Annotated in this window: 40 protein-coding genes, 3 pseudogenes and 1 riboswitch (1 of these 44 running past the window's edge); of the genes and pseudogenes, 19 read left to right on the forward strand and 24 right to left on the reverse strand. The window is 72.0% G+C overall.

Translation table 11 applies throughout. From position 1 onward, the window contains the following. The 4 genes from ACZ38L_RS09675 to ACZ38L_RS09690 form a co-directional block, all read left to right on the forward strand. Window positions 1-3667: the end of a non-ribosomal peptide synthase/polyketide synthase gene (locus ACZ38L_RS09675; RefSeq protein WP_465690992.1), read on the forward strand. 16340 nt of this gene lie to the left of the window's left edge; the window shows 3667 of its 20007 coding nt (coding positions 16341-20007); the start codon falls outside the window, past its left edge; the stop codon is at window positions 3665-3667. A 133-nt stretch (window positions 3668-3800) separates the two neighbouring features. Beyond that, entirely contained in the window at window positions 3801-4004 is a 204-nt protein-coding gene (locus ACZ38L_RS09680; protein WP_465691064.1) for an MbtH family protein, read from the forward strand. A gap of 274 nt (window positions 4005-4278) precedes the next feature. Then, the gene (locus ACZ38L_RS09685) at window positions 4279-4794 is read left to right on the forward strand and encodes a GNAT family N-acetyltransferase (RefSeq protein ID WP_465690994.1); all 516 of its coding nucleotides are present in this window, start codon (window positions 4279-4281) and stop codon (window positions 4792-4794) included. After that, window positions 4791-6044: an MFS transporter gene (locus ACZ38L_RS09690; RefSeq protein WP_465690996.1), complete on the forward strand. Its 1254-nt coding sequence runs from the start codon at window positions 4791-4793 to the stop codon at window positions 6042-6044. Before ACZ38L_RS09685 ends, ACZ38L_RS09690 begins: the two co-directional genes overlap by 4 nt. 83 nt (window positions 6045-6127) lie before the next feature. Here ACZ38L_RS09690 and ACZ38L_RS09695 read toward each other — a convergent pair whose 3' ends face one another. After that, window positions 6128-6811, reverse strand: a complete 684-nt coding sequence (locus ACZ38L_RS09695) for a hypothetical protein (RefSeq protein WP_465690998.1) — start codon at window positions 6809-6811, stop codon at window positions 6128-6130. 296 nt (window positions 6812-7107) lie between these two features. Between ACZ38L_RS09695 and ACZ38L_RS09700 the strand changes: the two genes are divergently transcribed. After that, window positions 7108-7590, forward strand: a complete 483-nt coding sequence (locus ACZ38L_RS09700; RefSeq protein WP_465691000.1) for a DUF6328 family protein — start codon at window positions 7108-7110, stop codon at window positions 7588-7590. Between the two features lie 127 nt (window positions 7591-7717). On the opposite strand, the gene ACZ38L_RS09705 is transcribed toward ACZ38L_RS09700, so the two are convergent. Beyond that, complete coding sequence (locus ACZ38L_RS09705) at window positions 7718-8356, reverse strand: carbonic anhydrase (RefSeq protein ID WP_396561079.1); 639 nt, start codon at window positions 8354-8356, stop codon at window positions 7718-7720. Window positions 8357-8912: 556 nt separating this feature from the next. After that, window positions 8913-9043, forward strand: a riboswitch (FMN riboswitch). 265 nt (window positions 9044-9308) lie between these two features. On the opposite strand from ACZ38L_RS09705, the gene ribB reads away from it, so the two are divergent. Beyond that, a complete protein-coding gene (gene ribB / locus ACZ38L_RS09710) occupies window positions 9309-9944 on the forward strand; it encodes a 3,4-dihydroxy-2-butanone-4-phosphate synthase (protein ID WP_465691003.1) in 636 nt (211 codons plus the stop codon). 171 nt (window positions 9945-10115) lie between these two features. On the opposite strand, the gene ACZ38L_RS09715 is transcribed toward ribB, so the two are convergent. From ACZ38L_RS09715 to ACZ38L_RS09730, 4 genes are all read right to left on the reverse strand, one after another. Next, complete coding sequence (locus ACZ38L_RS09715) at window positions 10116-10748, reverse strand: helix-turn-helix domain-containing protein (RefSeq protein ID WP_396561083.1); 633 nt, start codon at window positions 10746-10748, stop codon at window positions 10116-10118. Between the two features lie 108 nt (window positions 10749-10856). Next, window positions 10857-12236 (reverse strand): cryptochrome/photolyase family protein, encoded by a 1380-nt coding sequence (locus tag ACZ38L_RS09720; RefSeq protein ID WP_465691005.1) that lies wholly within the window; start codon window positions 12234-12236, stop codon window positions 10857-10859. Further along, window positions 12233-13807 (reverse strand): SDR family oxidoreductase, encoded by a 1575-nt coding sequence (locus tag ACZ38L_RS09725; protein ID WP_465691007.1) that lies wholly within the window; start codon window positions 13805-13807, stop codon window positions 12233-12235. The genes ACZ38L_RS09720 and ACZ38L_RS09725 overlap by 4 nt, the downstream gene beginning before the upstream one ends. A 266-nt stretch (window positions 13808-14073) precedes the next feature. Beyond that, window positions 14074-15060 (reverse strand): alpha/beta fold hydrolase, encoded by a 987-nt coding sequence (locus ACZ38L_RS09730; RefSeq protein WP_465691009.1) that lies wholly within the window; start codon window positions 15058-15060, stop codon window positions 14074-14076. 304 nt (window positions 15061-15364) lie between these two features. Between ACZ38L_RS09730 and ACZ38L_RS09735 the strand changes: the two genes are divergently transcribed. Beyond that, window positions 15365-16393 (forward strand): aldo/keto reductase, encoded by a 1029-nt coding sequence (locus ACZ38L_RS09735; RefSeq protein ID WP_465691011.1) that lies wholly within the window; start codon window positions 15365-15367, stop codon window positions 16391-16393. Between the two features lie 321 nt (window positions 16394-16714). Beyond that, entirely contained in the window at window positions 16715-17710 is a 996-nt protein-coding gene (locus ACZ38L_RS09740; RefSeq protein WP_465691013.1) for a chitinase, read from the forward strand. A 97-nt stretch (window positions 17711-17807) separates the two neighbouring features. Here the strand turns inward: ACZ38L_RS09740 and ACZ38L_RS09745 are convergent, their stop codons facing one another. Together ACZ38L_RS09745 and ACZ38L_RS09750 are read right to left on the reverse strand one after the other, a co-directional pair. Continuing rightward, window positions 17808-18725 carry a DUF6891 domain-containing protein gene (locus ACZ38L_RS09745; protein ID WP_465691015.1) on the reverse strand — a complete coding sequence of 306 codons (918 nt, stop codon included), beginning with the start codon at window positions 18723-18725 and terminating at the stop codon, window positions 17808-17810. Between the two features lie 164 nt (window positions 18726-18889). Beyond that, window positions 18890-19928, reverse strand: a pseudogene (locus tag ACZ38L_RS09750) (GlxA family transcriptional regulator). Between the two features lie 77 nt (window positions 19929-20005). On the opposite strand from ACZ38L_RS09750, the gene ACZ38L_RS09755 reads away from it, so the two are divergent. The 3 genes from ACZ38L_RS09755 to ACZ38L_RS09765 all read left to right on the forward strand — a co-directional run bounded on the left by ACZ38L_RS09755 (window position 20006) and on the right by ACZ38L_RS09765 (window position 23187). Continuing rightward, window positions 20006-20644, forward strand: a complete 639-nt coding sequence (locus ACZ38L_RS09755; protein ID WP_465691017.1) for an HD domain-containing protein — start codon at window positions 20006-20008, stop codon at window positions 20642-20644. 510 nt (window positions 20645-21154) lie between these two features. Continuing rightward, a complete protein-coding gene (locus tag ACZ38L_RS09760) occupies window positions 21155-22060 on the forward strand; it encodes an oxidoreductase (RefSeq protein WP_465691019.1) in 906 nt (301 codons plus the stop codon). A 170-nt stretch (window positions 22061-22230) separates the two neighbouring features. Then, complete coding sequence (locus ACZ38L_RS09765) at window positions 22231-23187, forward strand: serine hydrolase (protein WP_465691021.1); 957 nt, start codon at window positions 22231-22233, stop codon at window positions 23185-23187. A gap of 345 nt (window positions 23188-23532) precedes the next feature. Here the strand turns inward: ACZ38L_RS09765 and ACZ38L_RS09770 are convergent, their stop codons facing one another. The 4 genes from ACZ38L_RS09770 to ACZ38L_RS09785 all read right to left on the reverse strand — a co-directional run bounded on the left by ACZ38L_RS09770 (window position 23533) and on the right by ACZ38L_RS09785 (window position 26892). Next, complete coding sequence (locus tag ACZ38L_RS09770) at window positions 23533-23685, reverse strand: hypothetical protein (RefSeq protein ID WP_396561103.1); 153 nt, start codon at window positions 23683-23685, stop codon at window positions 23533-23535. 200 nt (window positions 23686-23885) lie between these two features. Next, window positions 23886-24227, reverse strand: a complete 342-nt coding sequence (locus tag ACZ38L_RS09775; RefSeq protein ID WP_465691024.1) for a hypothetical protein — start codon at window positions 24225-24227, stop codon at window positions 23886-23888. A 619-nt stretch (window positions 24228-24846) separates the two neighbouring features. Then, a complete protein-coding gene (locus tag ACZ38L_RS09780; RefSeq protein ID WP_465691026.1) occupies window positions 24847-25254 on the reverse strand; it encodes a hypothetical protein in 408 nt (135 codons plus the stop codon). Window positions 25255-25893: 639 nt separating this feature from the next. After that, window positions 25894-26892 carry a hypothetical protein gene (locus ACZ38L_RS09785; RefSeq protein ID WP_465691028.1) on the reverse strand — a complete coding sequence of 333 codons (999 nt, stop codon included), beginning with the start codon at window positions 26890-26892 and terminating at the stop codon, window positions 25894-25896. A 157-nt stretch (window positions 26893-27049) separates the two neighbouring features. Between ACZ38L_RS09785 and ACZ38L_RS09790 the strand changes: the two genes are divergently transcribed. Continuing rightward, window positions 27050-27556: a DUF302 domain-containing protein gene (locus ACZ38L_RS09790; protein ID WP_465691030.1), complete on the forward strand. Its 507-nt coding sequence runs from the start codon at window positions 27050-27052 to the stop codon at window positions 27554-27556. Between the two features lie 159 nt (window positions 27557-27715). Here the strand turns inward: ACZ38L_RS09790 and ACZ38L_RS09795 are convergent, their stop codons facing one another. From ACZ38L_RS09795 to ACZ38L_RS09805, 3 genes are all read right to left on the reverse strand, one after another. After that, window positions 27716-28324 carry a zinc-binding dehydrogenase gene (locus tag ACZ38L_RS09795; RefSeq protein ID WP_465691032.1) on the reverse strand — a complete coding sequence of 203 codons (609 nt, stop codon included), beginning with the start codon at window positions 28322-28324 and terminating at the stop codon, window positions 27716-27718. Next, window positions 28324-28722, reverse strand: a complete 399-nt coding sequence (locus tag ACZ38L_RS09800; RefSeq protein WP_465691034.1) for an alcohol dehydrogenase catalytic domain-containing protein — start codon at window positions 28720-28722, stop codon at window positions 28324-28326. Before ACZ38L_RS09800 ends, ACZ38L_RS09795 begins: the two co-directional genes overlap by 1 nt. A 230-nt stretch (window positions 28723-28952) precedes the next feature. Then, entirely contained in the window at window positions 28953-29537 is a 585-nt protein-coding gene (locus ACZ38L_RS09805) for a TetR/AcrR family transcriptional regulator C-terminal domain-containing protein (RefSeq protein WP_465691066.1), read from the reverse strand. Between the two features lie 131 nt (window positions 29538-29668). Here ACZ38L_RS09805 and ACZ38L_RS09810 point away from each other — a divergent pair, with 131 nt between their 5' ends. Both ACZ38L_RS09810 and ACZ38L_RS09815 read left to right on the forward strand, forming a co-directional pair. Continuing rightward, window positions 29669-30472 (forward strand): 2OG-Fe(II)-dependent halogenase WelO5 family protein, encoded by an 804-nt coding sequence (locus tag ACZ38L_RS09810; RefSeq protein ID WP_465691036.1) that lies wholly within the window; start codon window positions 29669-29671, stop codon window positions 30470-30472. Window positions 30473-30496: 24 nt separating this feature from the next. Then, the gene (locus ACZ38L_RS09815) at window positions 30497-31552 is read left to right on the forward strand and encodes a threonine/serine dehydratase (protein ID WP_465691038.1); all 1056 of its coding nucleotides are present in this window, start codon (window positions 30497-30499) and stop codon (window positions 31550-31552) included. Window positions 31553-31847: 295 nt separating this feature from the next. On the opposite strand, the gene ACZ38L_RS09820 is transcribed toward ACZ38L_RS09815, so the two are convergent. Together ACZ38L_RS09820 and ACZ38L_RS09825 are read right to left on the reverse strand one after the other, a co-directional pair. After that, on the reverse strand, window positions 31848-32690 hold the full coding sequence (locus tag ACZ38L_RS09820) for a siderophore-interacting protein (protein ID WP_465691040.1): 843 nt from the start codon (window positions 32688-32690) through the stop codon (window positions 31848-31850). A gap of 70 nt (window positions 32691-32760) precedes the next feature. Beyond that, window positions 32761-33153, reverse strand: coding sequence for a nuclear transport factor 2 family protein (locus ACZ38L_RS09825; RefSeq protein WP_465691041.1), 393 nt, complete (start codon window positions 33151-33153; stop codon window positions 32761-32763). Between the two features lie 123 nt (window positions 33154-33276). Between ACZ38L_RS09825 and ACZ38L_RS09830 the strand changes: the two genes are divergently transcribed. Then, on the forward strand, window positions 33277-33852 hold the full coding sequence (locus tag ACZ38L_RS09830; RefSeq protein ID WP_465691043.1) for a PadR family transcriptional regulator: 576 nt from the start codon (window positions 33277-33279) through the stop codon (window positions 33850-33852). 155 nt (window positions 33853-34007) lie between these two features. Here ACZ38L_RS09830 and ACZ38L_RS09835 read toward each other — a convergent pair whose 3' ends face one another. Continuing rightward, window positions 34008-34727: a TetR/AcrR family transcriptional regulator gene (locus ACZ38L_RS09835; protein WP_465691045.1), complete on the reverse strand. Its 720-nt coding sequence runs from the start codon at window positions 34725-34727 to the stop codon at window positions 34008-34010. Between the two features lie 326 nt (window positions 34728-35053). Between ACZ38L_RS09835 and ACZ38L_RS09840 the strand changes: the two genes are divergently transcribed. Further along, window positions 35054-35872, forward strand: coding sequence for an alpha/beta fold hydrolase (locus tag ACZ38L_RS09840; protein WP_465691047.1), 819 nt, complete (start codon window positions 35054-35056; stop codon window positions 35870-35872). Between the two features lie 125 nt (window positions 35873-35997). On the opposite strand, the gene ACZ38L_RS09845 is transcribed toward ACZ38L_RS09840, so the two are convergent. The 4 genes from ACZ38L_RS09845 to ACZ38L_RS09860 all read right to left on the reverse strand — a co-directional run bounded on the left by ACZ38L_RS09845 (window position 35998) and on the right by ACZ38L_RS09860 (window position 39703). Beyond that, the gene (locus tag ACZ38L_RS09845) at window positions 35998-36777 is read right to left on the reverse strand and encodes an SDR family NAD(P)-dependent oxidoreductase (protein ID WP_465691049.1); all 780 of its coding nucleotides are present in this window, start codon (window positions 36775-36777) and stop codon (window positions 35998-36000) included. A 410-nt stretch (window positions 36778-37187) separates the two neighbouring features. Next, window positions 37188-38102: an ABC transporter substrate-binding protein gene (locus ACZ38L_RS09850; protein WP_465691051.1), complete on the reverse strand. Its 915-nt coding sequence runs from the start codon at window positions 38100-38102 to the stop codon at window positions 37188-37190. Window positions 38103-38258: 156 nt separating this feature from the next. Further along, a complete protein-coding gene (locus ACZ38L_RS09855; RefSeq protein WP_465691053.1) occupies window positions 38259-38987 on the reverse strand; it encodes an SDR family NAD(P)-dependent oxidoreductase in 729 nt (242 codons plus the stop codon). A gap of 26 nt (window positions 38988-39013) precedes the next feature. After that, entirely contained in the window at window positions 39014-39703 is a 690-nt protein-coding gene (locus ACZ38L_RS09860) for a TetR/AcrR family transcriptional regulator (RefSeq protein WP_465691055.1), read from the reverse strand. A 226-nt stretch (window positions 39704-39929) separates the two neighbouring features. Here ACZ38L_RS09860 and ACZ38L_RS09865 point away from each other — a divergent pair, with 226 nt between their 5' ends. From ACZ38L_RS09865 to ACZ38L_RS09875, 3 genes and pseudogenes are all read left to right on the forward strand, one after another. Then, window positions 39930-40181 carry a nuclear transport factor 2-like protein gene (locus tag ACZ38L_RS09865; protein ID WP_465691057.1) on the forward strand — a complete coding sequence of 84 codons (252 nt, stop codon included), beginning with the start codon at window positions 39930-39932 and terminating at the stop codon, window positions 40179-40181. A gap of 359 nt (window positions 40182-40540) precedes the next feature. Beyond that, window positions 40541-40966 carry a PPOX class F420-dependent oxidoreductase gene (locus tag ACZ38L_RS09870; RefSeq protein WP_396561135.1) on the forward strand — a complete coding sequence of 142 codons (426 nt, stop codon included), beginning with the start codon at window positions 40541-40543 and terminating at the stop codon, window positions 40964-40966. A 93-nt stretch (window positions 40967-41059) separates the two neighbouring features. Continuing rightward, a pseudogene (locus ACZ38L_RS09875) lies at window positions 41060-41377 on the forward strand (cytochrome P450); the annotation flags it as partial. Here the strand turns inward: ACZ38L_RS09875 and ACZ38L_RS09880 are convergent. Together ACZ38L_RS09880 and ACZ38L_RS09885 are read right to left on the reverse strand one after the other, a co-directional pair. Further along, window positions 41377-41706: pseudogene (locus ACZ38L_RS09880) on the reverse strand (HAD family phosphatase); the annotation flags it as partial. The pseudogenes ACZ38L_RS09875 and ACZ38L_RS09880 overlap by 1 nt on opposite strands. A gap of 225 nt (window positions 41707-41931) precedes the next feature. Beyond that, window positions 41932-42129, reverse strand: coding sequence for a hypothetical protein (locus ACZ38L_RS09885; RefSeq protein ID WP_465691058.1), 198 nt, complete (start codon window positions 42127-42129; stop codon window positions 41932-41934). Window positions 42130-42453 lie beyond the last annotated feature (324 nt).

The raw sequence follows: 42453 nt of genomic DNA on the forward strand, positions 1-42453 counted from the left end.
CGGCACCGTCACCTCCGGCCGCGACCGGGCCGAGACGCAGAACCTCGTCGGGTTCTTCGTCAACACCCTGGTGCTGCGCTCGCGGGTCGAGGCGCGGCGGCCCTTCACCGAGTTCCTCACCGACGTGCGGCAGACGGTGCTGGACGCCTTCGCCCACCAGGACGCCCCGTTCGAACGGGTGGTGGACCAGGTGCAGCCGGTCCGCGACACCAGTCGCACCCCGCTCTTCCAGGTCATGGTCGTCCTGCAGAACACCCCGGCGGCCGACCTCGACCTGCCGGGCCTCGACGTGACGGACGTCGAAACCGAGGTGGAACAGGCGGCGTTCGACCTCACCCTGGAGTTCGCCGAGACGGACTCGGGGGCGCTGCACGGCCTGATCACCTACAACACCGACCTGTTCGACGCGGCCACGGCCGAGCGGATGGCCGGCCAGCTCGGCACCTTGCTGGCCGCCGTCGCGCAGGACCCCGGGCGGCCCGTCGGCGCGCTGCCGCTGACCGGTGACGGCGAGCTGAAAACCCTGCTGGACCAGGCACGGGGCACGTTCCGACCGGTGCCCGAGGCGACCCTGCCGGACCTGTTCGAGCGGCAGGCGGCCCGCACCCCCGACGCGGTGGCGCTGCTGGACGGCGGCCGGGAGCTGACGTACGCGGAGGTGGATCGGGCGGCCAACCGGCTGGCCCACCGGCTCATCCAGCGGGGCGTGGGGCCGGAGCGGCTGGTCGCCCTCGCCCTGCCTCGGGCGGCGGGGGCGGTGGTGGCGCAGCTCGCCGTCGGCAAGGCCGGCGGTGCCTTCCTGCCGGTGGACCCGGACTACCCGGCGCAGCGGCGGGAGTTCATGGTGCGCGACTCGGGCGCCCGCGTGGTGCTCGACGACCCGGCCGAGGTGTGGGCCGCGGACGGGCCGGAGACGGCGCCCACGGACGCCGACCGCACCACCGCGCTCACCCCCGAGCACCCCGCCTACGTCATCTACACGTCCGGGTCGACCGGGACGCCCAAGGGCGTGGTGGTGACCCACCGTGGACTGGCCGCCTTCGCGGCCGCCGCCGCCGAGCAGTACGCCGTGGGCCCCGGCGAGCGGGTGCTGCAGTTCGCCTCGCCCAGCTTCGACGCCTCCGTGCTGGAACTGTGCGTCTCCCTGCTCAGCGGGGCCGCGCTGGTCACGGGGGAGGAGGGTCCGCTGGTCGGTGAGCGGCTGGCCGAGGTACTCGCCGACCGGTGCGTCAGCCACACCCTGATCCCCCCGGCGGCCCTGGCCACCGTGGAACCGGAGACGGCCGACGCGCTGCCCGCCCTGCGCACCCTGATCGTCGGCGCCGAGGCCTGCCCGGCCGACCTGGTCGACACGTGGGCCCCCGGCCGCCGGATGATCAACTCCTACGGTCCCACCGAGGCCACGGTGGTCGCCACCTGGACCGGTCCGCTGTCGCCGGGCGGGGGCACGCCGCCGATCGGCCGCCCCTGCGGCGCCACCCGCGTCTACGTCCTCGACGCCGCCCTGCGGCCCGTCCCACCCGGCGTGGCCGGGGAGCTGTACGTGGCCGGACCGGGCGTCGCCCGCGGCTACCTGGGCCGCCCGGGCCTGACCGCCCAGCGGTTCGTCGCCGACCCGTTCGGCGCGCCGGGGGAACGCATGTACCGCACCGGCGACCTGGTGCGCAGGCACGCCGACGGCGACCTGCGCTTCGCCGGACGCGTGGACGACCAGATCAAGCTGCGCGGCTTCCGGATCGAGCCGGGTGAGATCGAGACCGCGCTGCGCCGCAGCCCCCTGGTGCGCGACGCGATCGTCACCGTGCGCGCCGACGCCTCCGGGGACGGGGCGGTCGCCGGGCCCGGCCGGCTGGTGGCCTACGTCGTCCCCGCGGACGGGTCCGCCGGACCCCTGCCGGAGCGGGTGTCCGCCGGTGCGCTGCGCGGGCACCTGGCCGGACTGCTGCCGCCGCACATGATCCCGTCGGTGTTCGTGCCGCTGGAACGGCTGCCGCTCACCCCGAACGGCAAGACCGACCGGCGGGCCCTGCCCGCGCCCGGGCCCGCGCAGGCCGCCGCCGGGCCGCGCCTCGCACCGCGGACCGACACCGAACGCCGCATCGCCCGGATCTGGGCCGACGTCCTGGGCATCGAGGAGATCGGCGCCGACGACAACTTCTTCGTGCTCGGCGGCGACTCCATCCTCAGCATGCAGGTGGTGTCGCGGCTGCGCCGGGACGGCCTGCACCTGGCGACCCGGGACCTGTTCACGCATCAGACCGTGGCCGAGCTGGCCACCGTCGTGCGCGACGCCCCACGGCGCGGCGGCGACGGCCCGGTGACGGGAGAGGTGCCGCTCACCCCCATCCAGGAGTGGTTCCTGACCACCCCGCGCGCCGCCCACCAGCACTTCAACCAGTCGACGCTACTGGAACTCGGCGCCGACCCCGACCCGCGGGCGCTGCGCGCCGCCCTGGACGCCCTGCTGGAACACCACGACGCCCTGCGCATGCGGTTCACCCGGGAGGAGGAGGGCTGGCGCCAGTTCAACCCGCCGCCGGCCCGCACCGAGGACCTCCTCGTCCCGTACGACCTGACGGGACGGTCCGCGGAGGAGGCCGACGCGGCCATGGCGAAGGCCGCCGACGAGCTGCACGCCCGCTTCGACCTCGCACGCGGTCCGCTGCTGCGGGCGGCCCTGTTCACCGGCGACCCCGGTCGGCCGGTCCACCTGCTCCTGGTCGCCCACCACCTGGTCGTCGACGCCGTCTCCTGGCGTGTGCTGCGCGACGACCTGGAGAGCGCCTACCAGCAGGCCGTGCGGGGCGGCCCGATCACGCTCGGGGAGCGCGGCACCTCCTTCCGGGAGTGGGCGCTCAAGCTCGCGGCCCACGTCGCGGAAGGTGGCCTGGACCACGAACTGCCCTACTGGGAGGCGGCGGTGACCGCCGGGGCGGCCCCGCCCGACCGCCCCGCGGGACACCAGCCGGCCGAGACCGCGGCGGTGACCGTGGAACTGGGCGAAGAAGACACGACGGCCCTGCTGCGGGCCGCGCCGACGGCCTACCGCACCCGCGTCAACGACGTGCTGCTGGCCGCGCTCGCCCTGGCGCTGGCCCGCTGGACCGGGCACGAGCGGGTCCGCCTGGACCTGGAAGGACACGGCCGCGAGGACGTGGTGGACGGCGTCGACCTCTCCCACACGGTCGGCTGGTTCACCACCGTCTACCCGGTCGCCTTCCAGGTGCCCGCTCCCGACGACCTCGGCCCGGACCGTGACTGGCGTTCCCTGGTGAAGGCGGTGCGCCGGCAACTGCGCGCGGTGCCGGGCAACGGGCTGGGCTTCGGCGCCCTGCGCACCTTCGGTTCGCCCGACGTCCGCAAGCGCCTCTCCGCCGGCGCGCACGGTCAGGTGGTCTTCAACTACCTCGGTCAGTGGGACGCCCGGTCGGAGGTTCCCGAGGGTGGCCTGGTCCGTGCCGAGCACGGCTCCTTCGGGCAGGACCACGACCCCCGGGACGGCGGCTCCCACCTGGTGGAGGTGGTGGGCGCGGTGCAGCACGGCCGCCTCGCCTTCACCTGGCACCACCGCCCCGCCGTCCACGACACGGCCACCGTGCGCCGGGTGGCCGAGGAGTTCGGCCAGGCACTGCGCCACATCGCCCGGCACGCCCGAGGAGGGCGATGACGACGCTCCGACCGCGCGGGGCGCCGCTGCCGGGAGCCGCCCGGCGCGGCCCGCGGTCCGCCCGGGCCCCGACCACCGGCCCGTGCGGCGACGACTCACCGACGACAACCCAGCGATGACGAAGGAACGTGACATGGACGAGAACACCGTCTACCAGGTGCTGCGCAACGACGAGGAGCAGTACTCCCTCTGGCCGGTCGACATCGAGGTGCCCGCGGGCTGGCGGACCGTCGGCAAGGAGGGCACCGAGGCGGAGTGCTCCGCCTACGTCGACGAGGTCTGGACCGACATGCGGCCGCGGAGCCTGCGCGAGCGCATGGAGAACGTCGAAGCCTGACCGGTCGTGGGGAGGGGGGGGGGGGGGGCCCCCCCCCCCGCCCCCCCCCCCCCCCCCCCCCCCCCCCCCCCCCCCCCCCCCCCCGCCACCCGCGGCACGGCCGCCGCGACTCCCGGCGCCGGGGCCCCGCCGCCCTGTCCCGCAGCCTCCACTTCCACAGCACCGCCGCCCCAACCGCCCCGGCCTCACCGTCCGTTGCCGCCTCGGCCAGCCCGCGCGCGCCGCCGCAGCACGGACGAGCAGGCCCGCCCCACGACACCCCGAGGAGCCCACCGTGACCCCTGTCATGCACACCGAGCACGTGGAGTTCATCCCCTACCGGGACGAGGACGAGGACGTCTTCGTCGCCCTCCTGCGCAATGCGGACGTGTGCCGCTGGATGGGCCAGGACCTCGTGCCCGAGCCGGAGATCCGCGTGCTGTTCCGCTCGATCCTGACCGACGTGTACCCCAGACGTCTCTTCGACGTGTGGGGCCTGTGGCTGGACGGCAGGACGTACGCGGGCCACGCGGAGGTGAAGAGGACGGGAAACGTCGACGGCCATGAACTGGTCACCGCGCTCGCCCCGGAGTTCTGGGGTCGGGGACTGGGCACCGAGGTGATCCGCGGCCTGCTGCGCCACGCCGCCGACGGCCTCGGACTCAAGGAGGTCTACGGGATGGTGGGCGCGGAGAACACCGCGAGCCTGGCGATGTGCCGGCGTCTGGGCTTCCGGCACCTGCGCGACGTCGTCGCCGACAGCGGTTCGGTGACGAAGATGCTGATCGTTTCCACGACGGAGTCGACGTGACACAGCCACTCACCGGGGACGCCATCGACACGTCCCGGACCAGCCGGCCGCCGAGCCTGTGGCGCAACCGCGCCTTCAACCTGCTCTGGACCGGCCAGTGCCTCTCGGACACCGGCAGTGCCATGGCCGACCTGGCGCTGCCCCTCCTGGTGTTCCAGCTGACCCGGTCGCCGGCACGGGCCGGCTTCGTCGGCACGGTCGGTTTCGCCGTCACGATGATCTCCCGGCTGCCGGCCGGCCTCCTCGTCGACCGCTTCGACCGGCGCCGGCTGATGATCTTCTGTGACGTCTTCCGGCTCGTCGTGTACGCGGTCCTCGCCTGCGCGGTCGAGGCCGGTGCCGCCGGTCTGGCCGTGATCCTGGCGGTGGTCGCCGGGAGCGCTGCCGCGACCGCCGTCTTCAGCACCGCCGAACACGCCGCGGTCCGCAGCCTGGTGGGTCAGGATCAGATCGTCACCGCCGTCGCCCGCAACGAGGCACGGGCGTACGGCACGTCGCTGGTCGGGCCGCCCCTGGGGGGCCTGCTGTTCGGGCTGGGCAAGGCGCTGCCGTTCTTCGGCAACGCCCTCAGCTTCCTGCTGTCGCTTTCGGCCGTCCTGTGCATCCGCCGGCCCCTGCAACAGCCCCGGCCGGCCACGGCCCCCTCCGGAGGCGGCCTCGGAGGGGAGGGCCTGCGGTTCGTCCTGGGCAGTCCGTTCCTCCGGGCCCTGCTCGTGATCGCCGCCCCGCTCAACATGGCCTTCACCGGCATGATCTTCGCGATGACCATCTCCTTGCGACGCTCCGGACTCCCGCCGCTCCTCGTCGGCCTGGTCAGCATGATCATCGCTGTGGGCGGTCTCCTCGGTGCCGTCGCCGCTCCGGCCCTGCAGCGCCGACTGCGCCTGCCGACGCTGATCACGGTGATCTGCTGGTCCACCACCGCACTGATGGCGCTCAGTGTGCTGGTGTCCACCAGCATCGTGACCGCGGTGCCCCTCGCCGCCGCGCTGTTCCTCGGTCCCACCGCCAACGCCGCCCTCTTCGGCTACCAGGCGGCCGTCACCCCGGACCACCTCCAGGGTCGGGTGGTCAGCCTGCTCCTCCTGGCCGCCACCTCGGCGGCCGCTCTGGCACCCGCCCTCGCCGGAGTGCTGCTGGCCCACGTCCCCGGCCGCACGGCGATGCTGGTCTTCCCGCTCCTGGTCGCCGCCTCCGCGCTGGTGGCCACGTTCGGCAGGGGCATCAGGTCCATGTCCCGCCAGCCGTGAGGCGCCGCCCGATGCGGAGACCGGGCCCGGCGCGGCCCCGCCTCGGCGGCGCGGGAGCAGCGGAGGTCCTCGACCGGCCCGAGTCAGTGCCGGGAGTCGAGTTCCACCGGCGGCAGATCGCCGAGCTCCGCCTTGCTCAGCCGGACCTTGACGGTGCCGCTGGTCCAGGTGGTCGCGCGGATGGGGATGGCGACGGTCTTCCTCCCCCACAGGTGGCCTTCCTGGAGGAGCACGTGTGTCACGGCGTGGTCCTGCGGGTCGATCACCAGACCCTGGACCCGACCGATGTCACCGTCCGTGGCTTCGACGTGGTCCCCGTGCCGGATCTGGACCTCACCGGTGGGCACCCGGTCGTACGTCGTCGTCCTGGGTTGCGTGTCCGCCCGCAGCATGGCGGGCGTCAGTCCCATCGCGCCCACGCCCAGGCCGTAGTAGGGCCAGATGATCGCCTGGTCGGGCGCGTAGCCCAACTCGTGGGTGCCGCCGGGGAGGAACCCGGTCTCCTCCGCCGGGTCCAGCCGCTCCAGCGCGGCGGTGCCGCAGCGTAGCCGGATGCCCTCGGCGGCACCCGCTCCGGTGTCCTCGTCGGCCTGCTCCTCGTCGACCAGGCCCACGGGCACCAGGCGGTTCGCCTCGTTGCGGCCGCCCACCACGAGATGGGTGACCCTGCGCGCCACCGGATCGATCACCACGCGCTCCAGGCGCCCGTAGTCGCCGTCCGCACAGTGGACCTCGGCTCCGATCGCGTACCGCACCTTCGCACTCATCTGGCTTCCTCCACCTCTCGACTGTTTCCGTCCACCGGACGTGACCAGCCCAACGTCTTCCCCGGCCGGCGGACCTGACACGCCATGTCCGCATGGGCCGGGCGGAAGGTGGGCCGGGCCCGCGACCCGGATCACCGTCGCGGTGAACGGGGAAGCCGTCCGCTTCGATCACGCCCCCTCCCCGGGAGTCCGGGCCACCCGCGCCGGGCTGCCAGGACCGGCCCCCGGCGCGGCCGGATCAGGGTGCGGACGAACCTGGCTCGCGTGCTCCCGCGCATCGGGCGACATTGGGATCCATGCAGGAACAGCCGGAGCACCCCCCTGTGCCGCAGCGTCACGAGACGACCGAGGAACGGGCCGACCGGAACCTGGTCGAGCTGCTCCAAGAACTCCGTGTCGTGCAGACCGGCGTCCAGATCGTGTTCGCCTTCCTCCTCGGCGTGGCGTTCACGCCGCGCTTCGCGCAGCTGAGCGATGTCCAGCAGGGCGTCTACGTCACCGCCCTGCTGCTGACCGTGGTCTCCTCCGCGGTCCTGGCCACCCCGGTGGCCTTGCACCGGGGCCTGTTCCACCGCGGGGCCAAGCGCCGGATCGTGGAGCTGTCGACCCGGCTCGCCTTGGTGGGCCTGGTCTTCCTCGCGCTCGCGCTGAACGGCGTCGTGCTCCTGCTGATCGACGTGGTTCTCGGTCGCGCGGCCGCGATCGCCGTCACCGGCGCCAGCATGTTGATGTTCGCGGGGCTGTGGTTCTTCCTGCCCTGGGCGTTGCGCCGGTCCTGATGAAACTGATTGTCAATTCAGTGATGGCGGGCATGGTGGACGCGGAACCGGGGTGGCCGGCTCCGCCGGTCTTCAGCGGCGCCGAGCGGCGAGCGACCCGCGGAGGTGCCCCCGTTGTGACCGGATGTCACGCTGTGACGGCAGGGGCGGGAAGGCCCCTGGCGGCGACCAGGTGCGCGCTGCCGTCGGCCAGGCGGTAGGACAGGCCCGCGACCGCGAGCCGGCCGGCGGCGACGCGCTCGGCGAGGATACGGGAGCGGTCCAGCAGCAGGTCGACGGTGCTCCTTATGTGCTCGTGGAGGATCTCCTCCGGTTCGTCCCGTCCGGCGGCGCGCGCGGCGAGCACGCTCGGGGTCACCCGTTCGACCACGTCCCGTACGAATCCGCCCGGCGTCCTGCCGCCGTCGGCGGCGGCGCGGGCGGCGGCGATCGCCCCGCACGAGTCGTGGCCCAGGACCACGACCAGCGGGCACTCCAGCACGCTCACCCCGTACTCGATGCTGCCCAGGACCTCGGTGCCCACGACGTGCCCGGCCGTGCGGACCACGAACATGTCGCCCAGCCCCCGGTCGAAGATGATCTCCGCGGCCAGGCGGGAGTCGGAGCACCCGAACAACACCGCGAACGGGCTCTGGCCCGGAGCGGTCTCGGTACGGCGGGCGGCGTCCTGGTTCGGGTGCTGGGGCAGGCCGGCGACGAACCGGAGGTTGCCGGCGAGCAGCATCTCGAAGGCCTCGGCGGGACTCGGCGTCAAAACATCGGTCATGGTGGCAGCCTACGGTCCGCTCCCGCCCGGCGCGCGGGAGGCCATGCCCCTGGCTCCCGCTCGCCGGTCGCCGGGCGGCATGAGCCGGCGTCTGGCGCGGCAGCGACGCCGTCTCACGGGCCGCGCTGAGGGGGCGCCGTTGTCATGCCCAGCGGTGCTCGACCGTCCATCGCCGCTCGTCCACCGGCTCCCGCCCGCGATCCTTGAGCAGGCCCCTGATCCCACGCGCTCCAGGGCGGCCCGACGCGGCGGGTCGCCCCGGGTGGGCGTTCGCGGGCTGGTTCTCGGCCGGACCGCCCGATCGATCACACCCCCGTGGTCCGGGGAGGCCGCGGCGAGTGCGCCGGCGGACCGCCAGCCGGTCCGTCGTGGTCGGCCACCGGGCGCGGCGGGCCGGTGACCACCCCTGGTGGTCGCGGTGGTCAATGGTGGCGCCGCACCCACAGCATGCCACCCACCGCGGTGCCTCCCCGGCGGTCAGCTGACGCCAGATCAGGAATGTGTGGGAGAACACGTCAGCAGCAGGGCGAAGTTGTGCCATGATCCCCCTGAGTGTTCGCGCGCTCCGGGGTCGGTGCAATTCCGAACCGGCGGTGAAAGTCCGCGACCCAGCCGAAGCCATCGGCTGGTTGACCTGGTGGAACTCCAGGACCGACGGTGAAAGTCCGGATGGAAGGCAGTGCGCGGCGATCCACTGTCCGACCGGCGGTGTCCCCTGACGGGCCGTCGGCGAACTGGTGCTCGCTTCTCCCCGGAACGACGTGCGCGCAACGGGGGCGGGCCGTCTGCCGTCATCGTGTCCCCGTCGCGCGCCACGCCGTCCCATGGGGCAGCCTGCGCGCGCTTGCGCGCGGGGTCTGCCCCATGGCCGCGTTCTCTCGCAGACCAGTGAAGCCGGCCTGGGCGACTTCCGATCGCCCGGACGGCCCGGAACGCAGGAGAGCACATGACCATGGCACAACTGACCCGAACCGACCACCTGCAGCGCGTGGAGCAGGCGATCGAGTCCTTCCGCCGCGGCGGCTTCGTGATCGTCTTCGACGACGAGTCCCGCGAGAACGAGGGCGACCTCATGGTGGCCGCCGAGTTCACCGACGAGACCGCGATCCGCTACCTGCTGGACCGCACGTCCGCTGTGGTCTGCGCGGCACTCCCGTACGAGCGCTGCGCGGAACTCGACCTGCCCCAGATGGTCGACGACAACACGGGACTGCACGGCACGGCCTTCACCGTCTCGGTGGACTTGGTCGCCGGCGGCACCACCGGGATTCCGGCGGACGAACGCGCCCGCACTCTACGGGCGTTGGCCGATCCGGCCGCCCGACCGGTCGACTTCGCCCGTCCCGGCCACATCTTCCCCGTGCGGGCCGCCCGTGGCGGTGTGCTGGAACGCGACGGCCACACCGAGGCCGCCGTCGATCTGTCCCGCCTGGCCGGGCTGTCCGGCGTGACCACCATGTGCGAGCTCGTCCGATCCGACTGGGGCATGGCGAGGCTGGACGATCTGCTGGACCTCGCCGAACGAGAAGGACTCGCCCTCATCTCGGTGGGCGATCTGGCCGCCTACCGGCGGGCCCGCGCGGTCTGACGCCGACCGGGCCGTACGCCGGGTCACCTCCACTCGGTGCCCGGCGTACGGCTGCGGCTCAGGCCCGTGGGCCGCCGTCTCGTCCGTTGGGCGCCCGCCGCCGCGGGTTGTCGTCCCGGGGAGGGCGTCGCCCGGCCGGGAGCAGCCGGCCGAGCACCTCGCCCTGGTCCGTCACCCGGGACCATCTGACGGTGGCCCCTGGCCGGGTCGTCCGGATGAGTGTTCCGTCCTGGGGCGTGCGCGGAGGTGCGCGCGTTCCCCCTGCCCGCCGAACAGGCTGAGGAACTCGACCGGTTCGGCATCGACGGCGCCGAACCAGTGCGGCACGCGGGTGTCGAACTCGGCCGCCTCCCCGGGGGAGAGCACCAGATCGTGGTCCCCGAGGACGAGCCGCAGCCGTCCGTTGAGGACGTAGAGCCACTCGTAACCCTCGTGGGTCTGTGGATCGGCGTCCTTCCGAGAGCTGCCGGCCGGGATCACCAGTTTGTACGCCTGGATGCCGCCGGCCCGGCGGGTCAGGGGCAGCATGGTCATGCCGTGGCGGGTGACGGGGCGCAGGTGGATGCGCGGGTCTCCGGTGGGCGGGGCGCCGACGAGTTCGTCGAGCGTGACGCCGTGGGCTCTGGCCAGGGGGAGTAGCAGTTCGAGGTTGGGCCGGCGGGTGCCGGACTCCAGCCGGGACAGGGTGCTCACCGAGATGCCGGTCGCTGCCGACAGGTCGGCCAGCGTCGTCTCTCGCTGGCGGCGCAGCGCGCGTAGCCGGGGTCCGACCGCGTCGAGCGTTCGGTCGAGGTCGTCGTCCATGCCCCCAGCTTGCCAGAACGGCAACGGAGATTGCGTAGTGTGCGGCAGGGCGCGCATGGTCGTCGTGAAGGAGGCCGCCACGGTGGACGGCCGGAGGCGAGGACGGTGTCAGTCGATGCGGCGCGCCTGCCGGAAGCGGGCGAGGGCCTGTTCGAGGTCGACGATGGGGTCGGGGTAGTCGAGCCGTGCGCGTTCGGTGGCGGGCAACCGCCAGGGGCGGTGCACGGCGGCGCCGCCGACCGAGGCGAGCTCGGGGACCCACCGCCGCACGTAGGCACCGTCGGGGTCGAAGCGGGTGGCCTGCGCGAGTGGATTGAGCACCCGGTTCGGCCGGGTGTCGGTACCGGTGCCCGCCACCCACTGCCAGTTGAGCTGGTTGTTCGCCACATCTCCGTCGACCAGCAGGTCCAGGAAGTGAGCGGCCCCGACGCGCCAGTCGACGTAGAGGGTCTTGGCCAGGAAGCTGGCCGTCAGCAGTCGCGCCCGGTTGTGCATCCAGCCCTCGTGCCGCAACTGGCGCATCCCCGCGTCCACCACGGGGTAGCCGGTTCGGCCGTCCCGCCATGCGGCGATCTCCTCGGCGTCGTGCCGCCACCGGTCGCCGCGCGGCCGGTAGTCCTGGTGGGCCGCGTCGGGGCGTGCGGCGAGTACCTGGTGGTGGAAGTCACGCCAGGCCAGCTGCCGCACGAAGGCGTCCGCTCCGGCGCCGCCGCGGGCCCGCGCCCGCCCCACCAGCTCCACCGCCGAGAGACAGCCGAAGTGCAGGTACGGCGACAGGCGTGAGGTCGCGTCGCCCGCCAGGTCGTCGTGCCGGTCGGCGTACTCGTCCAAGGCGGCCGACTCCCAGCGACGCATTCGTCCGCGGCCCTCGCCCTCGCCCCCGGGGGGCAGTGCCGGCGACACCCGCCCGCCTGCCAGGTCGGCAGCCTTCGGCGGCGGGTCGGAACGCACCTCCGGGGTGCTGATCCCGCGGGGCGCCCGGAGGACACCGCGTGGCGTCTCGGAGCACCAGCGGCGGAAGTACGGAGTGAAGACCGCGAAGTGGTCCTTGGACTTCGCCCCGGACGGCAGGACCTGCCCCGGAGCCAGCACCGTCACCACGGCGTCGTGCACCCGCAGTTCGCGGCCGGACGCGGACAGCGCCCTCCGCAGCCGGTTCTCACGACGCGTCGCGTGGCCGCTCACCCCGCCCGCGACGTGTACGGTACCGGCGCCCGCCTCGTGCGCCACCCGGCACACCTGCTCCACCACGTCGCCGTGTCGGACGATCAGGCGTCCGCCGCGCTTCCGCAGCGCCGCGTCGAGGTCCGCGAGGCAGTCGGCGAGGAACGCGGCCCGATTGGGCACCAGGAATCCGGCCCGATCCACTGCCGGGTCCAGGACGAAGAGCGGCACCACTGTGCCGTTCGCGTCCGCCAGCGCCGAGCTCAGCACGGGGTTGTCGTGAACGCGCAGGTCGGCGGTGAACAGCGCGACCGAGGCCTTCACCGTGTCCCCCTTCCGGTGGGCGGCACGGTGGGGTCGTCAGGCAGGCCGAGGCGCGCGGAGTGAGCGTCGGCGGAGGCCATGAGCTGCCGCGCCCGGTGGGCGATGTTGCGGGCCATGGTGCCGAAGACCAGGGCGTGGAACGGCGCGATGGTCCACCAGTACGCGTGTCCGGCCAAGCCGTGCGGCCGGAACAGCGCGCGCTGCCGGTAGACGCATCGTCCCTCGTCGGCGTCCGTGACGGTCAGTTCCAGCCATGCCCGGCCCGGCAACCGCATCTCGGCACGGAGCCTCAGCAACCGTCCGGGCTCGATCTCCTCGACCCGCCAGAAGTCCAGCGAGTCGCCGACCCGCAGCCGTCGCGGGTCGCGCCGCCCACGACGCAGCCCCACCCCGCCGACCAGCCGGTCCAGCCATCCCCGCAGCTCCCAGCCGAGCGGGAGGGAGTACCAGCCGCTCTCGCCGCCGATGCCCTCGATGACCTGCCACAGCGCGCCCGCCTCGGCGTCGACGGCCACCGAGCGCCGGTCCTGGTAGAGGCTGCCACCGGACCAGTCGGGGTCGGTGGGCAGCGGGTCGCTGGGGGCGCCGGGCACCGCGGCGGACGACCAACGGGTGGCGACGTCGGCGTCCCGCACGCGTCTGAGCGCGAGGCGTACGGCGTCCGGGAAACCGATCAGGCCGCCCGGCGGGTACGGGACGTAGTCCCTGATGTCGTGCTCGCAGCAGACCACCTCGTGCCGCAGTGACTCGACCAGTGGACGGGCGATGCCCGAGGGGACCGGGGTGACCAGACCCACCCAGTGGCTGGACAGGCGGGGGGTGAGCACCGGCACCGGCACGATCACCCGGCGCGGCAGCCCGGCGACAGCCGCGTAGCGGGTCATCATCTGCCGGTACGTCAGGACGTCCGGGCCGCCGATGTCGAAACTCCGGTTGACCGTCTCCGGCAGCCTGGCCGCGCCGACCAGGTAGCGCAGCACGTCGCGAACGGCGATCGGCTGGATCCTGGTGTTCACCCAGGTCGGCGTGATCATCACTGGAAGCCGTTCGGTCAGGTACCGCAGCATCTCGAAGGACGCCGAACCCGAACCGATGATCACCGCGGCCCGCAACTGGGCTGCTGGCACCGGACCGGCCAACAGGATGCGGCCCACCTCGGCCCGCGAACGCAGATGAGGCGACAGCTCGCTCTCCCGCACGCCCCGCGGAGTCAGTCCGCCGAGGTAGACGATCCGCCGCACCCCGGCCGTGTGGCCCGCCGCCGCGAAGGCGTGGGCGGCGGTGCGGTCGGTCTCCTCGAAGCCCGGTCCGGTGCCGATGGCGTGCACCAGGTAGTAGGCGACCTCGACGTCCCGGAAGGCTCCCGGAAGCGTCTGCGGCTTCGTCACATCGCCGCGCACCGCCTCGACCCGGGCCGACCACGGCTGGTCGCGCAGCCGCCCCGGGTCACGCGCCAGACAGCGTACGCGGTAGCCCGCGGCCAGAAGCTCGGGCACGAGTCGCCCGCCGATGTAGCCGGTGGCCCCGGTGACCAGACAGAGCGCCCCGTCCGACGGGTTCCCTGGTGACATGAGGAGTTCGCCTTTCCCGCGTGCTGGACGGCCCAAGTCATCCGCACCCGCCCGCCGTCGTGACGAATCCGATCCGCGCGGCGGCGGGTTTTCCCCCGAACGGTGGAACCGGCGGCACGGCACGGGCGCACGGTTGTCACAGGGCGCCGTTTCGTCGGGGCCGGCGGCAGGGGTGGTGCGTGCCCGGGCGCGGGGGTGGGGGCGAGCAACTCGACCTCGCCCGCTTCCTCCGCCTGTCAGGCCCAGCCTCGGCGGGACGTACGTGTTCAGCTCACGAAGCGGTCCACGGCCGGGATGAACTCCGCCGCGTCCTGGAAGAGGAAGGCGTGTCCGGCGTCGGGGTACAGCGCGAGACCAGCCCGGCGCAGGCTGTGCGTCAGGATCACGTCGTTGGCCGTCGGGTCCAGCGCGTCCAGGGTCCCGTCGGCGACCAGGGTGGGGGTGCGGATGCGGCCCACCTGGCGACCCGCGGGGTCGCCGCCCGCCATCCACTGCTGGACGGCGTCGGTCTGCGCGTTCTTCACGACGTCAGAAGCCCGGTAGAAGTTCGGGTACTGGAGAATCCCCCCGGCGTAGGCCCGCGCCGCGGCGGTCCGGTCCCCCGGGAACAGGACGGACAGCTCGACCGCGGGGTTCGGGCTGTTCAGGGCAGCGGCTGCGGCGGGCGGGATGGGCAGGGACCTTCCGGTTCCGGCCTGTGTGGCGGCCAGGACGAGCCGGCTGACCTGGCCTGGATGCCGCACGGCCAGAGCCTGGGCGATCATGCCGCCCATGGACCAGCCGAGCACGGCCGGCCGGTGCAGTCGCAGCGAGGAGATCAGCGCGCTGGTCTGATCGGCCATCGCCGAGACGGTCAGCGGCGCCGGCAGGGCGCTGGTCCGCCCGACTCCCGCGTTGTCGAAGACGATGACCCGGTGGTGGGCGGCGAGGGCGTCCACGAATGACGGGGCCCAGTCGTCCATGGATCCGCCGTACCCCATGACCAACAGGATCGGGCTGCCCTCACCCACCTCGCGGTACCCGACATCCCCCAGCACGCTGTGCGCCACGAGCGTCGGCGCACTCAGGACGTCCGCCTGCCCGGGGGCGCCGGCTCCGGCCCGCGCCTCGACGGTGATGCCGCCGGCCGTGACGGTTCCGGGTGTGGCCGCCGAAGCGGATCCCGAGCCGCACACCGCCAAGATGGTCGCGGCGGCCGCGACCGCGTATCCGGTGAGAGAGCTCCGCCGGCGGCGCCGTGTGCTCTGCCTCATGTCTCTTCCCCCTCCATCGAACGCGCATTCATCCTCTGCGACACGGTACGTGCGCGGCCCGCGTCGTGGCGGCGAATTCTCCGGACCGGTGAACGTCCCTCACCCGGGGGCCTCGCGCGAGCGCGTCGGCGCGCACGCGCTGGTGAGGATGTCCCGCATCGGTCGCGCCGTCGTGCACGGTGAAGTACGGGAACTACGGTTGATAACCGGAACGGCGTTCCGTATCGTTGTAGTGGAACGATGTTCCGCTTGCGCCGGCGTATCGCGCCGCGGTGGGCGCCGACCACTACGCACGAGGAGAACCATGAAGTACCGCATGCTGGGCCGAACCGGCATCAAGGTCAGCCCGTACTGCCTGGGCGCGATGATGTTCGGCGCCATCGGCAACCCCGACCACGACGACTCCACGCGCATCATCCACAAGGCGCTGGATGCGGGCATCAACTTCGTCGACACCGCCGACGCCTACTCGCGCGGCGAGTCCGAAGAGATCGTCGGCAAGGCCCTCAAGGGCCGCTGGGACAACGTCGTGCTCGCCACCAAGGCGCACCTCCCGATGGGGGACGACCCCAACCAGCAGGGCAACTCGCGGCGCTGGCTGACGCGCGCACTGGACGACTCGCTGCGCCGGCTGCAGACCGACCACGTCGACCTGTTCCAGATCCACCGCCCCGCCCCGGATACCGACGTGGAGGAGACCCTCTCGGCCCTCACCGACCTGATGCGCGCGGGCAAGGTCCGGGCCATCGGCCACTCCTCCTTCCCCGCCTCGGACATCGTCGAGGCGCAGTGGGTCGCCGAACGGCGTGGCCTGCAGCGCTTCCGCACCGAACAGCCGTCGTACTCGATCCTCAACCGGGGCATCGAACGCGAGGTGCTGCCGGTCTGTCAGCACTACGGGATGGGCACGCTGGTCTGGAGTCCGCTGGGCGGGGGACTGCTCACCGGCCGCTACCGCAAGGACCGGCAGGCCACTACCCATCGGGCCGGCTTCGGCTTCAAGCACCTGAGCGACGAACGCCGGCTCGATGTCGTCGAACAGCTCGTCCCCCTCGCCGAAGCGGCGGGGATGTCGCTGACGCACCTGGCCATGGCCTTCGCGATCTCCCACCCCGGCGTCACCTCCGCGATCATCGGGCCGCGCACCATGGACCACCTCGACGACCTGCTCGCGGGCGCCGAGACCACCCTGACCGACGAGATCCTCGACCAGATCGACGCCATCGTGCCTCCCGGTACCGACATCGGGACGCTCGACATGGCCTACAACCCACCCGCCATCCAGCGGACCGCGCTGCGTCGCCGCCTGCCCGAGGAGCGCTCCGCGGCCTGACCCGTCCCCGGGAACGGCCCGCGGCAGATCCCGACCGCCGCCGACGGCCGAGGCTTCCTGCCCGACGGGCTGCCGCCCTGCGGACGGCAGCCCGTCCCGGATCCGGGTCGGGTCCCGCCGCCCGGGCCGGTCGCGCAGCCGCCGAACCGCGCAAGAACGGGCGAAAGGCCGGGCGGCGTGGAACCCGTGACGGGACGTCGAGGCCGGCCGAGCGCGGTTCCGCCTCGATCAACGCGGTCGTTCGGACTCAGGTGAAGTCGCACCTGGCCCGCAGAGCCGGTGCCTTGACGAGGACCTGCCATCATGGTTCATTCGTCTGCCATGACACCGCGCACCCTGGCCCGCCGCCTGGCCGCTCTCGCCACCGCCGCCCTGCTCACCGCCGTGCCCGTCGCGCTCGCCCCTGCCGGACAGGCCGCCACCGGGGGACCGGTCGGCCGCAACGCCCCGTACGAGTACCTGGGTTGGGGCAACCCGCCGGACCCGGTGAGCGTGCTGTCGGCGGGCGGGGTACGGCAGCTGACGCTCGCGTTCATGCTCAGCGACGGCACCTGCGCCCCGGCCTGGGACGGCACCCGGCCGCTCACCGGCGGCAGCGACCAGAGCGCGATCAACCGGATCCGGGCAGCCGGCGGCGACGTCGTGGTGTCCTTCGGTGGCTGGGCCGGGAACAAGCTGGGCGAGAAGTGCGGTTCCCCGAGCGCGCTGGCGGCCGCCTACCAGAAGGTGATCACCACCTACCGGCTGCACGCGATAGACATCGACATCGAGAACACCGAGGTCGCCGACGCCGTCGTGCGCCAGCGGGTGATCAGCGCACTGGAGATCGTCAAAACCGCCGACCCGGCCCTGAAGGTGTACGTCACCTTCGGCACCACCCCGAGCGGTCCGGACGCCACCGGGCTCGACCTGATCGCCAGGGGCGCGGCGGCCCGGCTCCCGGTCGACGGCTGGGTCATCATGCCGTTCGACTTCGGCGGCCACACCGGCTCCATGGGCGCGGCCAGCGCGGCGGCGGCGGACAGCCTCGCGCGCTCCGTCGCCAAGGCGTACGGCTACAGCCTGGCGACGGCCTACCGCCACATCGGCATCTCCTCGATGAACGGCCACACCGACGAGGCCGACGAGGTCGCCTCCACGGCCGACTTCACCACCATGCTCCGCTACGCCCGAGTCCATCACCTGGCCCGCTTCACCTTCTGGGCCGTCAACCGCGACCGCCCCTGCCCGGCCGGCACCTCCGCCGGCGACACCTGCAGTGGGATCGACCAGTCGCCGTACGCGTTCACCAGGCTCATCGCGCGCTTCCACGGCTGAGGGACGGGGCGGATCGCCGGCGGTGGCCGGGCAGCGCGCCCGGGCGGCCGAGCCGGCCACCACGTCGGCTCCGCTGCGGCCGCCGACCTCGCGACCGCTAACCGACCAGGCGGCTGCGCCAGTCGAGGGGGGTGACGGTGATGACCCGGCCAGGGTCACCGTCCCACTCGGCGTGCAGGCCGACCGCCTCGAGGGCGGCCACGACCTCGTGGCCGATCGCGCCGGTGGTCTCCGACGAGCCGTCGAAGCCACCGTAGAGGAGCGCCAGTCCGTGGCCGGCCGCGGCGGAGTCCGTGCACTGGGAGTGGAAGTAGACGAAGCCGCGGGCGTCGGGCCCGCCTTCACCGGCGATCTCGGACTGGCCGCAGTTGCGGCAGCAGGTGAAGTTCTCGCGGGCGGTGACACCGGCCTCCTGCAGGGTGGTGAACGCGCGGGTGAGCCGTTCGGGGTCGGTCTCGCCCGGCCACTCGGCCTGCTCCGCCACGCGCTCCAGCCACATCCGGTCGGCCAGCGCCCGCGCCTGCTCGCGCGAGACGGGCCGGCGGTCCTCGATCACCAGGTACTCCTCAGCGAGCTCGGTCAGTTCGGCGCGGGATGCGTAACCGCCGACCAGCACCTCGCGGACGTGCCTCTCCAACTCCTCGCGCTCCTCCTCGTCGAGATCGAGCGGCGGCACCTCGCGGGTGGGGCCCATGTCCAGCAGCGACCAGGCCGGACCAGCGTCCCAACCGGCCTCCTGACGGGCCCAGCCGGAAATCGCCGCGATCACGGCCTCCGGCCCGTCGGCCATCGCCTGGAAGTGCCGGTCAGCGGAGTGGTCGCGGTGTTCCAGCGTGTAGCCACCACCGGCCTCGTGCCAGACCTGGACGAAGACGTCGGGCAGGTCGGGTATCCGCTGGACCACCAGGAAATGGTCACCGTCACCGCCGATTCGCCGGACCAGCCCGGCCAGCTCCTCGGCGGACACGCGGACGTGCCGCTCCCGGTTCTCCGTCTTCACCGTGATCTCCAGCATGCGCAGACTCTGACACACCCGTCCGACAGCAGACCTCCCGAGACTCGGTTCGGCCGGCCCGGCGACGAGGTGGTGGGGGGACGTTCCGTGGCGGCGGCCCGTCCGCCCCGACCAGGTCGGCCGCTTCGCCGCCCCGCAGGTGGGCGAAGTCGTCGTGCGCCGCTTCAACGGCCTCGGGACACGCCTCGTGCTTCGACGACGTCCGCGCCCGACCGGCCGGACACGGGGGGCTGCTGAGGCGGCGCGTCGCATCCGTGTGTGCTGGTGAAGCGTTTGCGGTACTCGCTCGGTGTGGTGCCCAGATGGCGGGCGAAGGCGCGGCGGAGGGTCTCGTCGCTGCCGAGGCCACTGTGCCGCGCTGCCGAGGTGATGCCGTGTCCGTCCAGGAGGAGCCGCTGGGCGTGGTCGAGACGGACGCGTTCGACCCAGCGGGCGGGGGTGGTGTTCAGTGCGGTCCGGAACAGCCGGGCCAGGTGCCGAGTGCTGACGGCCGCGGATGCTGCCATGGTGGGGAGGCTGTGGTCGCCGGCCGGGTCGGCGACCACGGCGGCGATCAGTGAGCGGAGCAGGTCACTGCGTGCCGGCGGGGTCGTGGTGGCCGTGGAGAACTGTGACTGCCCGCCGGGGCGCTGCATGAACACGACCAGCTCGCGGGCGATCTCCCGGGCGGTGTCCGCTCCGTGGTCGTCCTCCACCAGTGCGAGGGCCAGATCGAGGCCCGCGCTGATCCCCGCGGAGGTGACGTACTTGCCCGTCGCGGATGTGGAGGGCGTCCGGCTCCACCCGCCCCCGAGGGTGGCGGCGGGCCAGTGCCTTGGCGTGCCGTCAGTGCGTGGTTGCCCGGCGCCCGTCGAGCAGGCCGAGGGCGACGAGGACGAAGGCACCGCTGCAGACCGAGGCGACCCGTGTGGCCTGCTCGGCGAGGGTCTCGGCCGCTGCCAGCAGCTCGTCCTCGATGGGCTGCTCGGCCAGCCGGTCGGCGCCGGCGATCACGACCGTGTCGAGCGGGCCAGCGTCGGCCACCGCGGTCGCCCCGGCCAGGGTGAGCCCCGAGGACGTGGTGACCTCTCTGCCGCCGGGGGAGACCAGCGTCAGCTGGTAGGGGCAGCCGAGCCGCCCCGCCTGGTGCAGCACCTCCCCGGGGCCGCTCACGTCGAGCAGGGTCACGCCGTCGAACACCAAAAAAGCCACGCGCTGCGTCATGTCTGAATCTGAGGTCCAGGTTACGTCACCGGGTGACCGTGGAGGCAGTCACCGATCAGCAAAGGAAGGCGCACGTCATGAGTGAGACGATCGCGGGCGTGCGGATCCCGGACAGCCCCCTGGTGCGGGAGGCGACCGAACTGGTGCGTCAAGCAGCTTCGCCGTTGGTGTTCGACCACTCCCGGCGGGTGTTCCTCTTCGGGTCGTTGCGCGGCCGGGAGCAGGGACTCGACTTCGATCCCGAGCTGCTGTACGTGGGGGCGATGTTCCACGAGCTTGGGCTGACCAAGCGTTCCCGCCGTACGGACCAGCGTTTCGAGATCGACGGTGCCGACGAGGCCCGCCGTTTCCTGCACGGGCACGGCATCACGGGCGAGCGGGCCGACCGGGTCTGGACGGCCATCGCCCTGCACACCACTCCCGAGATCCCGTTGCACATGGCACCCGAGGTGGCACTGGTCACCCGTGGCGTGGAGCTGGACGTCCTGGGCATCGGCTACCACGCTGTCTCCGACGAGCAGCGCGCGGCCGTGGTCGTGGCGCACCCGCGTCCGGATTTCAAGAACCAGATCCTCGCCGCGTTCACCGACGGCATCAAGGACCGCCCGCAGACCACCTTCGGCAGCGTCAAGGCGGACGTCCTGGCCCACTACGTCCCCGGTTTCCAGCGTGGCGACTTCGTGGAGGTGATCAGGAATTCCGACTGGCCCGAATGAGAACGGCGCCCCACCAGCGGCGCGCCGTGCCCTCGCCGCCAAGACGCCTGCGCGCGGGCGAGCCGGCAGCCCGGTCACTCGCAGCCCCCAACCACCGGGCAGCGAGCGCCGGTTGGCGACGAGCACCCGCAGCGGTGCGGGCACGGTGACGGACGGCGGAGCCGGTGACACCACCCAGCGGGCGAAGGCCACCTGCGCGGCGGGCCCGAAGGCCGGTAGCCCCTGCGGTGACCCCGCCGCGACGGGGTCACCGAAGGGCCGGCCGGTGTCGGTGGTGATCGCCTTGCCCGGGTGCGGTGGGGCGGTGCCGCCGTGGTCCATCGCGTCACCAGGGCGGCGGCGGTGACCGGAACGACGTCCTGACCGAACGTCTCTCGGCAGGTCCAACGGCTGGGCGATGACGGTTCGTTCCCGACGTGGATGTGACATTTCGCCCAGCTCACGAGCGGTCGCGGCACTCCGCGACCGCCCATACTCGGGACCTGACGGACCAACGGGCGAAGGAGCACGGTGAGCGCGGCGGCGGCAGCAGGGACCTGGAAGCTCGGAGACCTGGAGGTGAACCGTGTCGGCTACGGCGCGATGCGGCTGACCGGCAACGGAATGATGGGGAACTCCGACGGCACGCCGATCGGCCGCGATGCCGCCGTTCGCCTGCTGCACAGTGCGTTCGAGCAGGGCGTCAACCACATCGACACGGCCGCCTTCTACTTCTCACCGCGGCGGTCCGCGAACGAGCTCATCAACCGGGCCCTCTCGTCCTGGCGCGACGACGTGGTCGTGGTGACCAAGGTCGGCCCGGGTCGCGATCCCTCCGGCGAGTGGCTCACCATGGCCCGCCCCGAGCAGCTGCGCGGCCAGGTCGAGGAGAACCTGCGCCAGCTCGGCCGGGACCATCTGAACGTGGTGAACCTGCGCCGCAACGGCCCCGGGACGGCCTCGGTCGCCGAGCAGTTCGGCGCCCTCGCCGAGTTGCGCGAGGCGGGCCTGGTCCGGCACCTCGGGCTCTCCAACGTCCGACCGGAGCACGTGGCCGAGGCCCGGGCGATCGCGCCCGTGGTCTGCGTGCAGAACTCCTACGGCCTGGACCTGCGCGGCGCCGACGAGAGCGGGTTGGTGGACCTCGGCCGGGAGCAGGGCATCGCCTTCGTCCCGTTCTTCGCCGTCTCCGGCCTGCGGCGCGAGGCGGCCGCGGCCCAGGAACAGGACGCGCGCGTCCACGCGGTCGCCCGCGCCCACGGCGCGACGCAGGCCCAGGTACGCCTCGCCTGGACGCTCCACCGCGGTCCGCACGTACTGGCCATTCCCGGGACCACGACCCCGGCGCACCTGGCCGAGAACATCGCCGCCGGCGCCCTGCGCCTGACCGAGGAGGAGCTGGCCCTCCTCGGCAAGCCGGACCAGGGCGCCGCCTGAGACCCGGCGAGTATCCGGGCCCCGGTCGGAAGTGGCAGCCGCCGCCGAGCCGACCGGCCGATCCACCGTTCACTGACGCAACGCCAGCGGGGGTTCGCGCGTGATAGCAGACGCGTGATCAACACGCACGGCACGTATGCCGCCCGAACTCCCAGAAGGATCCCTCTCCGATGACAACCTTCGAGTCCCACCTCATACGCCGCCCGCTCGCCAGGCTGGCCGCCGGGACCGCGGTGACGTTGCTGGTGTCAGCCGTGCCCACCGGCGCACAGGCGGCGACCGGTTCCGCACCGCACCAGGGCTACTGCTCCTCCGCGCGTGACCCGCAGCTCGCTGCCCGGCTCTCCTCCGACATCGGGGGCGCGCTGGCCGGCCGGAAGGACACGGTGGCTTTCGCGGTGGCGGACGACACCACCGGTGTGTCCTGTGCCTTCCATGCCGATGAGCACTTCGACTCGGCGAGCGTCGTCAAGGTGACCATCATGGGTGCCGTGCTGCGCCGGGCCGAGGACGAGCACCGCTACCTGACCGACTGGGAGGACGGCAACCTCCAACAGATGATCACCGCGTCCGACAACGACGCGGCCACCGCGCTGTGGCAGAGCCTGGGCATGCCCCGCCTCCAGTCCTTCCTCGAGCTGGCCGGAATGAAGGACACCCAGCTGGGCGCCGACGGCTACTGGGGCCTCACCCAGATCACCGCCGCTGACGAGATGAAGGCGCTGGGCGTGTTCACCGGCAACTCGAACGTGATCACGCCCGCGGCGAAGGCGTACGGCCTGGGGCTGATGAGCCAGGTGGAGGCCGACCAGCGCTGGGGCACCCCCTTCGGCGCGCCGGCCTCGGTCACCGTGCACGTGAAGAACGGCTGGTTGCCGCGGGCCACCCACGGCTGGCGGGTGCACAGCCTGGGCATCTTCACCGGACCGGGCAAGGACTACCGGATGGCGGTCCTGACCCAGGACAACCCCGATGAATCGGACGGGATCGACACGATCCAGGCGATCGCCGCGGTGGTGCACCGGGACCTCAACGGTGGTGCCGGCGGGGTCGCCCCGCGGGCGCAGCGGGCCGAAGCGCCCGAGACCTCCGACGGGTCCGCGCCGTTCGGGCCCGTCGCCGGCTGACGCCCGCGCGCCGGTCGCGGGATCGGGCGGACGAGGGGTCAGGTGGGGGGACTCCGGTAGCCGGTCGGCCCCGGTGAGGCGGAGCACTCCACGGGGAGCGGCGGGCGGAGCCGAACCGGGACGGTGCCGGGCGGGATGGCTCGCCGGGCGCTGGAGAGGCCGGGGACGTCGACGTCCGCGTCCTCGAGGGCGTCGGTCAACTCGCTGAGGGCCGTGCCGCGGGTCACGAGGGCTGGCCCGCCCCGGGCTTCCTCGGCGCCGGCTGGTTCGCGGCGGATCTTCAGCGCGGGAAGCAGGACGGGCCGTCACCGGTGATTCGGTGACGGCCCGTTGCGATCGGGGTGTTCACGCGGTCAGGTTGGTCAGGGCCTGGCGGGCGCGCTGGGTGGTGCGCTCGGCTCGGTTCTTGAGTCGGGCCGCGCGGATGAGGCGGTACTCCTCGGCCGCGCGCAGACGCTCGTCGATCGTCGCCCGCGCCGCTTCGAGTTGGTAGGTCATGGTGCTTCCCCCTAGTGGCGGGTGATCCGTCGGCATCACTGTGATACCAGTCCCGGAGGCCACCCTCAGGTTTCAAATCATACACCAGATCGCGGGTATCACCTTTCATTTTCCGTTCCTTCCGGGAGATCGCCTGCTGATCGAAGGCTCGATGCCAGTCGCCTCCGAGCTCGGCGAGCGCGGCCGGCAGGCGCCCGGTGTCACGGACCCGCGGTCGGGGAGAAGCCGAGCGGGTCCGAACCGCAGGCGGGACCGTCGACGGTGGCCACGGCATGCAGTTCACTGTCGTCGGCGGTCGCCTCCGCGGTGGTCGGTTCAGGGGTGATGAAGTCCGGCACGTAACGCCAGCTCCCCGTGAAGAGCGACCCCAGCAAGCCCAGCCTTCGCCTGCGGATCGTCTCCTGCGCCTGGCTCCGCCACCCTCCGCCCACGGGTTGCGCACCGTCACGCAGCAGCCACAGCGCACCGACGGTGGTGCCGAGGGGCGAGATGGCGAACCGGGTGTTGGCCGACGCTCGGCCGTCCATGTCGAGACGCAGCACGTCGCCCTCTGTGAGATGCGCTCCACCGTGTCGGCGGGTACCTCCGAAGGCCGGCTCCCGACCGAACCATCAGCTCCGCGGACGCGCCGCCAGGTTGACCGAACCGGGCTGCCGGCGACGGGGAGCAGGTGGCCAGCGGCGGAGGCGATGTCGGCGCCAGCCGCCGGGGGCCGGCCCGAACGGCCACCGCACGGCGGAGCGTTCCACGGGCCGGAGCCGGGCGGCTCGACCCGCTGGGCCGGTTCGGGAACCGGAGGCGCGTACTCGATTCGAAGCAGCTCGAATCGTTCGACTGACGGATGCTCCGCTCCGTACGGTCGTCTGCTAACCCTGGAGCGGCGGCGCGGTTGGCACAGCGGGCCGCGCGGGCGCCCCTGTGGAACCGCGCAACGGGGGACCGGTGCAGCTGTTGCGACGAACGGGCGTGTTCGCGTCGGCACCCCCGACTGACCGCCCCCGGGGTCGCGCGTTCACCCCCGACGGTCCAGGACCACGGCCGCCGCGCCGGGGGACTGGAAATCGAGCTGACCGATATCGCGTGCCTCGATGTGGCGTTCCCGGAACGGCAGAACGCGGCCCGCACCTTCTCGCGCGGGCCGCACCAGTCCCGTGCAGTGGATCAGTTGCTGACCGACTCGCAGGCGTACGTTCCACTGCCATTGATGATGGTACCGCCGCAGTACGCGCCGAGGGTGACGTAAGTTGCGGGAGCCCAGTCCAGGGTGTAGGTGTCGCCACCGGTGGCGTAGAACGTGTCGCTTTCCTCGACGTGACTGTTGGGGGCGTACTTGATCAGCATGGTGAGGGTCGTGCTGTTGCCGGGGATGGTGTCGTTCTCCATGTAATTGACGTACTGGCCGCTCCCGCTGATCAGGAAACACACCCGCGGGTTGCTCCCGGTGCAGCCCTCGGCCGAGTTCGGGCGCACGGCCGACGGCTTGGACTTCAGGATCGTCATGGTGCCGTACTTCGTCACCTTGACACTGACCACCTGGGCGCCGGCAGGAACGGGGTGAGCGACAGGCATGGGCTGAGACGTGGCCACGCCGGAAGCGCCCAGGACCGCCGCACCGCTCATGGCCAGGGCCAGACTCGCTCGCTTGAGTGACGTCCATGGTGTGCGTGCCATTCTCTCTCCTCCTGTCGGCAGGGGCGATGACGTGCGCGTCAGATCCTGCTCCCGGCGGATCTGACCGTCAACCCCACTTGTCCCGCAGAAACCTTAAGAGGAAGGGATCATGACGAGACGTCAGACAAGATTCTCTTGCCGTGGTGAGAAGCACGTCGGTTGCGAATCTGCGAGCTGCCGCCACTGCTGGAGCGCGGCGGAACGGCACCATGGTCGGCTTTGGGGAGGTGGGCCGATCCGCGACTGGAGCACGGTTCTCTTCCAGGTGGTGGAAGGACCATGCGAGCGGTGTGGTGATGGTGAGTTGTCAGTGCGCACACCGTAGACCGTGATCTTCATGGGTGGCGTGCGGTCCGGCGGCGGTAGTGGCTCGCCCCGACGGGGGCTTGGTGGCGGCGTCGCCAGCGGGACCAGGCGAGGCGGTGGGCCACGTCCAGTCGTGGAAGCCCTGCCCCTTCGCGACTGGTGGGCCGACTCGCGGCTCACCCGCGACCGACGGGCGACTTCCGCGGGTCCGACCCACTGCGGGGTGGCCGGTCAGTGCGGAGCGCCCGGCTTGAGACTGACGGAACCATAGCGGTTGGCGAAGAAGTACGAGTAGGACAGCCCTTCGTCGATGTCGCCCAACTGGTTGCTCGTCATGGGCATCAGCGCCGTCGTGCGGGTGCCGTCGCTGGCGTAGGTGGTGAACAGCTGGTTGGGCGGCAGCCCCGCCGCACTGATGTCGACCTCGTCGATGCCGGGTAGCGCCCGGATCAGCGCCGTACCCTTGGCGGAGGTGCCGGGGGCCTCCCTCCCCGACGAGATGGCCTCTCCATCGGGCCGCGCCTGTCCGCGCGTGGCGGTCGATCTCGATGACGAGGTCCGCCACGGCGGTTGCGTGCCATTCCCGCTCCCTGCACGCTGACCGCCATACGCATCGCGACGGAAAGCACCCGGTCCATGAGTGACGAACTCCTCGATCTGGCGATCGCCACCACCGGCGGTCAAGAACTCTGGGACACCCTGCGTGGCCTGAAGATCGACATCTCCATCGGCGGCCCGATCTGGGCGATGAAGGGCTGGCCGCCGGAGAAGACGTTCGACCAGGTCCTGACGCTCGACACGGTCGGAGAGCACATCGTATTCAGCCCGTTCACCCGCCCCGACCAGCAGATGGTCTTCGACTCCGCCACCGACAGCGTCACCATGCGGACCCTCGACGGCGAAACCGTCGAGACCCTCGCCCCCGCACGTGCCAGCTTCAAGGGAATGCTGCGCGACAGCGCCTGGGACACCCTGCACCTCGGCTGCTTCCTGGGCTACGCATGCTGGAACTACTTCACCACGCCGTTCCTGTTCACCCGTCCAGACGTGCGGGTCCGCGAGGTCGAACCGTGGCATGAGGCCGGGCAGACCTGGCGGCGCCCGCAGGCGCGCTTCCCACCGGAAATCGCCACACACAGCCCCGACCAGGTGTTCTACTTCGACACCCTCGGCACGCAACGCCGCATGGACTACATCGCCGAGGTCAACGGCAGCACCCTCGTCGGCCACTACGCAAGCCGCTACCGGAGTTTCGACGGGCTGCTCGTGGCGACCCGGCGGACGGTCTTCCGCCGGAACCCCGACAACAGCGTCAACCTCAACCCTCCATCACGCTCGACATCCACGATGTCGAGCTCGTCCACTCCGACCGCGAACAGGCACAGCCATGACCACGGACAATGCCGTCATCGACCACCCAGCCCGGCGGCTGGTCGTGGCGCTTCCCCAGCCCTACGACACGGCGCGCGAGCACTACGAAACCCTCGTCCCCGAGACCGATCTCCACCGCTTCTTCCAGATGGCCTCCTGGCAGGCCACGCTCGAGCTCGCCGAGATCAACGCCCCACACGGATTCATGCGCTACCACCGCGACGACATCACCACCCTCATGGCCGGCTCGCCGTCGCCCTGGAAAGCCACCCAGTACCTGATGGGCAACCACACCATCGCCGAGCGCATGTTTCGCCACGACCCGTCAGTCATGCTGCACGCACCGCTGCGGACCCTGCTCTACGAGGACCCCGACGGCGACACCAAACTCGCCGTCGACCAGCCCAGCCTGCTGTTCGCCAGCTACGGAAACCCGCGGATCTCCGAGGTCGGCCGCGAACTCGACACCCTCCTCGCCCAGTTGGTCACCCTCCTCGGCGGTGACGCGCCTCCCCAGCTGTGACTGGACGTGGCCGGGCGACAGGATCGCACCTGGGTGTGCCCGATCCGCCGCCGGCGCCCGCCGCTCCGCAGCCCACAGTTCAGCGGGACGCTGTTGAAGGCGAGGTGGCCGACGACGGCCGCGCGTCCGATTGGCGTCTGCCGGCTGCTACGGCGGCGGTCACCAGGGACGGACGAGGACGAGGCCGATCTTGCCGGGCCGTACCGCGTGCTCGACGGCGTTGGCCAGCTCGGCCAGGCCGTACGTGGCGGCCACGTCGAACTGGTCGGTGAGCGCCAGCGCGATCTGTTGCGCGGTGGCGACGTCGGATCGCCGCTGTTCGGTGGAGACTTCGGACGGCCACCGGCCGATGTTCCTGCCGCGCACCGTCAGCGACTTGCTCAGCAGCGTCGACGCGTGCACCGAGATCGACTCCATGGCGATCAGTCCGTAACTGACCAGCTTCCCGCCCGGTGCCAACAGGTCCAGAAGGCCCTCCGCCAGCTCTCCGCCGATCGGGTCGAACGCCACACTCACCGGACGGCCGCCGGCTGCCTCGCGGGCCTCGTCGGCCCAGCCCGGATGCTCCGTCGACACGACAGGCACGTCCGGGAACCGCCTGCGCACCTCGGCGGCGCCGCGGTCGCTGCGGACGACGTTGACGGGGGCGAAGTCGTGGAACCGTGCGCCGCCCGTCACCAGCCGGCCGACCGACGAGCCGGCAGCGGTCTGCACCAGGCAACCGTCGTAGCCGAAGGCCAGGTGCTCCTGCGCCTCCCGGTGCAGCATCACCGCAGTGAGCGGGTCGCCAGCATCTGCGCGGCGACCTCGTCCGACAGGTCGTCCGGTACCGCGGCGACCACATCGGCGTCCGCCACGATCCACTGCGCCCACGCCCCCGGCTGGGGAAAGACCGTGACCCGACCGCCGACCTCGACCCCCGGTGCCACGCGTGTTCCCGGGCCGATCGCCTTCACCACGCCGGTGGCCTCCGATCCGGCCGGGATCGGCTCTGCGGCTTCCCGCGGGGAGGCCTCGATGGCCTGGAGATCACCGGGGTGCACCGTGAAGGCGGTGGTGCGGATGAGGACCTGGCCGCGTTCGGGCGCCGCCGGGTCCGGCTCGTCGATGACCGTCAGGACGTCGGCGGGTGATCCGCCGTGGGTGTGGACGACACGACGGTTCATGGTTCTCCTCTTCTCGCCCGAAGTACTCTCTGATGTCCGACGCACCTTCGGTCCGGCAGCGCGTGTTGTGCCCTGTCCAGGGCCGCCGCGACGGCCTCGCGGTGCCGGCGCCGCCAGGCCCCTTTCACGCCCGCCGTGCCAAGGGCGGCGAGCGGCCGCGGGGAGGCGGTGATGCCGGGCGGCATCGGGTCCTGCTCGGCCGGAGCGGGGGACCGGTCACCGGTTGGTCCCTACGCGCCGGCCGTCCCGGACCGGGCGGCGGCGTGGATGAGCTGGCGGAGCGCGCCGAAGTAGACCCCGTGGTCGACCACGGCGGGCAGGATGGCGGCGAGGTGGCCGGTCAGTACCGGGAACTCCTCGGGGTCCAGCGCGGCCAGCGCCTGCCGGGTGGCGGCCTGGGCGGCCTTCGGGTCGCGGTGGTCGACGAAGCTCGCGCAGCCCAGGGTCAGCAGGTACAGCCGCCGGTAGCAGCTGATCGCCTCCTCGGGCGTCATGCCGGCCGCGAGGGAGCCGGCGAGCTGCGGTTCGACCAGGCGCTTCAGCAACTGCGGGCCGAGCCAGGGCCGGCCACCGCGCAGGGCGACCAGGCCCGGATGGGCCGTCAGCAGCTCGTACAGCGCGGTGAAGCGGGTCTCGGTGGCGCTCGCCCAGTCCGTGCCCGCGGCGATGACCGGGAGCTGGGCGGCGAGGTGGTCGGTGACCAGGTCGAGCAGGCCGGCCAGGTCGGTGCAGCGGCGTTGGAGCGAGGCCACGGAGATGTCCAGCGCGGCGGCCAGGGTGCGGAAGCTGAGCGCGCCGGGGCCTTGCTGATCCACGATCAACAGGGCTTGATCAGCGATGCGTTCGGGAGTCGCGAGGTCCAGGGAAGTGGATTGCCTTGGCATGTGAGTCAGCGTACGGTACGGCGTATCGTCACGGTAGGCTTCCATCTCCTCACGGAGGCGACATGCCCCGCACCACGGCGCTCGACCCGCTGTTCACCGCCGTGAACACCGCGGCCTTCACCGACCGGCACCTGGCCAACCTCGCCGCCGGCACCCTCGCCGCCGTCCGCGTTCCCGACTTCCTCGACCGGCGGACCTGCGCGGGCGCGCTGGCCGCGTTGGGCCGGCTGCCCACCGCCGACTACGACCCGGCCCGGGTGCCCACCCCGATCGTCCGCTTCGGCCCGGCCCTCAACGACTACCGCGACCAGGACGGCAGGCTGGACGCCGACCGGTACTGGTGCGACGCCGAGGCCGCCCGGGCGGCCTGGCACCGGGCCGGTATGCGCCCCGACCCCGTCGCCGTCTCGCTGGCCCGGCTCGGCTCCGCCTGGGGCGCCGCCGTCACCCCGGCCACCATCGGCGGCCGGGCGGTCCTCGGCGGCACCCTGCGCGAGATCAACGCCGGCGCGCTGGTCCACTACGACGACCTGAACCGCGAGTTCCCCACCGGCCTGTTCGACCAGGAGACCGTCGCCCAGCTCGCGTTCAACGTCTGGGTGGCCGTCCCGGCCACCGGCGGCGCGACCACCGTGTGGCGCCACCGCTGGGAGCCGGCCGACGAGCGTCACCGCCAGGCGTACGGCTACCGGCCCGAGACCGTCGAGCACTGCCAGCGGGTCAGCCTGCGGCCGGAGCACGGCGACGGACTGCTGTTCAACCCGGCCAACTTCCACGCGGTCGAGCCCTGCCCCGGGCAGCGACGGATCGCCTTCGCCTTCTTCCTCGCCCTGACCACCACCGGCCAGCTCATCGCCTGGTCCTGACCCTCTCCCAGCAGGAGCAACGAAGTGCACCACCTCACGTACGGCGACATCAAGGCCGCCACCGACCGGATCGCCGGACGCATCCGCCCCGTCACCCTCGCCCCGGCCGACCCCGGCGCGATCCGCACCGCGCACCGTGACCCGCTGGACGACCGTCCGGAAGAGCCGTGCGAGGTGTGGCTGGCGCTGGAGTACATGCAGCACACCGGCTCCTTCAAGGCCCGCGGTGCGCAGAACTTCATCCAGGCCCACCGCGACGCCGACACCCTCCCGGACGCCGGGGTGACCATCGCGTCGGGCGGCAACGCCGGACTCGCCTGCGCGTGGGCCGCCCAACAGCAGGGCGTCACCGCCACGGTGTTCCTGCCGACCACCGCCCCAGCGGTGAAGGTCGCCAAGCTCCGCGGCTTCGGCGCCGACGTGCGCCTGGTGGGCGCGGAGTACGCCGAGGCGCTGGCCGCCTGCGAGGACTTCGCCGCCGCGACCGGCGCACTCGCCTCGCACGCCTACGACCACCCGCTGATCGCCGCCGGGGCCGGCACCCTGCTGGAGGAGATCCGCCGGCAGGTCCCCGGGCTGGACACCGTGGTGGTCGCGGTCGGCGGCGGCGGCCTGTTCGCCGGCGTGGCCACCGCGGCCCAGCGGCACGGCATCCGTACCGTCGCCGTCGAGCCGGAGAACTGCCGAGCACTGAACGCCGCCGTCGAGGCCGGTCGCCCGGTCGACGTCACCGTGGACTCCGTCGCCGCCGACTCCCTCGGCGCCCGCCGCACCTCCGCCATGGCCCTGCACGCCGCCCAGCGGGACGGCGTCCACTCCGTACTCGTCCCGGACGCCGAGATCGTCCGTGCCCGTCAGGCCCTGTGGGACCACCGCCGGGTGGCCGTGGAGCACGGGGCGGCGGCAGCGCTCGCCGCACTGACGGCTCCGCCGCACCACGTTCCCGACCGGGACCTGCCGACCAGGCCCGCCGGGCCGAGCCGCGGCTACCGGCCGGGCAACGGGGAGAAGGTCGTCGTGGTGCTGTGTGGCGCGAACACCGACCCCGGCGACCTGGTGGAACGGGCGGCCGAGCTCTGACCTGACCGGCAGCGCGAAGGGGGCCTCCGGGCGACGACCGTCCGGCTGCCCCCTCTCGTCGTGTCCGCCGGGATGCCGCCAGGTGGGACATCGGACCACGTGCCGGGCCCGACCCCGTGATCGCGGACCGCGCCTCGCACGCGATCCGCTCCCACCTGCGGAACGCCACATCCACGTGGCCGTTCCGGCGTCGCGGCCCGGCCATGCGTACCGACAGGCTCGCCAACGCTCACCAAGCCGCACTCCACCGCGCGGCCATCCTCATCCGAACCCGCGGATGACCGAAGAGACAGCCCTAGTGGGCCTGCTCCTGCTCGGCCTCCACCTGGGCGTTCCACTCGCGCTTGGCCGCCCGCCAGGCCTCGTCGCTCTGGCCGAACCGCCAGTAGCCCGAGATCGACAGCCGCTCGCGCGGGATGCCGTGCCCCAGGCGCAGCTGGCGCCGCAGCTCCTTCACGAAGCCCGCCTCGCCGTGCACGAAGGCGGACACCGTGCCGGTGGGGAAGTCCAGCGCGCCCACCGCCTCGATCAGCGCCTCGCCCACCGGGCGCTCGCCGCGGTGCAGCCAGTTGACCTCGACGCCGGCGGGCGAGGCGATCTTCTGCTCCTCCACGGCGTCCGCGATCTCCACGAAGGCGTGCACCACGGCGTCGGCCGGCATCCGCTCCAGCGCCGCGGCGATCGCGGGCAGGGCGCTCTCGTCGCCCGCCAGCAGGTGCCAGTCGGCGGCCGGGTCCGGGGTGTAGCCGCCGCCGGGGCCCAGGAAGTGCACCGTCTCACCGATCCGCGCGCGGGCCGCCCACGGTCCGGCCAGGCCCTCGTCGCCGTGCACGACGAAGTCGACGGTCAGCTCGCGTAGCCCCGGGTCCCAGGCCCGCACCGTGTAGGTCCGGGTGAGTGGCCATTGCTCACGCGGGAACTCCTCGCGGATCCGCGCGATGTCGAAGGGCTCCGGGTAGCTCACGCCCTCGGGCGCGAAGAGCACCTTGATGTAGTGGTCGGTGAACTCCGTGGCATCGAAGGTCTCCAGGCCGGCTCCGCCGAGGACCAGACGCACCATGTGCGGCGTGATCCGCTCGGTGCGCACCACCTGTGCTCGGCGGGCCTGCGGTGTCCTGCGGGCCGGTTGGTCTGCCATGGGGTCCCCCTGGGCTACGTCGATCCGATAGTTAGGCTCACCTAAGTTAGCACCCTGGGTCGGGTCGCGGTCAGTGTCCGGCCGCCTCCTCGGCGATCCGGTCGAACTGGGCGCCCATCGCCTCGGCCAGCGCCTGCGCGGCGGAGAGCGGGCGGACCATGACGGTGAACTCGTCGATCTTCCCGTCCTCGTCGAAGTGCAGGAAGTCGCAGCCGTGGATCTGCCGGCCGGACACGGTCGCGGTGAAGACGAAGGCGTGGTCGCGGCCGCCCGGGTCGGCGATCTCGCGGACGTAGCGGAAGTCCTCGAAGACGCGCAGCACTCCGCGCAGGATCGCCGCGGTGATCGCCCTGCCGGGGTAGGGCTTGAAGGCGACGGGGCTGGTGAAGACGACGTTCTCGGCCAGGAGCGCCTCGATGGCCTGCTCGTCGCGGTCCTCGACGGCCTTGCGGAACGGGTGCACGGGTCAACCTCATATTCAACTAGTTGAATAGGTGTATCGAGGAGTATGAGGCTGGTCGGTGCCGGGAGTCCAGGGCTGATTGGTCGCTCCCTCGCCGGGACGGCCGGGTGCTAGGTTGGCCGGATGGCTCTGCGTGAAGCGGTGTTGGCCGCCCTGTTGGAGGGCGAGGCATCCGGTTACGACCTCGCCAAGGGGTTCGACGCGTCGGTGGCCAACTTCTGGATGGCCACTCCCCAGCAGCTCTACCGGGAGCTGGAACGGATGGAGCGTGACGGGCTGATCCGCGCCCGCGTGGTCGAACAGCAACGCCGCCCCACCAAGCGTCTCTTCTCGCTGACCGAGGCCGGTCTCGCCGCCGTGCGCGACTACACCGTGGCGCCTGCGACGAGGCCGACCACCATCCGCGACGAGCTGCTGGTCAAGGTCCAGTGCGTCGAAACCGGCGACGCGGAGGCCGTGCGGGCGGCGATCACCGAACGCGTCGCGTGGGCCATGGCCAAACTGGCCCGGTACGAACGCCTCCAGGCCCGACTGCTGAACGGCCGCAGCGAGGACCACCACCTCGCCGACGCCGAGCGCATCGGCCCCTACCTCACCCTGCTGCGGGGCATGGAGTTCGAGCGGGAGAACATCCGCTGGGGCGAACTGGCGGTGCGCGTCCTCGACCAGCGCTCGTCGACCCCCACTGCCGGCGCCTAGACCGACCGGCGCAGTCACGAGGCCTGGCTGACAGTTCCCGCCGGGCAGCCGGAGGCTGAAGCCGGCCAGGCCGGCTCGGTCGACCTCGCCGGCCCGCACGGTGCTCCGCCGGCCGCGACGGACCAGGGTGCTGCGCATTCCCAGGAGGCCGCGGGCTATCGGCCCGTTGGCCTGGTCGTCACCGACGCTGGGCCGGGTCGGCCTGGGCAGTCGCCTGCAAGCCGTTGCTTGGTGGCTTCGGCGGGCTGGACGGCGGCGTGTTCGCGCAGGGCTGCTCGGGTGAGGGTGGTCGCGGTGCGCACGGCGCTGGCGATGGCGGCGTCGGGGTCGAGCCCGCACAGGTCGGTGAGGGTGAAGAGGGCTTCGGCGCTGATGACGATGGCGAGGTCGTTCTTCAGCCGGGCCAGGGCGGCGGGGTCGGTGGCGCCGAGGGTCTCGGCCAGAGGGGCGAGTGCGTGGTCCACCAGGCCGAGGCGCAGGGCGGGACGGGCGCTGGTGGCCGCAGGGCGGGTGACGGTGGCGGCGATCATGGTGCGGGTCGCGCCCTGGTAGGTCAGCACCAGGCGCAGCAGGTGCTCGGTCGCGGCGGCGATGCGTTCGACCGGGTCGCGGGAGTCGGTGACGGCTGCCAGCGCCTGCTCCGGGGTGGGCCACTGCCCGGTCATGGCCTCCTGCAGCAGGCTGGCCAGGTCGGGGAAGTAACGGTAGGCCGTGGCCTCGGACACCAGGGCGGCCCTGGCGACCTCCGGCATGGTCACCCCACGGCCGGTGCGCATCAGCTCGGCCGCGGCCCGCAGGATCGCCGTGCGGGTGCGCAGCTTCTGGTCGCCGCGGCTGCTGGTGCCCTGGTGGGTCGTCGCTTCGCTCTGCTCCACGCGACCACTCTAGCAAGTCAACTATGGTAACAAGAGCTGACTTGCATAAAGAGGGTTGCCATCTGTCTCCATGGCTCCCGTGGCGAGCGCGGTCATGAACGATGTCCGCCGCGGGCCCTGGTGTCGGTGTCGGCCCGCGGCGAGGGTATGAGCGAGGCGGCCTTCTTGATGAGAGTTCACTTGCATAAGCTTGCGGAAGCTTCCTATAGTAATAACAGCTGACTCTCACAAGGAGAGTCGGCCGTGATCCACGCGCCCGGGTGAAGTTGAAGCAGCACGGGCCGTGCACAGACACCGCCATCCGCATCGACGAGGGAACCTTCACCATGACCGTCTCCGCCCCCAGCAGCACGACCCGCACCATCGACCTTCCCAACGGCCTGTCCGTCACGGTCCAGGAGTTCGGAGAGAACACGGACGGCACCGGCGGGCTGATGCTGCACGGCGGCGCCGGGCCGCGCTCGATGGCCGGATTCGCCGCCGCGATGTCCCAGCACTCCTACGTGGTCGTGCCGACCCACCCCGGGTTCGAGGGCACTCCCCGCCCGGAGTCGGTCGACTCGACCGCCGATCTGGCCTCGGCCTACCTGGACCTGATCGACGCGCTCGGCCTGACCAGCGTGGTGGTGGCCGGCAGCTCGGTCGGCGGCTGGATCGCCGCCGAGATGGGACTGCGCGACAACCACGGCCGGATCACCGCGCTGATGCTGCTCGGCTCCACCGGCATCAAGCCCGAACCGCCTCTGGAGATCGCGAACCCGGCGGACCTCGGTCCGGTGAAGACTGGTGAGCTGGCCTTCTTCAAGCCCGAGCTGCGCCCCGACTTCGCGGCACTCGGCGACGAGCAGAAGGCCGCGATGGCCGCCAACCAGCGCACCCTTGCCGTCTACGCGGGCGACCCCTTCTGCCACGACCCCAAGCTCCGGGGCCGGCTGCACCGGGTCACCGTCCCGGTGCTGGTTCTTGCCGGCGAGCAGGACGGCATCGTGCCACTGGAGTACGGGCGCGCCCTGGCCGACTCCTTCCCCCGCGCCACCTTCCGGGCCATCCCGGAGGCCGGGCACTTCCCGCACATCGAGCAGCCGGGCACGGTCCTCGAGGCCATCTGCGATTTCGTCGACACCGAGGTCAGGTCCGAAGGCTGACCCCACCCGACGTCCACGTCCCGGGTACGCGACAGACCTCCCGGGGCGCGGCCGTACCGGGGAGCGCGGAGCCGGGTTTCGGCCGAGTCGGCGTCACATCCCGGGCGCACGCGCCCCCGGGCGGATCAGCTGGCCGCGGCCGGTCCGAGATAGGTACCGCCGGAGACGTCGATGGTCTGGCCGGTCACCCAGCGCCCCTGTGGGCCCGCCAGGAAGCCCACCACGTCCGCGATGTCCTCCGGCTCGCCGAGCCGTCCGAGCGCGGTGATCGACTCGAGCTCGGCCACCGCTTCGGGAACCGTGGTGAAGCCGGCGGTCATGTCGGTCCGCACCACTCCGGCGGCGACGGTGTTCACGGTGATCCCGCGCCGGCCCAGCTCATGGGCGAGCGACGGGCCGAGGGCCGCCAGTGCCGCCTTGGTGACGGTGTAGCCGATCTGGACGGGGGCCGCGATCCGGGTGGCCGCCGAACCCATGTTGACGATCCGTCCGCCGTCCCGCAGCAGCGGCAGCGCCCGTTGAACCACGAAGACCGGCGTGCTCACGTTGACCGCCAGCAGCCGCTCGAACTCCTCCTCGGTGAGCTGCCCGATCGAACCGACCGAGTGGATGCCCGCGTTGTTCACCAGGATGTCCAGGCCGTCCACGCCGTGGTCCGCCAGCCCGGCGGTCAGCCCCTCGAACAGTCGGTCCACCGCGCCGCTCTCGCCGAACCGGGCCCGCACCCTGAACGCCCGGCCGCCGGCCTCGGCGATCCGGGCCACGGTCTCCGCGGCGGCCGCGTCGTTGCCGCCGTAGTGGACCGCGACCAGCGCCCCTTCGGCGGCGAGCCGCAGGGCGACCGCGCGCCCGATCCCGCGCGAGCCGCCCGTCACCAGCGCGGTCCTACCGTCCAGTTCCCCCATGATCGCCTCTCCCTCGTGATGCCCCGGTCGAATCCGAAGACGATTCACCCTAGATGACGATATGACGACCAGTCAGCTCAATCACACCCCGTCCAGCGGCATCGGGAACGCCCGGTCTCCGTCAACCGGTCCCATGCCGGTCCGGGACCAGCGCGAACAGACGGACTCCCTGGGCCAGTCGGCAGCTCGGCCCAGGGATGACGTCCACCCCTGTGGAGCGGGAGCGCGGTACGGCCTGCCGCCCGGCCGCGTCTTCGCCACGACCCGTGACCCGATCGGCCCGGTTCCGCCGTAGACCGCGAATCACATGGCACGCGCCTTCGTTCGATGACTGGTGCCGGGTGTACGCGCTGTGTGGCTCTGTCCAGCGGCCGCGTACGTCTCCGCGTGGGCGGTCCCGGGGTACCGACTCACCGCGCTTCGGCAGCGCCGACGTCGCCGGGTTCCTGGGAGGTGGTGGCTGCGGTGCGGTAGAACTCGGCTGCGGTGACGGTGGCGGGGACGCCGAGTTCGGCGGCGACCGCGGTGATCGCGGCGGCGCCGACGCCGAGGTCGGCTTGGCCGTCGGCGGTGAAGTACGGTGCGATGAACGTCTCGTAGTGGGCCCGGGCTTCGTCTGCGGTGTGTCGGCCGAGGAACGTCTGGACGTACCGCACCGTGGTGTCGGGTTCGTTGTGGATCACTTGCAGGGCGCGGCGGTGGGCCCGTACGACGGCCTGGACCGCGGGGTCGTCCGGGTGGATGTGGGTGGGGTCGACGGCCACGCCCACGGTGGGGACCTGGAAGTGGTCGCCGACCCAGGCCAGCACCTTCCAGCCGTACTCGGCGGCCATCGCCTCCGGTGCCATGGTGCTGCCGACCAGGGCGGCGTCGATCCTGCCGTCGTGCAGCCAGCGCAGGTCCATGCCGTAGTCGCCGGGCGGGCGGACGATGGTGTGGATGTCGCGGTCCGGGTCGAGGCCGGCCCGGCGCAGCACGATCCGGGCGAAGCACCCGGGTGCGGTGTGGGGGGCGTGTACCGCCAGCCGTCGGCCGGCCAGGTCGGCCAGGGAGGTCGGGCCGGGGCGGGCGAGGAACCAGAAGAGCGGTCGGTCGGTGTTGACACTGAGTGCGACCCAGGGGGTTCCGTCGGCCAGGCGGGACAGCAGGGCCCGGCCGAGCCCGATGGTGGCGCAGTGGCGCAGCCGCTCCTCGTCCCAGGAGATGCCGTCGTGCAGCGCGACGTGGACGCCCTCGTCGGCGTAGTAACCCTGCTGGTCGGCGATGTAGGCGGCCAGTTCCTCGTGCAGGCCCCGCCCGACGTAGGCGAGATCGATCGTGTACATGAACGTTCTCCCTTGATCGTGTCACCGCCGTGCGCCCGTGCGTGCCGCGAGCCCGGCCGCTGGGGGCCGTGGTGTTCAGGTGACGGCGTGCCGGACGCGGTCCGGCCGTCGGCGAACGGGAACGGCATGGCCCGGTGCGCGCGGAGGAGTGGGGCGTCAGTACATGGACATCCCGCCGTTGACCGCGGCCGTGGTACCGGTCATGAAGGCGTTGTCCTCACTGGCGAAGAAGGCGACCGCCTGGGCGACGTCGTCCGGGTGTGCCAGGCGGCCCAGAGGGGTGGCGGCCACCTGCCGCCGCTTGTGCTCCTCGTCGAGCACATCCGCCGACATGCGGGTGTCGTCCACCGGGCCGGGCTCGACGACGTTGACCGTGATGCCCAGCGGGCCCAGTTCCTGGGCGAGGTACCGGCCGAACTGCGCCAGTGCGGCCTTGGCCGTGCCCAGGGCGATCATGCCCTCCCGGGGCCGGCGGCTGAGGCCGGTACCGAGATAGATGATGCGCCCCCAGCCCTGTTCGGTCATGGCGGGCAGGACGGCCTTGGTGACCGCGAACGCCGCACGCATCTCGTCGTCGAGCTTGCCGCCCAGTTCTTCCCACGTCATGTCCCGGAACGGCTTGACCACGTACGGGGTGAGCGCGTTGTGCACGAGCACGTCGATGCCGCCCCAAGCCGCCTGGACCTGCTCGATCATGCTCTCGGCCGCCGTTGCCTCGCGCACGTCGGCCTGCACGGCCATGGCCTGACCGCCCGCGGCCTCGATGCCGGCCACGACCTCCTCGGCTGCCGCGGCGCTGTGCAGGTAGTTGACCACCACGCGCATCCCTCGTGCGGCCAGGAGGCGCGCGGTGGCTGCACCGATTCCGCTGCTGGACCCTGTCACCAGTGCCACCCTGCTGGTTGCCCCGGTCATGGGACCACCCCCTGCTTGTCATCGCGGGCCGTCGGGATGACCGCCCGCAGTTGTTCATCGTCGATGCGGGGGCGTGCCGGGCGGAACGCCCCGCGAAGCACGGTGTCGACGGTCGCGCGCAGCAGATCGGCCGCGGTGCGGTCGAGTTGGCGCGGCAACTGCGAGGTGAGCAGCCGCTCCAACGCGCCTCGGGTGATCTCACCGAGCAGCTCAGGCGGTGCCGACAGCAGTCCCCGCCGGTGCCCGTCCCGGAACAGCTCGTCGAGCCGCCGGTAGATCGTCTCGTCCACACGCTGCTCCACGTACTGGCGCAGCGTCGCATCGCCGCGCCCCGTCGCGAGCTGAGCCGTGCTGATCCGTCCGAGCTCACTGCCTGCCGCGATCAGGAACCGCTCCACCCGCACATCGAACGGCTGCCCTTCCGCGCCCTCGGTCGCCGCCGCCAACGTGCGCTCCACCGCCGCGAACCGCCGATCCAGCACCGCGGCCAGCAGGCTGCGCCTGTCCGGGAAATAACGGTAGATCGTCTTCTTGCTCATCCCGAGCTCACGAGCGAGACCGTCCATGCTCACCCGCGCGAAGCCCGGCGCGAAGAACAGCCGGCCGGCCGCCTCCACGATCACGTCGGCACGCTGCACGTCGCCCTCGGAAACTTTCGAAACTGATTTCGTTTCCATGGTTTCCATGGTCGACGCCCACTCCTCCACCGTCAAGGCAGGCCTTCCGGGGGTGCGGGGTCACGTGACCGCGACGCCGTGAGCTCGGCTGGCGCGGAGGAGGAAGGGGCCTGGCGCCTGTGGTCAGGAAGCATGTCGCTGCCAGGGCTACCGTGGTCAGCAGGAGGCTGGGGTACCGGATTCGGGGCACCGGATGTGGACCTCGTCCGACAGCACTGTGATCGGAGGGAACGCGATGGGGGACCAGGAGAACCGAGCGGCGCTGGATCGGCACTGGGCAGCGTCTGCCGCGGGAGACCAGGACGCCGAGCACGAGATCTATCACGACGACGTCGTGGTTGATTATCCCCAGTCGGGTGAGCGCATCCACGGCCGCCGCAACCTGCAGGCGCTGCGCTCGCACCACCCGGCCAAGCTCGACTTCACCTCTGGGTCACCGAATATGCGATCGCCTACGACGGAAAACCGGTACCCACCGTTAGCGTGATGGAATTCCGTGACGGAAAGGTCGCCCGCGAGACCCAGTATTTCGCGGATCCATTCCCGCCACCCGCCTGGCGCGCTCAATGGGTGGAGCTGGCGCCCTGACGGGCGGCCTGACGCTCGGAGCCCGTGACGGGATCTTGACGTCCTCGAGCTGTTCGGCGACGGACTGAGCTCGTCGAGCGTTTCCTCGGACGGACGGACGTCGCGGCGAGGAGCTTCCACGGCTCAGTGGTTCCGGCCTGGGCGGGTGTCCGGCCTTGCCCCGCCCAGCTCCCGGGCATCAACCGATCGGTCGATCCGGCCGGTGCCCTGGGCGGGTTGTCCCGGCTGCGCGGGGCGGCCTGGGCCAGCATGGGCCGCATGCCCCAGATGACCGAGACCCAGTGGCGGGCCTTTCTCACCGCCGGTACCCGCACCGCCAAGCTGGCCACCACCAAGGCCGACGGCAGCCCGCACGTGGCGCCGATCTGGTTCCTGCTGGACGGCGGCGACCTCGTGTTCAACACCGGCCGGGACACCGTGAAGGGCCGCAACCTGGCTCGCGACGGACGGGTGATGCTCTGTGTGGACGACGAGCGGCCGCCGTTCTCCTTCGTGCTGGTCCGGGGGACGGCGACGCTCGGCGACGACCTGCCCGAGGTGCGCGAGTGGGCCGGACGGATCGGCGCGCGCTACATGGGGGAGGAGCGGCGGGAGGAGTTCGCGGCGCGCAACGGCGTGCCGGGCGAGCTGCTGGTCCGGGTCAGGATCGACCATGTGGTCGCGGTGGCCGACCTGGCCGACTGAGCGCCGGCTTGGTCGTCGCGGCCGTCGGCTCTCGCTGGCGATGCCCACCGCGCGGGTGGAGAATCCGACCGGCCGTCAGAGGGAGGCCCCGACATGAACATTCCTGGTCCCGAGTCCCGATCGGACGGCGGGCTCGGCGCCATCGCGGCGGCAGGCGGACTGCCCAGCTACCAGCTGTGGCTGCATGCCGAGTACGGGCCCGTCGTGCGGTTCCAACTCCCCGGTGCCGAGACGGCGGTGTCGATCGCCGACCCGGTGCTGTTGGAGGCCACGGCGCACATCGACCGCCGACCGGAGCGTCTGTTCGCCTTCCTGGAACCACTGTTCGAGGAAGGCGATCTGCAGGTCCTCCCGGCCGACGAACACGGCCCGTGGCGTCGCCTGTTGCTCTCCGTGCTGGCCGGACGCCCGTTGCTCAGGATGCCCAGCCCGCAGCTTCCCCGCAGCCTCTGTACGTAGGCGATGAGTTCCTCGTTCGGCGTCCCCAGATACTCCGCCCACAGATCAGCCATGAAGGCTTCAACTTGGGGCGCGTCGAGGCCCAAGCGTGCTGCCACCTGCGTATGAACCTCTCCTTCGCCGATGCTTCCGACGCTCCCGGCCCGCCACACGTCGCGCATCCGTTCATGCACGGTACCCAGCGGCAGCTCCAGCCGCTCCTCCCACCGTTGCACCCACCCCGTTTTCTGCACGATCTCCAGTACGCCGCCGATTTCGAGAATGACGCAGGTCGCGGTCACGCGGATTCCCCCTCGTCGTCCTGCCGGGCCAGCGAGCACAGGCCGCTCGCTCAGGTGATTCACGGAGACACTGTTGTCCTTCCCGCTGGGGCAAGGTCAAGCGATCTCGGAGCCCTGTGACAGTTGCTGCTGGAAGCGGTTCAGGCACGGATTTCGTGAAGTGGACCGTGCCGCCGTTCGCCGGTGACGCTCTGTCGCCCTGGGGCGCCGCGGCCTCTTGGTGGATCAGCGGCGTTCATATCTGGCCGCCATGGTGTGGAATACCTTCTTGGGCTCCCATCGGGTGTCGTCGAGCACGCGGACGACGCCGTAGGAGGCCATGTCCTGCGGTCCGGGCTTGTCGTAGTTGGCGAAGGAGCACCAGAGTGCGGTGTCCACCCCTTCGGCCTCGAAGATGTCCGTGAGTTCGACAAGGTAGCGCACCTGTTCGTCCTCGTCCGGGATCGCTCCGTGTGGCGGTCGCCAGGCCATGCCACCGAGTTCACCCGCCCTTCGGTAGGCGCAGGTGCCGAACTCCGTGATGGCGACGGGCTTGCCGTGGTGGAAGTGCTCGCGCAGGTCGGAGCGGAAGGTGCTGGCGTTGTGGACGTCCCGGTAGGCGTCGATGCCGATGAGATCGAAAGGGCGCCAGTCGACGGATTCCCAGGCGCCGGCCTCGATGTTTCACGGCAGCGGCCGGTTGATCTCATGCCTGTGATGTCGCGTTGGTCCGTTCCCGGGGCGGTGTCGGGTAGGACTGCGCGTCGG

Source organism: Kitasatospora sp. NPDC024654 (assembly GCF_055559155.1).

Coding starts and splice junctions, on each gene's coding strand:
- ACZ38L_RS09820 (WP_465691040.1), bottom strand. CDS start 32,690: ATGGCAGACCAACCGGCCCGCAGGACACCGCAGGCCCGCCGAGCACAG.
- ACZ38L_RS09695 (WP_465690998.1), bottom strand. CDS start 6,811: ATGAGTGCGAAGGTGCGGTACGCGATCGGAGCCGAGGTCCACTGTGCG.
- ACZ38L_RS09860 (WP_465691055.1), bottom strand. CDS start 39,703: ATGGAAACCATGGAAACGAAATCAGTTTCGAAAGTTTCCGAGGGCGAC.
- ACZ38L_RS09740 (WP_465691013.1), top strand. CDS start 16,715: ATGACACCGCGCACCCTGGCCCGCCGCCTGGCCGCTCTCGCCACCGCC.
- ACZ38L_RS09870 (WP_396561135.1), top strand. CDS start 40,541: ATGCCCCAGATGACCGAGACCCAGTGGCGGGCCTTTCTCACCGCCGGT.
- ACZ38L_RS09705 (WP_396561079.1), bottom strand. CDS start 8,356: ATGACCGATGTTTTGACGCCGAGTCCCGCCGAGGCCTTCGAGATGCTG.
- ACZ38L_RS09755 (WP_465691017.1), top strand. CDS start 20,006: ATGAGTGAGACGATCGCGGGCGTGCGGATCCCGGACAGCCCCCTGGTG.
- ACZ38L_RS09715 (WP_396561083.1), bottom strand. CDS start 10,748: ATGGACGACGACCTCGACCGAACGCTCGACGCGGTCGGACCCCGGCTA.
- ACZ38L_RS09845 (WP_465691049.1), bottom strand. CDS start 36,777: ATGGGGGAACTGGACGGTAGGACCGCGCTGGTGACGGGCGGCTCGCGC.
- ACZ38L_RS09865 (WP_465691057.1), top strand. CDS start 39,930: ATGGGGGACCAGGAGAACCGAGCGGCGCTGGATCGGCACTGGGCAGCG.
- ACZ38L_RS09735 (WP_465691011.1), top strand. CDS start 15,365: ATGAAGTACCGCATGCTGGGCCGAACCGGCATCAAGGTCAGCCCGTAC.
- ACZ38L_RS09680 (WP_465691064.1), top strand. CDS start 3,801: ATGGACGAGAACACCGTCTACCAGGTGCTGCGCAACGACGAGGAGCAG.
- ACZ38L_RS09795 (WP_465691032.1), bottom strand. CDS start 28,324: ATGCTGCACCGGGAGGCGCAGGAGCACCTGGCCTTCGGCTACGACGGT.
- ACZ38L_RS09810 (WP_465691036.1), top strand. CDS start 29,669: ATGCCCCGCACCACGGCGCTCGACCCGCTGTTCACCGCCGTGAACACC.
- ACZ38L_RS09700 (WP_465691000.1), top strand. CDS start 7,108: ATGCAGGAACAGCCGGAGCACCCCCCTGTGCCGCAGCGTCACGAGACG.
- ACZ38L_RS09800 (WP_465691034.1), bottom strand. CDS start 28,722: ATGAACCGTCGTGTCGTCCACACCCACGGCGGATCACCCGCCGACGTC.
- ACZ38L_RS09780 (WP_465691026.1), bottom strand. CDS start 25,254: ATGCCTGTCGCTCACCCCGTTCCTGCCGGCGCCCAGGTGGTCAGTGTC.
- ACZ38L_RS09730 (WP_465691009.1), bottom strand. CDS start 15,060: ATGAGGCAGAGCACACGGCGCCGCCGGCGGAGCTCTCTCACCGGATAC.
- ACZ38L_RS09790 (WP_465691030.1), top strand. CDS start 27,050: ATGACCACGGACAATGCCGTCATCGACCACCCAGCCCGGCGGCTGGTC.
- ribB (WP_465691003.1), top strand. CDS start 9,309: ATGGCACAACTGACCCGAACCGACCACCTGCAGCGCGTGGAGCAGGCG.
- ACZ38L_RS09725 (WP_465691007.1), bottom strand. CDS start 13,807: ATGTCACCAGGGAACCCGTCGGACGGGGCGCTCTGTCTGGTCACCGGG.
- ACZ38L_RS09745 (WP_465691015.1), bottom strand. CDS start 18,725: ATGCTGGAGATCACGGTGAAGACGGAGAACCGGGAGCGGCACGTCCGC.
- ACZ38L_RS09765 (WP_465691021.1), top strand. CDS start 22,231: ATGACAACCTTCGAGTCCCACCTCATACGCCGCCCGCTCGCCAGGCTG.
- ACZ38L_RS09840 (WP_465691047.1), top strand. CDS start 35,054: ATGACCGTCTCCGCCCCCAGCAGCACGACCCGCACCATCGACCTTCCC.
- ACZ38L_RS09850 (WP_465691051.1), bottom strand. CDS start 38,102: ATGTACACGATCGATCTCGCCTACGTCGGGCGGGGCCTGCACGAGGAA.
- ACZ38L_RS09770 (WP_396561103.1), bottom strand. CDS start 23,685: ATGACCTACCAACTCGAAGCGGCGCGGGCGACGATCGACGAGCGTCTG.
- ACZ38L_RS09830 (WP_465691043.1), top strand. CDS start 33,277: ATGGCTCTGCGTGAAGCGGTGTTGGCCGCCCTGTTGGAGGGCGAGGCA.